The 57,671-nt window shown below is 39.9% G+C and carries 41 protein-coding genes and 2 rRNA genes (2 of these 43 only partly in view); 19 read left to right on the top strand and 24 right to left on the bottom strand.

All coding sequences use genetic code 11. From position 1 onward, the window contains the following. The 7 genes from shc to UABAM_RS32850 all read right to left on the bottom strand — a co-directional run. Window positions 1-445: the start of a squalene--hopene cyclase gene (shc, locus tag UABAM_RS32880; protein WP_229759337.1), read on the bottom strand. 1,601 nt of this gene lie to the left of the window's left edge; only the first 445 of its 2,046 coding nucleotides appear in the window; it begins with the start codon at window positions 443-445; its stop codon lies beyond the left edge, outside the window. A gap of 320 nt (window positions 446-765) precedes the next feature. Further along, the gene (locus UABAM_RS32875) at window positions 766-1,545 is read right to left on the bottom strand and encodes a hypothetical protein (RefSeq protein WP_152021857.1); all 780 of its coding nucleotides are present in this window, start codon (window positions 1,543-1,545) and stop codon (window positions 766-768) included. Then, window positions 1,542-4,961, bottom strand: coding sequence for a DUF1800 family protein (locus tag UABAM_RS32870; protein ID WP_152021856.1), 3,420 nt, complete (start codon window positions 4,959-4,961; stop codon window positions 1,542-1,544). Before UABAM_RS32870 ends, UABAM_RS32875 begins: the two co-directional genes overlap by 4 nt. 10 nt (window positions 4,962-4,971) lie before the next feature. Further along, entirely contained in the window at window positions 4,972-5,193 is a 222-nt protein-coding gene (locus UABAM_RS32865) for a hypothetical protein (RefSeq protein ID WP_152021855.1), read from the bottom strand. 8 nt (window positions 5,194-5,201) lie between these two features. Next, window positions 5,202-5,996 (bottom strand): DUF1365 domain-containing protein, encoded by a 795-nt coding sequence (locus UABAM_RS32860; RefSeq protein ID WP_152021854.1) that lies wholly within the window; start codon window positions 5,994-5,996, stop codon window positions 5,202-5,204. Next, window positions 5,996-7,246 (bottom strand): NAD(P)/FAD-dependent oxidoreductase, encoded by a 1,251-nt coding sequence (locus UABAM_RS32855; protein WP_152021853.1) that lies wholly within the window; start codon window positions 7,244-7,246, stop codon window positions 5,996-5,998. Before UABAM_RS32855 ends, UABAM_RS32860 begins: the two co-directional genes overlap by 1 nt. 9 nt (window positions 7,247-7,255) lie before the next feature. Further along, window positions 7,256-9,556: a pentapeptide repeat-containing protein gene (locus UABAM_RS32850; protein ID WP_152021852.1), complete on the bottom strand. Its 2,301-nt coding sequence runs from the start codon at window positions 9,554-9,556 to the stop codon at window positions 7,256-7,258. Between the two features lie 774 nt (window positions 9,557-10,330). On the opposite strand from UABAM_RS32850, the gene UABAM_RS32845 reads away from it, so the two are divergent. The 3 genes from UABAM_RS32845 (at window position 10,331) to UABAM_RS32835 (ending at window position 14,394) form a co-directional block, all read left to right on the top strand. Continuing rightward, window positions 10,331-11,047, top strand: a complete 717-nt coding sequence (locus tag UABAM_RS32845; RefSeq protein WP_152021851.1) for a helix-turn-helix domain-containing protein — start codon at window positions 10,331-10,333, stop codon at window positions 11,045-11,047. Window positions 11,048-13,409: 2,362 nt separating this feature from the next. Then, a complete protein-coding gene (locus tag UABAM_RS32840; protein WP_152021850.1) occupies window positions 13,410-13,802 on the top strand; it encodes an MAPEG family protein in 393 nt (130 codons plus the stop codon). Further along, the gene (locus tag UABAM_RS32835; RefSeq protein WP_152021849.1) at window positions 13,780-14,394 is read left to right on the top strand and encodes an alpha-ketoglutarate-dependent dioxygenase AlkB family protein; all 615 of its coding nucleotides are present in this window, start codon (window positions 13,780-13,782) and stop codon (window positions 14,392-14,394) included. Before UABAM_RS32840 ends, UABAM_RS32835 begins: the two co-directional genes overlap by 23 nt. 39 nt (window positions 14,395-14,433) lie before the next feature. Here UABAM_RS32835 and UABAM_RS32830 read toward each other — a convergent pair whose 3' ends face one another. Continuing rightward, complete coding sequence (locus UABAM_RS32830) at window positions 14,434-15,270, bottom strand: exonuclease/endonuclease/phosphatase family protein (protein WP_152021848.1); 837 nt, start codon at window positions 15,268-15,270, stop codon at window positions 14,434-14,436. Window positions 15,271-15,398: 128 nt separating this feature from the next. Between UABAM_RS32830 and UABAM_RS32825 the strand changes: the two genes are divergently transcribed. Together UABAM_RS32825 and UABAM_RS32820 are read left to right on the top strand one after the other, a co-directional pair. Beyond that, window positions 15,399-16,691: an MGH1-like glycoside hydrolase domain-containing protein gene (locus tag UABAM_RS32825; protein WP_152021847.1), complete on the top strand. Its 1,293-nt coding sequence runs from the start codon at window positions 15,399-15,401 to the stop codon at window positions 16,689-16,691. Window positions 16,692-16,703: 12 nt separating this feature from the next. Then, window positions 16,704-18,083, top strand: coding sequence for an MBL fold metallo-hydrolase (locus UABAM_RS32820; RefSeq protein WP_152021846.1), 1,380 nt, complete (start codon window positions 16,704-16,706; stop codon window positions 18,081-18,083). Between the two features lie 447 nt (window positions 18,084-18,530). Here UABAM_RS32820 and UABAM_RS32815 read toward each other — a convergent pair whose 3' ends face one another. From UABAM_RS32815 to UABAM_RS32805, 3 genes are read right to left on the bottom strand one after another with little or no spacing between them, the layout of a single operon-like run. Further along, window positions 18,531-18,899 (bottom strand): hypothetical protein, encoded by a 369-nt coding sequence (locus UABAM_RS32815; protein WP_152021845.1) that lies wholly within the window; start codon window positions 18,897-18,899, stop codon window positions 18,531-18,533. Beyond that, window positions 18,899-19,558, bottom strand: a complete 660-nt coding sequence (locus UABAM_RS32810; protein ID WP_152021844.1) for a DUF2459 domain-containing protein — start codon at window positions 19,556-19,558, stop codon at window positions 18,899-18,901. Before UABAM_RS32810 ends, UABAM_RS32815 begins: the two co-directional genes overlap by 1 nt. A gap of 10 nt (window positions 19,559-19,568) precedes the next feature. Continuing rightward, window positions 19,569-20,795 carry a hypothetical protein gene (locus tag UABAM_RS32805; protein WP_152021843.1) on the bottom strand — a complete coding sequence of 409 codons (1,227 nt, stop codon included), beginning with the start codon at window positions 20,793-20,795 and terminating at the stop codon, window positions 19,569-19,571. A 93-nt stretch (window positions 20,796-20,888) separates the two neighbouring features. Here UABAM_RS32805 and UABAM_RS32800 point away from each other — a divergent pair, with 93 nt between their 5' ends. Further along, window positions 20,889-21,278, top strand: coding sequence for a single-stranded DNA-binding protein (locus UABAM_RS32800; protein ID WP_152021842.1), 390 nt, complete (start codon window positions 20,889-20,891; stop codon window positions 21,276-21,278). A gap of 38 nt (window positions 21,279-21,316) precedes the next feature. On the opposite strand, the gene UABAM_RS32795 is transcribed toward UABAM_RS32800, so the two are convergent. Then, the gene (locus UABAM_RS32795; RefSeq protein ID WP_152021841.1) at window positions 21,317-23,539 is read right to left on the bottom strand and encodes a DUF3160 domain-containing protein; all 2,223 of its coding nucleotides are present in this window, start codon (window positions 23,537-23,539) and stop codon (window positions 21,317-21,319) included. Between the two features lie 217 nt (window positions 23,540-23,756). On the opposite strand from UABAM_RS32795, the gene UABAM_RS32790 reads away from it, so the two are divergent. Then, window positions 23,757-24,776 carry an AI-2E family transporter gene (locus tag UABAM_RS32790; protein ID WP_152021840.1) on the top strand — a complete coding sequence of 340 codons (1,020 nt, stop codon included), beginning with the start codon at window positions 23,757-23,759 and terminating at the stop codon, window positions 24,774-24,776. 147 nt (window positions 24,777-24,923) lie between these two features. Here the strand turns inward: UABAM_RS32790 and UABAM_RS32785 are convergent, their stop codons facing one another. Next, a complete protein-coding gene (locus UABAM_RS32785) occupies window positions 24,924-28,022 on the bottom strand; it encodes a YfbK domain-containing protein (protein WP_152021839.1) in 3,099 nt (1,032 codons plus the stop codon). Beyond that, on the bottom strand, window positions 28,019-28,576 hold the full coding sequence (locus tag UABAM_RS32780) for an RNA polymerase sigma factor (RefSeq protein WP_152021838.1): 558 nt from the start codon (window positions 28,574-28,576) through the stop codon (window positions 28,019-28,021). The genes UABAM_RS32785 and UABAM_RS32780 overlap by 4 nt, the downstream gene beginning before the upstream one ends. Window positions 28,577-28,732: 156 nt before the next feature. Between UABAM_RS32780 and UABAM_RS32775 the strand changes: the two genes are divergently transcribed. Continuing rightward, on the top strand, window positions 28,733-30,496 hold the full coding sequence (locus UABAM_RS32775) for a leucine-rich repeat domain-containing protein (protein WP_152021837.1): 1,764 nt from the start codon (window positions 28,733-28,735) through the stop codon (window positions 30,494-30,496). On the opposite strand, the gene UABAM_RS32770 is transcribed toward UABAM_RS32775, so the two are convergent. After that, window positions 30,493-31,245 (bottom strand): sterol desaturase family protein, encoded by a 753-nt coding sequence (locus tag UABAM_RS32770; protein WP_152021836.1) that lies wholly within the window; start codon window positions 31,243-31,245, stop codon window positions 30,493-30,495. The two genes, UABAM_RS32775 and UABAM_RS32770, sit on opposite strands and share 4 nt — an antisense overlap. A gap of 338 nt (window positions 31,246-31,583) precedes the next feature. On the opposite strand from UABAM_RS32770, the gene UABAM_RS32765 reads away from it, so the two are divergent. Beyond that, window positions 31,584-33,218: an ABC1 kinase family protein gene (locus tag UABAM_RS32765; protein WP_173013713.1), complete on the top strand. Its 1,635-nt coding sequence runs from the start codon at window positions 31,584-31,586 to the stop codon at window positions 33,216-33,218. A gap of 62 nt (window positions 33,219-33,280) precedes the next feature. Here UABAM_RS32765 and UABAM_RS32760 read toward each other — a convergent pair whose 3' ends face one another. Both UABAM_RS32760 and UABAM_RS32755 read right to left on the bottom strand, forming a co-directional pair. Then, window positions 33,281-34,327: a ligand-binding sensor domain-containing protein gene (locus tag UABAM_RS32760; protein WP_152021834.1), complete on the bottom strand. Its 1,047-nt coding sequence runs from the start codon at window positions 34,325-34,327 to the stop codon at window positions 33,281-33,283. 8 nt (window positions 34,328-34,335) lie between these two features. Continuing rightward, window positions 34,336-35,484: an acyl-CoA dehydrogenase gene (locus UABAM_RS32755; protein WP_229759336.1), complete on the bottom strand. Its 1,149-nt coding sequence runs from the start codon at window positions 35,482-35,484 to the stop codon at window positions 34,336-34,338. A 532-nt stretch (window positions 35,485-36,016) separates the two neighbouring features. On the opposite strand from UABAM_RS32755, the gene UABAM_RS32750 reads away from it, so the two are divergent. The 8 genes from UABAM_RS32750 to UABAM_RS32715 all read left to right on the top strand — a co-directional run bounded on the left by UABAM_RS32750 (window position 36,017) and on the right by UABAM_RS32715 (window position 44,713). Further along, window positions 36,017-36,742 carry a metallophosphoesterase family protein gene (locus UABAM_RS32750; protein WP_152021833.1) on the top strand — a complete coding sequence of 242 codons (726 nt, stop codon included), beginning with the start codon at window positions 36,017-36,019 and terminating at the stop codon, window positions 36,740-36,742. Between the two features lie 2 nt (window positions 36,743-36,744). After that, window positions 36,745-37,248 carry a tetratricopeptide repeat protein gene (locus tag UABAM_RS32745; RefSeq protein ID WP_152021832.1) on the top strand — a complete coding sequence of 168 codons (504 nt, stop codon included), beginning with the start codon at window positions 36,745-36,747 and terminating at the stop codon, window positions 37,246-37,248. Continuing rightward, a complete protein-coding gene (locus UABAM_RS32740) occupies window positions 37,217-37,729 on the top strand; it encodes a tetratricopeptide repeat protein (RefSeq protein WP_152021831.1) in 513 nt (170 codons plus the stop codon). The genes UABAM_RS32745 and UABAM_RS32740 overlap by 32 nt, the downstream gene beginning before the upstream one ends. Beyond that, window positions 37,713-39,788: an NAD-dependent DNA ligase LigA gene (ligA, locus tag UABAM_RS32735; protein ID WP_152021830.1), complete on the top strand. Its 2,076-nt coding sequence runs from the start codon at window positions 37,713-37,715 to the stop codon at window positions 39,786-39,788. The genes UABAM_RS32740 and ligA overlap by 17 nt, the downstream gene beginning before the upstream one ends. 208 nt (window positions 39,789-39,996) lie before the next feature. After that, entirely contained in the window at window positions 39,997-40,722 is a 726-nt protein-coding gene (locus UABAM_RS32730) for a metallophosphoesterase family protein (protein ID WP_152021829.1), read from the top strand. A gap of 14 nt (window positions 40,723-40,736) precedes the next feature. Beyond that, window positions 40,737-42,029, top strand: coding sequence for a tRNA (N(6)-L-threonylcarbamoyladenosine(37)-C(2))-methylthiotransferase MtaB (gene mtaB / locus UABAM_RS32725; RefSeq protein WP_152021828.1), 1,293 nt, complete (start codon window positions 40,737-40,739; stop codon window positions 42,027-42,029). Then, window positions 42,029-43,351 carry a tRNA (N6-isopentenyl adenosine(37)-C2)-methylthiotransferase MiaB gene (miaB, locus tag UABAM_RS32720; RefSeq protein ID WP_152021827.1) on the top strand — a complete coding sequence of 441 codons (1,323 nt, stop codon included), beginning with the start codon at window positions 42,029-42,031 and terminating at the stop codon, window positions 43,349-43,351. Before mtaB ends, miaB begins: the two co-directional genes overlap by 1 nt. Window positions 43,352-43,363: 12 nt before the next feature. Beyond that, window positions 43,364-44,713 (top strand): serine/threonine-protein kinase, encoded by a 1,350-nt coding sequence (locus tag UABAM_RS32715; protein WP_152021826.1) that lies wholly within the window; start codon window positions 43,364-43,366, stop codon window positions 44,711-44,713. 52 nt (window positions 44,714-44,765) lie between these two features. On the opposite strand, the gene UABAM_RS32710 is transcribed toward UABAM_RS32715, so the two are convergent. Then, the gene (locus tag UABAM_RS32710; RefSeq protein ID WP_152021825.1) at window positions 44,766-45,272 is read right to left on the bottom strand and encodes a hypothetical protein; all 507 of its coding nucleotides are present in this window, start codon (window positions 45,270-45,272) and stop codon (window positions 44,766-44,768) included. Window positions 45,273-45,337: 65 nt separating this feature from the next. On the opposite strand from UABAM_RS32710, the gene UABAM_RS32705 reads away from it, so the two are divergent. Both UABAM_RS32705 and UABAM_RS32700 read left to right on the top strand, forming a co-directional pair. Further along, window positions 45,338-46,201 (top strand): endonuclease/exonuclease/phosphatase family protein, encoded by an 864-nt coding sequence (locus tag UABAM_RS32705; protein ID WP_152021824.1) that lies wholly within the window; start codon window positions 45,338-45,340, stop codon window positions 46,199-46,201. Window positions 46,202-46,220: 19 nt separating this feature from the next. Further along, entirely contained in the window at window positions 46,221-46,817 is a 597-nt protein-coding gene (locus tag UABAM_RS32700) for a hypothetical protein (protein ID WP_152021823.1), read from the top strand. Here the strand turns inward: UABAM_RS32700 and UABAM_RS32695 are convergent, their stop codons facing one another. From UABAM_RS32695 to UABAM_RS32670, 6 genes are all read right to left on the bottom strand, one after another. Beyond that, window positions 46,818-47,213 (bottom strand): hypothetical protein, encoded by a 396-nt coding sequence (locus UABAM_RS32695; protein WP_152021822.1) that lies wholly within the window; start codon window positions 47,211-47,213, stop codon window positions 46,818-46,820. It lies immediately after the preceding gene. 13 nt (window positions 47,214-47,226) lie between these two features. Beyond that, a complete protein-coding gene (locus UABAM_RS32690; protein ID WP_152021821.1) occupies window positions 47,227-49,623 on the bottom strand; it encodes a protein kinase domain-containing protein in 2,397 nt (798 codons plus the stop codon). A gap of 9 nt (window positions 49,624-49,632) precedes the next feature. Then, window positions 49,633-53,073, bottom strand: a complete 3,441-nt coding sequence (locus tag UABAM_RS32685) for a protein kinase domain-containing protein (RefSeq protein WP_152021820.1) — start codon at window positions 53,071-53,073, stop codon at window positions 49,633-49,635. A gap of 198 nt (window positions 53,074-53,271) precedes the next feature. Continuing rightward, window positions 53,272-54,597, bottom strand: a complete 1,326-nt coding sequence (locus UABAM_RS32680; protein ID WP_152021819.1) for a lactonase family protein — start codon at window positions 54,595-54,597, stop codon at window positions 53,272-53,274. 600 nt (window positions 54,598-55,197) lie between these two features. Next, window positions 55,198-55,307, bottom strand: a 5S ribosomal RNA gene (rrf, locus tag UABAM_RS32675). A gap of 93 nt (window positions 55,308-55,400) precedes the next feature. Then, a 23S ribosomal RNA gene (locus UABAM_RS32670) occupies window positions 55,401-57,671 on the bottom strand (it continues 763 nt past the right edge of the window).

Raw genomic sequence — 57,671 nt, 5'->3', positions numbered from 1 at the left:
CAATAAGAGCCAACCAATATTTGGTAAAAACACGTAAATCTCTAAAATCACGCTGTAAAATCCACTCACGCGCTTTTGTCAAAGCTTCGCTATGCGGATCTAAACCGGCGACACGAAGCGCTGCGTAACTTTCTACAGTTGTGTTGATGTCACCCGATGGTGCGCCGTAAAATACTTCCCAAGAGCCATCAGCGCGTTGTTCATTAAGTATACATTGAACAACTTTATCATATTTAGGATCATCTTCTACACCTAAGAAATGTTGCATCAAAATCCATTCGGCTTCCATACATGAATTCGATTCTAACATTCCCACCCAGTAGCCTTCGTCGTGTTGTTTGCCTTCCAACCAACGAATTGCAGAGTTGACAACATTATCTACCTGGGTAATATCTATTTGTTTTTGCGCTTCTAGTACATTCGCAGCTTCCGCAGTATTTTTCACAGCAATCCCTTTACGTCACATGTATTTGTAGATAAATCTTTGTAGCAAATAGCTTTTGTAGCATATATTCAAATTTATTGACCAAACGGTCAGGAATACACTACAAAAATCCCCCTTTAGTATATTTTAGGGGTCTCATACGGGTTTGACCGATCGGTTAGGTTTATCTAATAAATCATAAGAATTTATATTTGTCAATTATTTTTATTACAACTTTGTGGAAGTTTGTGATAAAAACTTTGCGGTAAACTTTTGTCGAAATCATATTTGTTTCGAAAGGGAAATCAAAATAGAATCGTGAAGTTCATCTAGTGTACCATTCACTTCATATATTCTTGTATAAGCGAAAACAATGGCACCGCACTTTGATTACTTTGCAAAATTTGTAAATATTCGCGGTGCGATTTGTTATCAAATGGAGCAAGATCACGTGCTTGCTTATAAACACGCCACGTACGCTGCGCATTCCATGCAAAAAATTTACGAAAATTTTCATACTCTTTGTAGTACTGTGGAGATAGCTGTTGTGCTGCTTGTACTAAGGCCGCTGAATATACTAAAAATTCCAACATAGCAAGCAAAGTGTCGCGACGTCCTTGTTTCCACAACTCATTTTGCACTAAATCTAAACCCACTTCAGCGCCATTAGTGTATGCGACCCATTCTTCCCAAATATATAGTGGATTATTTTCGTAATCAGGGCTAGGAAAGTAGTGGGCGAATAATTCTCCTCGCAGTACCTTGGGAATAAACGCATATACTTTCGATAGTGGGACAGGTGGGTTTTCGATAATCGCCACATGATTGTCGAAAACGTAAAAAGCGTTGATTTTATTCGCATAGTATTTCTGCTCATTCATGCGAAAGTGTATGCTAATGTCATGCGTCGCTTCATGCGCTGTCGTCACTAAGTCTTCGAAATTATTTTCGTAAAATACCTCGTGATTTTTAATATCTTGCAATTTATTTCCCCAAGCAGGGTTTTTCGTATCTTTACGCGGGGCAAAATGTTCGAAAAGAGGCTTGGGTGGTTTCTGCGGCGCTGGGCTCTGACAGCCCAGACACCAACAAAGACTTACAATAAAGAGTACCTTAATCATTTAAAATTCATTTCTGGTAATTTGGTAATAAAGATGATTAATTCGCGTAATTTTTTGCGATGATTTTCATGCGGTTTGTCAATGATTTTCTCGGCGAGTTTTCGCGACTTCTCTCCCAAAACATCACCAGTGATACGCATAGCGATAATGTCAATTGCCTCTTGTAAAAATTCGCGATTACTCACGGCATATGCTCTACGCCATGGTCCAGGAACTAACTGAAACAGTTGATTGACGAGATCGCTACTTAACCGCCAGCGTTGTAAAATCATATTGGAATCCGTGTAAGATTGTGGATCTTCGGAATAACCATCTGGGGTTGCACAGTCAAAAAGGGACATACCGCTATTCGCCAAGTAGCGCGTCAGAAACCCGGGAAACTTTAGCTCAACACTACGCGCCATCCGCATAGCATAGTCTTGAGGATTAGCGAATTTCTTACACCTTAAGGCATCCTTCCAAAAAAGTGGATGTTCACTAAGCGTTAATAGAATCTTATTAAAATCGCCATAACTTTCATGGAAAACCTCCACAAGATCATCTACCAACTCTTCGGGAACAGGTGAAGAAACGTAATGCTTGGCAAATTTTTGGCAAACAAACCGCGCGGTACTAGGGTGTGCCGCGAGAAGTTCCAAAGCGCGCAACACTCTTGGTGCTTTATCACAACCAGAAGCCACAGGAAAACGCACACCGAGAATCACCTCTTCTTTGCCACTATTCAAAATCGCCGCAAAACGCTGTTCGCGATTTATTCCACCAAACTTACTGCGTATAATTGCTGCACAGGTCCAACCAGTGAGGAGACGAGCTAAGGCAGTAACATCTTGCTGAGTATAACCACCATTTACTCCTAAGGTATGAAGCTCCATAATCTCTCGTGCATAGTTCTCATTGATGCGATTGGCGAAACTACCATCCTGATCTAAATAAAATAACATCGCTGGACTTGTTGCAGATAGTAACAATAAATCGTAAAAGCGACCCACACCATGTTGGTAAAAACGTTGATGCTCTTTCCACTTTTCTGCCGCCTGTGTTTTGCGAATCCATGTGGAAAAATGATTTTGAGCCCACATCACAAAACGTGCATGTACAGGATTTGACGTAAGTAGTAGTTGCAACAACGCGCGTTGTTGAATGGCATACAATGAACCAATAGGAAACTGCTTCATGACACGTGTGTAAACTATTCGATCTCTAACGTCTTCACATACATCTAATTGCTGCGTCAACCAATTTTTTTCGCCCACAGCCAACAACTTTGCCAACTGCGAAAACTCGGGGCCATGAGCAAAGCGATTGAGCAGTGCCACAGCACGACTATATTTTGTACCACTTACAGGCTTTTCTTCTGCAACAATAAAGGTGACTTCCTTACTTTCTGCCACATTACCAACGACGTCCGTCGCACGTACAAAAACGCGATGTTTTCCGGGCTTTAAATTTGTAAGTGGTAATGGAAAAACATAGTGGCCTGCACGCCCCAAACGTTGCAAACTCATGTTTTTGGATTGTCCGTTCACGTAGATGTTTGTAACACCAACCAAGTCATTGTCACAAATCTCCGCGACAACAACATCGCTGCTGTGGACTACTTCGTCTTGTTGTGGGTGTACGATACGTACATTAGGAGGTGTTTCATCTGGTGGCATAATCTCTACTAGCATAATGGCATTGACAAACAAATTGCGATCCCCAATTCCTTCTTCGAAAGCATCGTTAACAAAAGAAAGCTGTAGATTACCTTTAATAATTTGCACATGACCTAATTCGCGCATACCCCAATAGCGAGGTATTTCTACCACGGGTAACTTTTTATCGTCAACACTGACTTGTAACTTAGCTCGTCCGCGAAAATCTTGCCCCTTGGCTTCGACATACACGCGAAAATTTCCACGGATGTTTTCGGGAAGCTTTAGCGTATATGTTTTGTTCGTGGCAAAAAACAACACCGGGTGATTCTTCCCTTGTGTTTTTACCATTTTCTTTTCGTCACTCCAGTAGGGGCTCGCAGAAGGAAATCGATAAAACTTCGGTGTGGGCGAACTCAATTTTTGTGGATTTATTAAAGTTTGCTTTTCACCTGTATATGTCACCCCTCCTTCGATCTGGGCGCTAAGATACACGCTATTCTCTCCTTGGCGTAAACTTTCGCGAAATACCGGAAAAAAGATGTCATATCCCTGCTGCTCACAAAAAACTTTGTCATTGATGTGAAGTTTCACTATTGGAGCAATTTGCGATGAAGTAATACAATTTCCTTGCAGGAAAGTACACCCCGTCACAACTTCCCCGTCAAAAACACTGTCTAAAGCTATTTTCACTTGGTGACGATTTGTTGGTTTTTGCATCATCATCATCGAACTATTCGCCGTGTTGTCCACAGAAACTAATTCGTATTGATCCAGCATCAAATTGCGATCCGCCCAAGGTGTTGCAAAAAAGTCGTTGGCAAAAAACACGGTGATTACGTTTTTTCCTTTGTCGAGAGCAAACGGTTTGCCAATGGCAACACGATGCCAGTTACTATCCACTATTTGCCCACCTGTGAGGAGTGCTTGTTGATCGTTTGCGTATATATTAACCGCAGGAAATTCCCCTCCTGCCAAATCTCCTTTCGCGCGCAACAAAAGCTGATAACGGCCTGGAGAAGGACAATTGTACTCAAAACTCCATGCGGGATATACGCTTGCACAGAAAATGTACTTCTCTCCACCAGCTTCGGGGTGTGATGCCACTTTAAACTTACCACCGCGACCAAAACGCTGTTGTGCACTAGTTACATAGTCATCTTCACACTCTCCGCGCTTTACCACATGCTTCGCCACAGAAACGGCGACGCGCTCACTCACCACATCATTGCATCGCGCAAATAAATCACATGTTTCGGGTAGCAACGAACTGTCTACATTAAATAAGTAACGACTGTGGTATGCATCTAAACGCAAAATCTTGTTTGCGGTAAATACATGTGAATTTGTATGTAACGATACGCTTGCCTTTTGTGATTCATCATACGCACTGACATCAACCGCGACCGTAAACTTCCCACACACGCTACTCCCCGTAATCGGAGTGATAATATTGAGTTGAACATTGCTATTTTTTGCTGTGCAAGTGATCTCAAGCTGATGATTATTTGCCAAAGTAAGTTTTGTCGTACCAACTTTTTGACCTCTTATACGTACGTACGCTAAGTCATATTCCTTAAGAAAAGTAGGTTGTTCAATAACCATTACACATTCAGGGTTAGTGCTACTTACAACAAGAGGTTGATTCTGCACGGCTTTCTTTTTACTGCGAATAGCGATCATACGCGTTTCATTTTCCGCAACAACTGTTTTTGTACATACAAATGCAAAATCATCACTGTAAACGACAGTGAATAACAAAAATATCAATACAAATTTCACAATCTATTTCCTAAACATGAGATTTAGAAGCATGAATTTCCGCTACTTTATTTAAAATTTTCTGTGCACATTGTAAATGACCGTGCACAGCAAAACCATGCGAGCAGCCTCGCGGAACTTGCTGTTCGCGAAAACGTTTTGCGGCAGCGTGACAGTGACGTGCTGCCATCTCTAACTCATCGGCAATCGCCTCGTATAACATTGCAACTTCTTCAATAGAAATTTCTTCCATCTGCCATCCTAACTTTGCTTTTTAACAATCTGCGCTTTTTGTTCATTTGTCATTTTATTATCAATGGCCTTTTTTGTAAAAAAAGGAACTTTTTTCCACCACAAGCGAAAGGCTTGGTAATGAATAAAAAAAACTACCTTCCACGTCATATGAGGGTATTTAAAAAACATCCTCACCAAAGAGCGATTATTCATTGCAATTTTTTTTAAAGACAAAGCCGTTTTTACAATAGGTTTATCGTCACTTAGTGTATGAATACACGCCTTGAGATCTTCATCGGGTGTCTGGAAAAAAAATTTCAAATTTGTCTCACTGTCGACAAAGGGCGAGATGTAAAAGTCCTTTACGTCGCGATATCGGTAAACATTTCCCTCTTTTTTTTGCGTAGGAATATGATAATATTTTTGTTCGGAGAAAGTGTTGGTTACTTCGGCAACGATATGATACAAATTTTCGTTTTCATCAAAACAAAAATAAAAACTAACAGGATTGAACACATAACCAACAATACGCATATTCGTCAATAAATATACACGATGTGCTTTTGTAATGCCGTTGTGTTGCAAAAATTTTTGGAATCGTTCCTTCAAAGGCAACCCATTTTTTTCACACCACAAATAGTCTTTTTCATAAAAAGAGAATAGACGCAACTTATTTAGCCCTATACACCACATTTCTTTTGCCAAAGAAGTGATTTCGTCTAAATCTACATACATCATATACACATTATAAGTGAACTTATTCTTTAAAGGAGAAACGCGATTATGGACAACTTGTCCTTCATATATACACGAGCTTTGCATTAGTCTTTTCTCTTCAAAAGTTTACTGGCACTTAATGCCGCACGTAAACCATCCTCATGAAAACCATAGCCAAAATAGCTACCGGCAAAATACACTTGCCCATTTTGCTGTAGTTCTCCTAAGTGTTTTTGCGCGTTGATGGCATCCATGCAGAACAGAGGATGCTCATAATCTGTTTCGTATACAATTTTTTGTGGATCTATCGGCATGAATTCGTTGATAGATACAAAGTAATTACGCGTTGTTTTTAAATTTTGTAAACGATTCATGTAGTATGTTGTGGTCGTAGTGTGTTCCGGAGAATTGGGAAGAATTTTGTAGTTCCAGGCACTCCAAATACTACGCAACGGCGGCATGGTACTCTCATCAAAATGTAAAACCGCTTTATTTTTTTGATATTTAAAACATCCTAAAATATTTTGTTCTTTCGCCGAGGCATCTTTCAGCATACGCAAAGCTTGGTCGGCATGTGTGGCCAACAGCACCTTATCAAATTTGTATTTTTCATGTTTTGTGCAAACCACCACACCATTGCGATCACGACACACAGATTGCACAGGACTGTTATTGTGCACTTTCATCTGCGGCATTTTCGCGCGTATATTTTTAATATAACTCCAAGAACCGCCTTTCACGGTCCGCCACGGATGATGAGTGTCTACACCTAAAAGACCGTGGTTGCGAAAAAACTCAATTAAAGTGCGCGCAGGAAACGCCATCATTTTTTCCATAGGTGTCGACCAAATAGCCGAACTCATTGGCACGATGTAATTTTCCACAAAGTATTTTGTGTAGCGTCTTTTTTTCAAATATACTCCAAGAGGTAGGTCCATACTACTTCGCTTTAGATCTTCTACCGAAGTTTTAAAAAAACGCATAATTTGTACAATGAAACGCCAGTATTCAAAGCGCAGCGCATTGCTACGCTGTGCAAAAATACCCGGTAAACCCGCACCACAAAACTGTAGTTTCGTTTTTAAGTTATACAAACTAAAAGACATGTTACTCGCTTGCGTCTCGACCTCTAGTTCTTCAAAAAGTTTTGTCAAATTAGGATATGTAACCTCATTGTAAACGATAAATCCCGTATCAATGTTGTACTCTTTACCATTTTCTTTGACCGCAATGGTATTTGTGTGTCCTCCCAAATAATTTTCTTTTTCAAAAATCGTAATATCATAATCGTTTCTTAAATAATAAGCACTAGCAATACCAGATATTCCAGAGCCTATAATAGCTAATTTTTGCATTCTTCCAACCTAACGAACTATTTTTCTTGCATACGTACCAACAAACAACGTCATGGTAATGATTCCCACCAACGCCTCAAAAGCGACAACAGCTTTTAGCCAACCATAAAAATCAGGATGTATGTCTCCAAAACCCATCGTTGTAAAGGCCATTACCGAAAAATAAATACATTGACTTAACGTAGGATGCTGCCCCTTCGTAATCTCATCCCCTTCGAGAATAAGTTGATCGGGAAACATCCAGTAAAATGTTCCAAATGCCGCAATCAAAAATCCGGCGAGAAAGGTAATGCGGAAAGGGTGCGTACCATAGTTACTTCCATAGTCAATAAGAATTTTTTCAAAAGTGTTTTTTGCCAAAACAAAAATATTCTTATTCTGCTTTGCTTTTATCGAACTGTGATGTCTTTTATTACGACGGAATTTCCAGTACGCCCAATCTTCTTCATCATGCATACCTTGGATGGAGAAACTTTTCTTTAGCGCCAAGTACTCCTGTGAGGTTCTCTCTACGTCCATAGAATTATTGTCATGCTTATCTCCACGTAGTTTTCCATCGATCTGCTGTGGAACAATCGCGATCACATCGGTGACCATATTGTAGAAAGAGATTTGATCAAAAGAAGCCTCAGCAAGGTTTAGGCGACGATTGATATTCGCTCCCTTTAGAGTCAGTTCTTGCGCCACATTTATTTTGCGCAAATCCAACTCCAAACTACAAAACGCTCCCGAAAAAACGGCATCTTCGGCAAACTGTGCATTGCGAAAACTAATTTGTTCTCCAAAATAAACGTTATTAAACTTTGCCTGCTTCGCAAATCGAACCTGTTGAAACAGTGCTTTTTTATTAAAACGTGCATTGGCAAAGTTAGCGTCGCCGTCAAACACTGTCGCATTTTGATCTTCGGGGCAGTTAGAAATCGATGTTTCCGTGGCAAAACGCGCCGCGCCTTCAAACTCGCTATTCATAAAATTAACATCTGCGAACTTACAACCCACAAAATAAGATTGTTTCACAAACTGTGCTTCTTCAAAAGAACACACTGCGTTAAATTTGCAAAAACGGAAAAACGCCGTTTGGTGAAAAATAGCCTTGTCAAAACAAGCGCGATTGACAAACTCACTACCGTTAAAAGTTACTTCGCCCACAAACGCCGCGTTTTTTAAACTTAGATTATGTTTAAATGTGCACTTGGAAAAATCGACACTACTGCTCTGCGTCCCCCATGTCGTTTGTTCAAAACCAACTTTATGGAAACACGCTCCATGAAAGTTGATCAACGCCGACTTTAGTTGCGAACCTTCGAAGTTTATGGATTTGTGAAAAGTGGTTCCTGCAAAGTTGAGTTGCTGATCATCACCGCCAAAGTAACTATTGCGAAAAAATACATCTTGGTGGTAAATGGTATTGTTAAAATTTAAGGTTCCTTCACAACTCACGTTGTCGAGAAAAAATCCACCGTTAAACAATGTATCCTTTGTATTGATCTGGTTACCAATAAAAGACTTACTTAAGTTAAATTTCTTATCAAATGTCGTATTCGCCAAAGAAACAACACCGTTGATATTACATTTATTCATATTAAAAATAGTAAAATAATGACTTCCTTGCGAAGCAAATTCACCATGAAATGCACACTTCAAAAACTCGACTTTTTGTTTAGCATACACTTTATTCCATCCTGCACGGTCATGAAAAGTACATGCATTTACGTGCACTAAGTTTTCAAAAGTCGATTGGCCAAAGTTCATCTTTTTACTGAAAATAACACGGCTAAGAGACAAATTGCTTTTAACATCTAATTTGCGCATCCATACGTTACCATCAAAGTTACACGCAATTATTTTAACGTTTTTCGCAAATACACTTTCGTTGAGAGCAATGTCTTGGTAAAAGTGATTGAACCTAAACAAGAAATCTTCTGCAAAGTGGGCCGTACACGAAAACTCGCCCTCAAATTGGCCTTGGACACAGTCAAAAGTATCCGTAAAGTTACAATGCTCAATACGAACATGTTGTTTAAATCTCGTTTGCAGAATCATTTCTTTGCGATCTTGCAAGGAAAGTTTTGTTTTGCCGATAGTGCAATTTTTGATAATCACTGTATCTAAGCACGTACTTCCAGACAAATCCAACTCGCCGATCTCACAATTGTGCAGCGCAATTTTTTGGATTGTACAGTTACGTAAAACAACACTTTCGACCTTGGCATTTGCGATTGGTTCTCCCGCAATAAGCATTTCCTTTACTTTTTCGTTATCGATATCATGCATTTGCTCATTGCTGTTACAACCCCATAGATCACTCATAATACATCCTTTACATTTCGTTGACACATTCGCACATTTTACAACGTCAAACCGTCTCTAGCTGACGAAAATACGTCTTTGCTAAAAAATGAAAATCTTTCATTTTGCGAAAATTTTTTTTAGACGAAAATATGCAAATAGTTCTTCGTTATTTCGCTAATACTAAGATATGTCATTATTTGAAACTCATTCATTGTACATTCACAGCTTTATTCCTTTTATAGCAAAGATTTTAGCTGCTTCAGCACTCTCAATTAAGAGTGTCAATAATGGGAAGACACACCTTACAAGGTATACTTTGTTTTCCGTCACAATCAGTAAAATAAGTAAATTTCATAAAAAAAATTGAATCGGCATTGTATTTGCATGTTTGTTTATAGTAATATTTAAGTACACCCTAGAGAAATGTGCAAAAAAATTACGGTATGTTTAAGCATAAATGCAAAAATCACGTACGGTTAAAAGCTTTACCAATACAATCTCACAATCTACATTACAATCTACTTCCTCGTGAAAAAACAGAATATTTATTTTAGAAATATTGTAATTTTATACGAACATCATGCAAATAATATTTGAAACAGCCGAAAATAATAAAAAGGATAAAGTGTACAACACTTTATTTACAAATACAGTAGATAACGAAATTTATATAAGCATAAGAAAATTAATGCCGCAAATCTACTAGTTTTTGTATCGGAATGATAGCTAAGAGCTCTTTCTCTACTCTGAAACATTAAATACGTAATACAAGGGACGTTTTAGGAGTATACAATGCTAGACTTAGGCGCAATACTTAAAAGCGGTAGATTACGCATGGGTATGTCACAAATTACCCTAGCGCGTAAACTAGGCGTAAATTCCTCGAGTATATCTCGTTGGGAAAAAAATCAACAAGTAATCGCGGGTGATACCTTAATAGAAGCCGCTAAAATCTTAAATATCACCCAAGAACTTTTTCCAGAGTATGATATCAATCGTAGCGATGGAACCCCATTAACAAATAACAATGTTTATAACATTGTCAGAAGTTTGCAATATAAAATCACAGCCCTCGAAGAAAAAATGACAGCGAGTAACACGGCAAATAAATTTAAAGTAATTGTTGCAGAGGATAACCTAGATGTGCAAATTTCGATCCAGGAAGCCATGTTTCACTTACCCACAAGATATCACATAGTTCATATATACAACGAAAAAGAGATCATTGAATTTTTGCAACGCTCTTGTGATGTGAGTTTAATTATCATTAGCCTGACTTCAGAAAAGATAAATGGTCGCAAAATTTTCAATTCTTTACAAAAAACGAATACAACAAAAGTACCCATCGTTCTGATCACTGACCGTAAAGCAGACAAAAATATAAATACCGGAATTGTTGGGTATGTAGATCAATTAGCAAATACAGAAGCATTTTTAGATGTTTTCGCCAAAATAGATTTTGAATGGCCCGCGTTTGTAAATAAGCAAAACGAAGATTCATCAAATTAAAAGTGTAGATAGGTATGAGTTTTAGATACCACAAAAGCATCGAAATGTGTTAAAAACCTACTTCATTTCTAGGTTAAGTTCCACAGAATTGTAAATTATCAGAAGGTGTGAATCATATAAGATTATATATGAATATGTGAAAAAATTAACACTAAAGATCGTGACGATCTTTAGTGCAAATCTTAATGTTACAATGTTGCAAACAATGCTGTGCAGCATTTTTGCAACGACTACCTATTTAAACTAGGTAATTCATTCTTTACCGAAAATTTAGCATTGGTGCCTGTGTAGTTACCGCTACGTTGCACTTTTTGCTAAACAACATTTTTAACAGGCACAATCTTTGTATTGAATCAATGCACATCTTAATCAAGAAAGGAGAAAGATATGCTCAAGGCTATACTTGTTGTTTTTATACTTACCTATATTTGCCATCTGCTTAATGTTATTTTGTTACAAACAATATTATGCAGCATTTTTGCAACAACTATCTATCTATTGGTAAACTAGGTAATTTATTTTTACCGAAAATTTAGCATTGGTGCCTGTGTAGTTACCGCTACATTGCACTTTTTGCTAAACAACATTTTTAACAGGCACAATCTTTGTATTGAATCAATGCACATCTTAATCAAGAAAGGAGAAAGATATGCTCAAGGCTATACTTGTTGTTTTTATACTTACCTATATTTGCCATCTGCTTAATGTTATTTTGTTACAAACAATACTATGCAGCATTTTTGCAACAACTATCTATCTATTGGTAAACTAGGTAATTTATTTTTACCGAAAATTTAGCATTGGTGCCTGTGTAGTTACCGCTACATTGCACTTTTTGCTAAACAACATTTTTAACAGGCACGATCTTTGTATTGAATCAATGCACATCTTAATCAAGAAAGGAGAAAGATATGCTCAAGGCTATACTTGTTGTTTTTATACTTACCTATATTTGCCATCTGCTTAATGTTATTTTGTTACAAACAATACTATGCAGCATTTTTGCAACAACTATCTATCTATTGGTAAACTAGGTAATTTATTTTTACCGAAAATTTAGCATTGGTGCCTGTGTAGTTACCGCTACATTGCACTTTTTGCTAAACAACATTTTTAACAGGCACGATCTTTGTATTGAATCAATGCACATCTTAATCAAGAAAGGAGAAAGACATGCTCAAGGCTATACTTGTTGTTTTTATACTTACCTATATTTACCATCTGCTTAATGTTATTTGCTACAAACAATACTATGCAGCATTTTTGCAACGACTATATATCTATTGGTAAACTAGGTAATTTATTTTTACCGAAAATTTAGCATTGGTGACTGTGTAGTTACCGCTACATTGCACTTTTTGCTAAACAACATTTTTAATAAAAAATTGGTATTTAATGCAGTGTAGTTACCACTACACTGCACCTTTTATTGCAATACTATTATTTAGAGTCAAATATCGTGCCACATTAAAACATTAGACTAATATTATTATAGCACACTACTGTACCAACTTCTATAAAAAAGGGATTCCAGGCTTTTTTTTACTTTAGAAATAATAATTTCAGTATTGATAAAAACTCAAAAACAGTGTAAATAGACGCCTCAACGTCACTCTAGTCATTTTTTCGTCACGCGTCTAAAGCTTGTATGAAAAGTAATACGTAAACAAAAGTCTAATACTCATTAATGGAATTCATAACTATTATTGATATCATACTCTCGAAAAAATTCCTGGGTGATATTTAAGATTTTGGTGGCTTCTATTGAGGTATCATCCGCGATTACTTATTGATTTTTTCCCAGCGAGATGTACTTGATGAATTTAAGTCTTGTTTACGCGCTAGAGTAATTTATGACATATCTATATGTGTATTGTAAGTGAAGGTGCTTATTTTTTATTATTTTCGGCTGTTTTGAATATTATTTGAGCTATCTTTTCTGAATATTTATATTTTCATTTTACTAGAAAATAGGTCTAAAAAGCATGAGCACCTGGTAATATTTAGGAGAAAATTTTTTTTATTGAACTAAATACAGCATTAAATTTACTAACACTTACTTTCCAAGACAGAGTGTGCAACAATGTTTATAACATTGTCAGAAGTTTGCAATATAAAATCATAGTTCTCGAAGAAAAAATGACAGCAAGTAGAACTCCAAACATTCTCACAAACACATTATAAAATATTCCTATACGATACGGAAAAAATACGGCAAACACTTGCTTTTTGCTGGTGTCTATGTAAAATATTTCCATAAACAAAATCGTAAAAAATCTAACTCTAATCATTTAGTACTCATATAATGAAATAATAAAAGTAACACTAAAAACATTAGAATGAGTAAAGAAAGGAATATTTTATGCCAATCACTGGTCTTTACACAGCCATTCTCGCTACGATCATCTTTATGTTGATGGCGAATGTTATTCGTTATCGCCGTTCAGAAAAAATCGGTTTGGGTGATGGTGGTAATGAGAGTCTACGTTGCGCCATGCGTTCACACGGAAACGCCATTGAAACTATCCCCATTTGTATTTTACTATTTGCTGTCGCCGAAGGAAATGGCGTAAGTCACATGGTACTACACGGCTTTGGAATTACGCTTGTTATTGCACGTATACTACACCCTTGGGGACTTTTATCAAGTGCCAACGTTACTTTCGGTCGTTTTTTTGGAACCGTTCTCACTTTTGTTACCATGATTGGCCTAATTGGAGTTATCTTGGTAAATGTCGTCCCAAAAGTTTTCTAATCCTACAGGTAAAGTTACCGTACAAAGAGATCTTCTAGATATCGAATACTGCGAAGATTTTTTTAGTGAAGTGGATGCAAATGGCTGGTTTGAATATTTGGCGGCAAAAATTCCTTGGGAGCGACGAGAAATATTCATCATGGGCAAAAAAATCTTGCAACCACGGCTCATTTGCTGGTATGGCGACGTGGAGTACACATATTCACGCTCTACCTTACCTTCGCGAAAGTGGACTCCGCAACTTCAGGAATTAAAGACGATCGTAGAGGAGTACGCACAACAAAAATTTAATAGCTGCTTACTAAATTTTTATCGCGATGGTAAAGATTCGATGGGATACCACTCCGATGACGAAAAAGTACTGGGGAAAAACCCGTTTATTGCATCGCTATCTTTTGGCGGTAAACGCCGATTTGTCCTGAAACACAAAAAAGACAAGTCGATAGAAAAAGTAGAGATAGAATTAGGTAATGGAAGTTTATTACTGATGAAGTCGCAAACACAACACTATTGGTTACATGGTATTCCCAAAACCCAAAAAGAGGTAAAGCCGCGTATTAACTTGACATTTCGTTGGACATATCCAAAGTAAATTTTATCCACCTTAAACACAAGGTGGATAAAACAAACGTTAAGGTATAGAAAATATCGCTTCTACCGGGCGATGGTCACTTGTTGTTTTGTCATCGGGAAAATCATTTTTGCGTACAATGATTCTCGACTTAGATTGCCACAAATTATAATTACAGAAGACAAAATCCAACACACTGTTGTATTTGCTATCTTGCGTGCGAATTAATTTTTGTGGACGCACCCACTGAGTCACATTCCCCGCCACAAGGTAATCATAACCTCTATCATGGTCAAAATCGCCATTATTCACTTGCCAATCGTAGTTGTAGTCTCCCACAGAAATCACCGGCTCAATCTGTTCAGAAATCCACTTATTCAGTAACATGGACTGTTCATGTCGTGCCTGTTCATTACCGCGGTATAAGTGATTGACCATAAAGTAAAAACGCGTATTCGTTTTTAAATCGAGAAATTTTGCCACAACAGGTGCACGAACACGACCACCAATATTGATGTGGTGAAGCTCAAAGTCAGCGAGTTTTCGCAAACGTTTACTGTCATAAGCGATAACAAGTTTATCTGAATTTCCCGTGGTGCCGACAATACTTTTATATTCACTTTTACGTGGGAAAATAAAGGCATTTGTCTTTGCAAGGTTTAGGTTTTCATGTAAGAAGGAGGCTTTTTCGGCAGCATCAGCGAACATTTGTGCTGCACTTTTACTGGGAACTTCAGAAAATCCCCAGATATGGTATTTGCCCAACTCTTCAATTTGTGCGGCAATTACTTCATTTTTCGAGCCACTCGACTCGACATTCCAAGAAATGACTTTGAGATCTTCGGCAAGAACAGCGAAGATCAGACAGAAAAAAATCACACACCATTTTTTCAACATGAGTTTCCTCACTATAAAATGATAGAATAGAAGATATAATGCTTCACATATATTATATTCTAGGTATTATCGTGTAAGTGTGCAATATTTTTCTCACGTTATTCGCCTTTTCATTGCAAGGAGCACAAATGGAACTCAGAGAACGCGCGCAACAAATACTAAACATGAACTGGAGAAACGGTTATACGGTTCCTTCACAGAAACTATACCCCTTCCAATGGAACTGGGATTCCGGCTTTATCGCCATTGGCTATGCCGCGATGCAAAACGAACAATATTTTTGGCAAGAAATAGAGTACCTAATAAAAGGACAATGGCAAAACGGTTTTCTTCCACACATTATCTACCACAATGAAGAAAAATACCGCGATCAATATTTCCCCAACGCCGATGTGTGGGCAAGTAGTATATCTGGGGACGCTCCGGAAAGTGTAAAAACTTCCGGTATTGCGCAACCCCCGGTATTGGCATTTGCCCTACAACGCGGACTACGACATTTACAAAGTTACGATCAAGAACGTCTACGTACCATTTTGCCATCTGTTGCCCAACTTCAGTCGTTCTATCGCAACACCCGCAATTCGCAAGGAGCGATTAGCATATACCACCCCTGGGAATCTGGCATGGACAATTCGCCATTGTGGGATTTTCCCTTACAACACATCGGAGAACTACAAAAATGGCATCATTTACGCCGTGATTTGGAAAAAGTAGACGACCCCAGCATGCGTCCAACACACAAAGATTACGATGCTTACTTAACGCTCGTGGATCACCTAAAAACCTGTAACTACGATCCCGAAACTATTCGCAAAAAATATCCATTTCAAGTAAAAGACATTCTTGCTTCCGCTTTCTTTATCGCCGGAGAACAGTCGCTCGCAGAAATGCAGCGTTCACTGGACATCCCCACAAATACTGCCACAGATGTTGACTGGCAGAAAATGTTCCACGACCCCACCAGTGATGACACTCTCCCCTACCACAACTACGATGTATGCAACCGAAAATTTCTACCCTTAGAGTGCCCGTATGCGCTGTTTTTTCTGCTAACCGACCACGTAAGCGACCAATACAAACAGCAAGTGAATACCTTTTTGCAACAACATCAACAAAAAATGAGTGAGTATCCATACCCCAACTTACACGCTTCCGTATATCCGTGGAGCGCAAAATTTGTCCCCAACTGCTACTGGAAAGGACCGATGTGGATCAACATCAACTGGACGATTTACTGCGGATTAAAAAAGCATGGATTGACAAAGTGGAGCACAAAAATCCGCGAACAAATCTTAAAAATTGTTGACGAACAAGGCTTTTACGAATACTTTCACCCGATAAGTGGCGAAGGCCTAGGAGCAGATAATTTCTCGTGGACCGCTGCACTAGTATTAGATTTACTAAACGACACCAACGAATAGGAAGGCAAAAAAATGCTTGATGAAGGCGTAACATTTTCCCTCGGAAAATGGAAAGTAAACGGTTATAGCGCGGCTTCACGCGTAACGTGGTTAGTGATTCCCCAACTAAACTCTATCTTTGATATCGGATGGTGTATCGAACAAATGCGCTACATCCCGCGCGTTTTTTTAAGTCACCTTCATCAAGACCACTGTATCGCACTCCCCACATGGATTTCGTGGCGACAAAAATTCCTCCCACAAATCCCACAAGTATATGTCCCCAAAAAAAGCGTACAACAGACAAAGGACTTCGTACACTCCATCTGTGTAGCCGAAGACTACGACATGAAGTACGAAATCATTGGTCTTGACGAAGGCGACCGCGTAGAGATTGAGAAAAACCGCGTAGTTGAAGCGTTTTACACCACGCACTTCTTACCAACAATAGGCTTTATGGTGAAAGAAAAGCGCAAAAAACTACGCAGCGACTTCCAAGGGAAAACCTCCGACGAAATCCGTGCCGCCATTCGCAGTGGCGAAGACGTACACGAACACAACGAAGTCCCCATATTTTGCTATACCTCTGACACCGACACCGATCTCTTCGCACGCCGCCCCGACATTTTAGATGCGGAAATTTTAATAACAGAGTGCAGTCATGTCGAAAACTACCTACAATACGACCCGAGTATTACCCCACCAGATAACAGAGTAACGCACAACACTCTAGCACAACTAGCTCCGATTCTAGAAAACTTCACCGGCAAAACCCTGGCCTTTTGCCACCTACCGCGTAAGTTTGAAATGTGTAATCTACACATGTACATCTTACCACGTCTTCCACAACAACAACGCGACAAACTGTGCCTGGTTCCGTATAGATCGAGATACCCGAGACACATATATGCCGAAGCCACAAGTCCTCCCGAAAACGAAATAACCACAACTCCGCTACAATTTTGCGAAAATACGTCAGAGGAAATAGTGTACCACTGGCAAGATAATTTTATTACGCACAACAGCGCCTTACAGCTCTACGAAGACGCGTATTACCATTTTTTGCAAGACAACCACCAGGTGTGTGATTGGTTAGTCAAAAAAGCCGCAGATATATTCGAAAAAAATCCCACAGACACAAAAGACCGCACACACTACAACGTCGAAGCGTCCAGTGTACAATGCATCGCCATTCGCCGTGTGTTGCTCCGTTTGGGGAAATGGTTTAACGGAAAGAGACTCATCGCCATAGGAGACGTTCGCTCTGAAGGCTACGTCCTAAGTTCACACGTTGTACCTTTTCATGAATCGCAACACATTGTGTCGGCACCGCAACAAAAAGATATTCTAACAAACAGCGTAGCAAATTTCTGGCACAGCAACCGCTACACTCCGCCACCCGCAAACCAATGACGTCTTTCCCTGTACGAGTTAGATGTATTTCGCTCTCCTGTGGACTTTCGTGACCGTGACCTTCAATGCCATTGACTTAAGCGTAAATACTTTTCAATGATAAACTTACCTTGCCGTGTCATCCCTGACTTGATCAGGGATCCACGAACAGAAGTCGACTTTATATTGCTGGATCCCGTATCTTTCCAAAAACCAAGGGTTTTTGGGTACGGGATGACAAGTCTTGTAAACCTTTTTCGGCTTTACACTTACCTCCTAAGTCAATGGCATTGGATCGTTACCGTAATCGTAACCGATTTTTTCGGTCAAGGTCACAGTCACGAGTCACGATTACGGCTACGATTTTTTAGTGCGCGCTTGCACATAATTATTAAATATCGCTATGCATTTGTAAAAATTATGGTTAACAATATCATTACCAATAAATAATTTTTCACACTTATATCCTTAACCAGAAATAGCCCCCCCCGCACTTCTAATTGTCAAATACGCTACCAAACAACTCAATATCGTCATCGCAAAAAGAAACGTAATTTCTTTCTTACCACCGCCACACGATACTTCCCGACTATCCGCGCGAATACCTACAATATAGACCAATCTCAATGGAAAGTACGCAGAAAAGCATAGAAAGACGAGCAAGGCTCCAGGCAGCCCTATTGCAAAAGATAGAGAATACAGCGCAAGGGCGATCAACACACCTATCGCTAGCGATAACTTAGATTTATAGGCCTGGTATAGTAGATACGCAAACCAAAAAATAGCTATCGCTGGTATGATAAATATATATGTGACAACTATTGCGTCTTCCATCATCACTTCTCCTTGCTCAAATTTAAATGTATGTCCATCAACCGAAAAGAAAACGGTGTCCACAAACAAGCCTTGATTGCGCTGTTCTTCAAAACGCAGTTCACCCAAGTGTTGCAAGTGTAAAAACATGTGTATGAGCCTTTGGCTTTGTAGAAATTATCGTAGAAGTGGTAACTTCTTTGTAAGACTTCCTTTTGTTCATTCTTTAATAAAAAAGCACTTTCGATTTGTTGTATAACACTTTGCAATTGTTGTTTTGTTACGCGTACCTTCGCCCAATGTTTTTGTGGATAATGGTACCTTGTTACGTGGACAAGAGAGTCGCTATGCCAAAAAAGCGCTTGCAGTGCATTCGCGACACTCAAATCGTTCCATGTGGGTGTATTTAAGTAAAAATCTTCGTCTCCCCAACCAAAAGCTAAATAGTCTTCGTGTGTGTAATGAACAATGCCCTTCAGAAAGCCTTTAGAAAGGTCTTTTTTGTTTAGAACGATATCGAGATGCACACCGTTAGAGCTTATGAAGATTTCGTGTGTGGCGTCGCTTATTTCCTGATTATTTACTGTAATGTAAGTACAAACAACGGCGATGGCTAGATATGTCACAATGGGAAGAAAAAAAACTAGCATCGCAATCTTCATGTATTTCCACAATTTGCGCATGTTATTATTCCTATTTGTTTTTGTAGTTTTTATAGGCTTTTCGCCATACGGGAAAGAGCAGTGGTATCATTAACATTAAGGAAAATACATGAAATGGTACACGCCAATAACGACTGGTGACCCTCTCGTATTTCCCCTCACTCTCCGCTTGTCTTGTCCACAGCACAATGCTCTTACTCCACGCTAAAAACGCGTCGCCTATGGGTAGTAATCCAAAAAAATGATACTTCTCATTACCAAAACACATGGGGATTGTCACCATTTCTGCGGTGTCCATTAATTGCGAATACAATGGATCTCCGTGTACTTTTGCGGTCGCAATCGTTACCGTGGAGGAAGAGGTACTAAAGCCAAAAATGAGAGGTCCCGAATCAACATCGCCAACGCCTGATTTTCCCGGAGGAAACTCTTTTACCGCCGGCAAGCCAAAAATAGTTTTGACATACCTTTGGCGAAACAAGGTGTATTGTTCCTTACTCCATGTAGCAGAAATTTCCGGCAAGAACCTTAGAAGTACACTTTGTGATGTGGCACGCGCTCCGGTGATTGTGTCTCCGGAGAGATGATCTACGTAATGCGCGAGCAAACCATTGTCCAACTTACTTTTGGCTTTTTGTAGCCATGCGTTGATGACATCTTGGTATTTATGCGGGAAAAGATGATCGTGTAGACATAAAACGGCGATGCCAATGACACTATCGACCGGCCACGCAGCGTTTGTATAGGAAGTCAAAAAAGGTGTGACGCTATTGCGAAAAGCATCGGTGATTTCATCGCAATCTGCGGTAAATTTTTTGCGAAGTTGCGCATTATTTCCTAACTTGAGAATTCCGCCACGTAGCCAATTCAACCACGCTTTATAAAAAATCCCCCACGAAGGATTTTGCTCTTTGGGAAAAGGTTCGCGTCCTTTTGGTGTGTCGAGATGTGATAGTGCCCATAGCGCTTCCTGCTGTGCTCTATTGCTTATAGTACCTTGTTTGTCGATCGCGATGTTCGTCCATGTTAAGCCATAGAGTACATACGAAAAAAAGTATCCTTCGGGAAAAAATAGCTGCATATCTTCGGCCATTCCTTGCTGTAATTCTCCTTTGATGAAATGGAGCTGCTGCACAATTTCCCTGGAACTATTCCCATGCAAACTCGTAGTATACAAACGTGTGTTGAGAAGTAAAAGAAAACAAAAACAGCCAACCACCACTACTTTATATGTAAATCCTCGTACTCTTTTCCACATCGCGTTATCTCCTAACCCAAAGCTCGATTCTTAATGTTGTCGCTGCCTCTGTTATAATTCACTTTTTCACAAAACTGTTTCAAAGGAGAACATATGGCAAGTTACAACTCCGTAAATCTCATTGGTCGCCTGACTCATATACCTGAACTAAGAACAACTCCTAACGGTAGAAAAGTGGTTGAGGTAGGCATTGCCGTCAATAGAAAGTATAAAACCCAAGATGGTTTTATCAAAGAAGAAACTACTTTTGTCGACATTGTTGTTTGGGAACGACAAGCAGAGATTATGGCGGAGCATTTACAAAAAGGTAGTCGGATATTTATTGCGGGATATTTACAGCAAGATCGCTGGCAAGACAAAGATACTGGTAAGGCGCGTAGCAAATTAAAAGTAAACTGTCGCAACTTTGAATTCTTAGACCCCAAACAACAACAGCAATCTTATTCTTCTGTTGTTGCGGAAACAACGGAGCCTAGCTGGTAATTTTTATATCTGGAGGAAAACCTCCAGATATTTTACATTTACTTCAACCAATCTGGGAGGTATTGGCTACTATCTACATCTTTCGACGACAGTTGTTCTTGCCATTCCTCGTCTTGCCAACGTTTTTCAGCGGTAAATTCATAATATGAATACACAGGTCCTGCGTAGGTACACAAATCGTTTTCATTATCGATCACAATCGCACAATACTGGGCATCACCTGTGGCGACATGAACGATTTGTTGTGAATCAGGGTCCGTATGAACATCCGTGACCGATGGTTCCCAGTCGTAGCTACCGCCATAATACAACTTACAATACCAACCGTCGTACGTTTTGGGACCACCACAGCCGAGAAAAGCCTTTTCGACGACTTTCTTTAAAAAGCTCTGTTCATTTTCGTCTAGTGGTTGCGAGCTAAGTTGTTTTTTGGCAATTTTTTCTAATGTCTCCATCGTTTGCGCAAAGTGATCAAAATATTTGATCTGCGCGTTCATCATGTAACTGTATTGTTCATCGACTAAGTTTTTCGCTAGAGACAACGAAGAATGTAAACTCTTGCAGTACACCTTGAGATTTCGGTAGAATTCAGGGTACGGTTCGACATAACCTTGTGGATATTCACAAGAAATACTTCCATACGACTGTTTTACATACAATACGTTATTGTGACGCATTTCGGTCCATGTACCCAACTGTGAAACAAGTTGTTTACGTTGCCAATCTTGTGTTTGCATCACTTGAGGATAACGCTGATCCTTAGAAACATCTTTGTCGAGAATACGCAAATTGTCCAGCATGTTATTGTAGAAACTTTTTTGCCAATAGTCGTCATCGAAACCTTCTACCAATTCGTTTAGCGCCAGCATATTTGCGGTGTAGTTCCATGTTTTCATTTCTGGTTGTAGTAAGCTCACCGCTTCACTGTTACCCAACGCCGCCATCACGTCTAAACCTTTGGGAATGCGTCGCTGTTGCTTCTTTCCTTGAAAAACAATTTTATCATACACAACGTTGGACAGAATGAATGAGTCGATCACAAAACGTTGCCCAAAAATCTGAAATAACTGAGGGTGTTGTTCACGTTGTGCACTTTTCGGGTCGGAAACAAGAGCCTGAGAATTGATACGCTGCTGTGATAACTTTGCCACGTCTTCGCGAAATGCAATCCAGTGCTCGGCACGTGTGTCACCAAGTCCTTTTATGCCATGGTCCTTCAGTAAGGAAACAACCGTTTCGATCTTGATGTTGTCACTGTCCCCTACCAAATAACTTAGGAGTGTGTCCACGAGTTTAAAATCTTTCCAGCTAGGACTTTGGGTAAACAACTGGCTAATGAGCACCATATTGCGCAATTCGCGCTCAGGATCTACATTTACACCATTTGCTTGCGACAAGATCATACCGCAATCTGCGCGCCCCAACCACATCATCCCACGGAAGTATCCTTGTAAACCTTCTTCTCTGTAATGCCCGCGTACACGAAATTGACTGTAGTCAACGAAGCGCTTGCCTCCGTAGATACTTGTCACACGACCGGTGTGTGGAGTTTCCATCCCCAAGCCGTCGATGCGCGACAAAATTTCGCGTACTTTTTCTTCAGAGGCAACAACAGGATAAACGCGTAAATTCGTGGGTTTTCCTTCGAGGAATAGATTTTGTGCCACCGTTAAGTACAGATCCACGTCTTTATAATTTTGTAGTGAACTACTCGAAACATTGGCCGCCTGTTCTTTTAGAAGAGCCTGGCTCTCTTTTAAAGTGGAAACAATTGCCGGTGTAAACAGATTGCGTTCTAAGTTTTTTAACATTGTCACATAGGAACGCTGCAACGCATAAAGAATAGAGTCACTGGTGATAAATACCGGAAGATGCTTTTGATAGATATCATAGTAAATCTCGACAAACGTCGCGCGGCGTTTTGTGGAAATCACCATGCCTTTGTTGTTCAATCGTTTTCTTTGCTGCGCATTTAATTGTAATTCATTCACCACTTCAGAAAAGAATTTACTTCCCTCTCCCGCAAAAGACAATTTGTCGCGATAATCAGGTGTTGCAAATCTTTTCGCCATCTCTTCGTTGTTTTTTTGTGGTTCGTTGGCGTCGTATTTTTTCAAAAAACCATCAAACTTGTTCTTTTCTTGGGCGGTATTTTGTGGTACTAAGTTGCCTTCAGCATCTCGTTCTAACGTTATGTTTATTTGGCTACAAGACAAAACAAACACAACTATACTCATTGTTATGTATATCCTCATTTTCATATCCTATCTCCTAACAGTCGTGGAAGCTGTAAGCTTTTGTTACATTATTGTAGCAAAAGCAATTCATGGCCTAGTCATCACTAAGTCATTATTTTGTCATTATCTTATATTTTTTTGATTACATGAAATACCAGTTGTATTCCACAAAATTTTATAGTTCAATGTGAAAATTATCGGTTTTGTTTTTACTACAATAAACATTGATAGCGAGGAAAAAATGACTCATGACAACATCGAAAAACATCAAAGCGATACCAATGCCATATTGTTATCTATCGTTCTTCTCGGAATCATATTTCACTATTTAAATCCTATATTAAAGCCGCTGCTTATTGCGATATTTCTGTATTACATTACGCGTCCGGTCGTATTCTTACTTAGCAAAATGCACATACCTATTGTGGGATCTTATCTATTGCTACTAGGGCTTTTAACCTTTATATTTTTTATTTTAGAGGCCACTGTTTTTAATAGTATTAGCCTGTTACAAACCAAAATACCTGAGTACCAAAGTGTATTTCAACAACGAGTAGAGTTCTTAAAGGCAAACGATATAGGACAGTTCTTAATTCATGTTGGCAGTGATATGTTGAATGAAAGCAATACATCAAAGTGGTTTGCCTGGTTACTAGAAACAGTTCTCGGTTTTCTAAAAAGCTTCGCCGTTGTGCTTTTCTATCTACTGTTTATTATTTTTGGAGCAAGTAAACTACCACAACGTCTACAAAAAGCTTTTACAAAAGAAACATCACAAAAAGTTATGCATGTAAGCGGTAGCATCAACCAATGTATTCAAAAGTACTTGCTAATAAAGACGGTGATTAGTCTTGGCACTGCAATCACCTCTGGCATTGTCATGTATTTTTTCGGTATTGATTTTTGGTTGTTGTGGACCATTGTTATTTTTATTGCCAACTACGTACCTTATGTTGGTTCTGCGATTGCCTGCTGCTTTCCTATCGCGATGGGTTTTTTACAAAACGTTGAGTTATACTCGCTCTTGACATTGATCGCATTATTACTGTCTACGCAAATCCTCTGGGGTAACGTTCTCGAACCTTATATTGCGGGAAAACATCTATCGATAAATCCTCTTATCTTGCTATTTTTACTCGCGTACTGGGGATGGCTGTGGGGAACTGCTGGAATGTTCTTAGCATATCCTTTGGCCATTATTACGCGTACTGTTTTGGATAATTTTGACGAAACCAAACCTATCGCGACGTTGATTAGCTAGATTTCGTTAAATTTTATGTGTTTTGGAAACGTAAGTCTATATTTTGAGGACGGGCGGACACTAGGCCCCCTACATTCTATATTTGGAAACGTGTATCTATCTGTGTTTGGGGGACGGGCGGACACTAGGTCCGCCCCTACATTCATCTTACTTGTGTTGTTGAATTTTCGTTACTTGGTGAATCACTTGGGCTTTTTGAATCAGAGTGATAAACTCTTGCCTGTGTGTCGATTTACTTTGCCATGCACCTCTTTTTGCCAGCTCTAAAACCATGTCGTAATTCAAAACGCCTTTATACTGTGAATCGCGCAGCAGCATGCCAAAACTTGCCACCGAAGAGGCAAACAAAAAGTCTTGTGATGGTTTTTTGATGATGTTTTTATCTATGGAGAACTCCACCAAATCACTTTTATCTTCTTTGGGTTTCTTGTAGCGCAATTTAATAAACGCCATTTCTTTTTTGTTGTCTAACACCACCGCTTTGTGCTGATAGCGCAGTGCTTCTACCTTTGGTTTAAAATGGGCGTTGTATGTCGGCGAAATTTCATAAAATGCGGTGACAGTGTGCCCCACACCAATTTCCCCGGCGTCTTTGGTGTCGTCATTGAAATCCTGGTGCTGTAACTTACGATTTTCGTAGCCTACAAGACGATACGACTCTACTAAGTTGGGATTGAACTCAATCTGTATTTTTACGTCTTTGGCAATCGTCCACAATGTTCCATGCATTTGTTTGACTAAAACCTTTTGCGCTTCTTCTATTTTGTCGATGTACGCATAGTTACCATTGCCTTTGTCCGCCAAAGTTTCTAACGTTTCGTCTTTGTAATTTCCCATACCAAAACCTAAAACCGTGAGAAATACACCGCTTTTGGCCTTCTTTGTAATGAGGCGGGTCAGACTCCCACGATCCGTAATTCCCACATTAAAGTCTCCGTCTGTGGCGAGAATGACACGGTTAATTCCGTTGTCGATAAAATTTTCCTGGGCAACTTTATACGCAAGTTCGATTCCCTGACCACCGTTGGTGGACCCTCCTGATTGCAATTGGTTTAAGGCATGCAAAATCGTGTTTTTATTGTCACAGGTTGTCGCAGGGAGTACAAGTCCTGATGCTCCGGCGTACACGACAATCGCAATGCGATCACTCTTGTTCATTTTTGCAACAAGTAGCTGCAAAGAACGCTTCAGTAACTGAATTTTATTCTTACCGCGCATAGAACCAGAAACATCGACCAAGAAGACAATGTTACTCGCTGGACGCTTTTCAGGTTCTAACTTACGTCCTTGTAAGCCGATTTTTAACAAGATATTTTTGGGATTCCATGGGCATTTTGCCATTTCCGTGTGAACCGAAAAAGGAGCATCTTGTTGTGGCTGAGGATAGTCATACTCGAAATAGTTAATCATTTCCTCTAAGCGCACCGCGTCTTTGGGTGGTAGCCGATAATTGTTCAAGAAGCGTCGCATGTTCGCATATGCCGCCGTATCGACGTCAATCGAAAAAGTGGAGAGTGGATCATCCATTACATGAACAAAAGGATTTTCCACAATATGTTCATACGCTTCGGTGTTAAAGCGCGTATTTTTCGCCATATAGTCAAAAATCTCTCGTGCTTTCTTACGATCGATTTCTTTTTGCCACGCTTGTGGGAATTCAACTTTTATTTTGCCTTTTTTGACAAGCTCTTCAAATTCCTCACTCCCCCAGCCTTTTTCATAATAGAAATTAGCTAGATGTGGTAAAAATTGATCTCGCGCTTTGAGGAGTTCATCACTTCCGTCAAATAATGAGTTGGGCTCATCAACCGCGTTAGATGTATTTTTTGAATGAGAACTTTTATGTATGTCCTTGTTACCGCCAAAGCGCGTGGTAACAGAATCACCTTTTTGAATACTTTCTTTTCGTTGTAGAATACGCGCGGCACACGCCTCTTTGTACACCTCCTCTACGACAGCCTCACCGATATACTTGTTGTCGCGAAAAATAGTAAATTGATCCCCTTTTCGTACATCGTTGTCGCTTCCCACAGAAAGCATAATTAAGGGTAAGCTTTTACTAATTGCGGTAACCACACCATTCAATGGCTTTTCCCTTGCTTGCAAGAGATCTAAACGCACACCTTGCTTTTCGGCCTCTTTAATAATTTGCTGCGTTTCTATGAATTCTTTCTTCTCTTCGGTAATCATTTTTTGTTTGTCAAAGTTAAACTCGGCTTTAAATGGTGTATCGGAGTTGTGGTTTTCCTCAATATTTCTCGCGGAATGTAAGGCTATTTTTTTGCCTTTTTCAAAAAAGTCTTCCGATGAAGTCTTGGTATTGTTGGTCACGTGACCGCTCTGTTCTTTTTCGTCTACTTCTTTGAGTTTTTTATCGACATCACCGTAGAGAGAATTATTTTTTATAGGCCAGCGTGTGATATCAAAATTTCTTTTTGTAATTTTTACTTCGCTCAGTTGATGCAGACGTTTTTCCAATTCATTTTTCTGTTTCACTACATTTCGCGCCATTTTTTCCTGTAGTTTTTGTACCTTAAAGGCGATTTCGACCAAGTTCTTTTCATATCTTTTACGAATAGCACTGCTTGGTCGATACAGAGGAATTTTTTCCTTAAGATTATTCAATCGTTCTTGAAGTTTCGCTAGTAGTTCTTGCTCTTCTTTATCTTGTAAAACTTGCTGGTCACGTTGTAACTTTTCATTACGAAGTTGCTCATTTTGTTTGGTAAGTTTTTCCAACATTTCTTTGAATTGCGCATTTTTCTTATGCAACTTTTCCAATGTTGACAAAAGCTTCTCATTCTCTTTGTTTTTGTTGCTCAAAAATCTATTGTGTTCTTTGACGAATTGATCTTGAAGCTCTTTATAGTGCGTTTTGTATTTTTTTTCCATCTCGCGCTCTACAAGTTGTACATCAACCATGTTATCTCTTCCAGAAATCAGCAACGCGATATCTTTCCAGTGAAGAACCGCAAAGCTCCCCAATGTAATCAAACACAAAGTCGCCGCTAACCTCATTGTCTGAGATAGATCAAACGCTACTGGCTTTACTACATTTTCGGCCTTTACTACGCGTGCTTCCGGCTCCCATTTATCCAATAAACCGATACTTTTGCGATGTATCTCTAGTTTTTCTTGGCACTGATAACAAGATTTCGCATGTTCTTCAAATGCGCATTTTTCGTCTTCTTCTAAAAGTTCGTATAGATAATCGTACACTTGCGCATGAAATAGTTCGCAATTCATATATATTTCCCTTCCATCGCAATATCCGTAAGAGATGCTAGTAATTCACGTAACGATTGCAAGGCACGACGCATATCAGACTTTACGGTATTTAGTGGGCGTTCTACCGCGGTGCTGATATCCGCATATGACATTTTTTCATACTGTCGCAAAATAAAAACCTGTCGTTGGTTTGGGGCCAATTCCGCAACCGCTTTGCGAATCATTTCCCCAATTTCCCTACTTTGCAAATCGCGAACGGGAGAGTTCACTGCCATAGGTTCCTCCTTATCGGCTAAAGATTGCCAATCGAGCTTTTTTTGTCGCAGTTTATCTCGGGCAGTATTGAGAGCAACTTTATACAACCACGGACGAAAAGGTTTTTGCAAATCGTATTTATCACTGTGCTCATACACTTTGATAAACGTTTCTTGTAAAATTTCTTCGGCAAGCGTGGTATTGTTGGTATATCTCACCAAATATTTGTACAAGGGGTCTTGGTACTTTTTTACCAACACCCCCAGCATGGCTCCTTCGCCTTTGACAAACAGCGCGAAAATTTTTTCATCGTTCACTCTTGTACTCCTGAAGAGCTTGCTAATCTTTCTTACCGTCAACTCTTCTGCAAAATTCGAATTTTAGTGTTCTATTCCTATTACGAATGTAAAATGTAAAAAGTTGCAAAGAAAAAATAAATACTCTTTTCTACCATCCATTCAAGGGAAAAAGACATGCAATACAACAAGGTAAAAAGCAAGTCCCTTACGCATATAGAAAGTAATACGTTTTATTATGATTGTGTTTTCTTTTTAGACACCTTCGTCACAATAAAGAACTGCACATTTGACAATTGCAGTTTTCGTACAGCTGTAGGGTTTTACGACGCGCCCCAATGTCACTTTATCAATTGCAATTTCTCACAAAGTGTTTTCTTTTCGGGAATGCCTGACGAAAAATACACATTCATTACACATCTAAAAACAGCGCATTCTTGGGAAATGCCGAAAAATATTGCGCAGTTCTCTTCCCTCACCCACATTAATATGAGCGGGTTTACATCACTACTACTTCCTGTAGAACTTTGCCAACTCTCGTCACTTCAATATCTAAACCTGAGCCGTTCAAAAATTAGAACACTTCCACCGCAAATAGGCCAACTCTCTTCATTGAGACATTTAGAACTCGACCATACCGAAATAACAGAACTTCCACCAGAAATAGGGCAACTCTCTTCGTTACAACGTTTAGACCTCAACAAAACACAAATAACCGTACTTCCACCACAAATTCAAAACCTCTCCTCATTGCAACATTTAGATTTGAGTGGTACAAAAATCACTGAACTGTTGCCGGAAGTAGAAAAACTCTCTGCCTTGAAAATACTAGATCTTTCATACACAGCGCTATCAGAACTTCCCCATCAAATTGGTGCACTTCACTCACTCGAAGAGCTACATTTAGTAGAATCAAAAGTAGCTTCATTACCTCCCACAATAGGCCAACTTTCTTCGCTAGAGCGTTTGAATTTGTCGTATTCTCCATTGAATGTATTACCCAAGGAAATTGGTAAACTGAATTCTCTGCACGAGTTAAGTTTAAATGGAATAAATATAAGTGAGCTTCCCATGGAAATAGGTAATCTTTCTTCTTTGGAAGAGTTGTCTTTGTTAAGACTAAAAAATCTGCGATTACCAAAAACGATTGGTAAGCTTTCATCATTAAAAAAATTACATTTGGACGAAACAGAACTTGTATATCTCCCTCCACAAATCGGCCAATTGTCGTCTCTGGAGAGGCTAAACTTATCACAATCGACAGTACAACAACTTCCGCGGCAAATCGGCCAACTCAAAAAATTGTGGGAGTTAAAATTATGGCAGTCCTCTTTGCAAAGCCTGCCTAAAGAAATTGGTCAACTTCGTTCTTTAAAAGTACTCAATATTGACGAAACACCAATAACCTTATTACCTAAAGAAATAGGTCAATTATCTTCGTTACATGATTTATGGGCAAGTGAAACTCAAATAGCGTCTCTACCTACTGAAATTGGTGAGCTAACGAATTTGAAATCACTTCAATTAAACAACACTAACTTGGCAATACTTCCCTGTGAAATTGGCCAACTCAAAAATTTGCAAGAGTTGGAATTGAGCGACACAAAATTAACAACACTTCCACCTGAAATGGGAAAACTTGCCAATTTAGAAAGACTTCTATTGTGCGAAACAAATATAGAAGAGCTACCACAGGAAATTGGACAACTTAGCAAACTAAAAGCCCTGAGTTTGGAGGGAACAAATGTAACAAAACTTCCTGCGACGATTGGGTACCTTACTTCGCTGCGCGAACTATGTCTGTGTGGTACACCAATGACATCTCTACCAAAAGAAATCACATGGCTTACTCTTGAAAGTTTATATATAGACGATTCCGTGCAACTCAGCGACGAAATCCAACAAGATTTGGAAAAGAAGAAAACGTATGTTTCGTCTTAGCTCCATGGCATTTTCAAAAGCTGCCACACATTTTGTGGAAGGGGGTATTTTTTCATACCGATTTTGATATGTTGTGGATGGTGATTCCATACAAGTGTACCAAAGACCCAATCCCAAATCGTTAGGATACTAGAGTAATTGGCATTGCTTTCGTGGGTATCTTGCGAGTGGTGTATGCGATGAAAATTAGGGGTAACAACGACATAACTCATTAGTTTATCTAACTTGTAGGGAATATGAATATTACTGTGTTGCAACAACACGCTCACCATAAATACGGCCTCATACATAAAATAGAACACCACATCTATTCCCCATAAACCGATCCATAGCAATAGAAAAATTTTCGACGCGGCAATTTCCACAAAATGAAAGCGAAAGCTCGAACTGGTATTCATGTCCAATTCACTGTGGTGCACTTGGTGAAAATTCCATGCAAAATCCCATTCGTGCATAAGTCGATGCCACATATACATAAAAAAATCTAAAACTAGAAACGCCAGTATTCCTGAAGTGTATGTGTTGGTTGTAATGAAAGACAGTATTCCTGTAAAAAGCGTCTGTGTCGTGATCCAGGACAAGAGAAATACAAAGGCAAAGTTTACAACAACAGTATTCACGACCGCCAAGCCATAATTGTCGCGAATTTTTTGCCAATAACTGCGATTGCTTTTGTAAAAAGAAAATAGATTTTCGGCGATTCCCAAAACAAACAATGTTCCCAAAACTATATACATTTTTTGTGTCATGATTCCCTCTTAAATTCGAGCCCGATCCCGTTTCCGATCCCGTCATTTTAAAATCGTTTTTTGTACAATACAATACATAAACTATGTTTTTTATTGATGTGTACATCGTAATTCGAGATTGTTCATTTCAGATAAGAATTTCTACTTACAGTTGGTGCCCTCACCATCGAATTATAGGCTTTAGCTTCGCTAAAAACCTTAATTCTCATGCCTCTCCCTGTGGGAGAGGCATAACACGTTTTTATTTGTGTTTATTGCTTTATTTTATGCGTGTCAAAATACAATATCAATGCTACATTATACTCAACAAACCATATTTTATCATAACGGAGAGCTGTATGTTGTCTAAAGTAAATCGCTATCGAGAAATATTCACCATTTGCGCCAAATATGAAATCGCCAGTTGGTTGGGAAAACTCAATTTGGACTTTGCCAACGATATTTTCGACAAAAAATGTGGCAAAGATCTTACCCAATACTCTTCCGCACAAAGAACGCGTATGGCCATTGCCGAATTGGGTCCCACATTTATCAAGCTAGGACAAATACTCAGTACACGTCCTGATCTCATCCATCCAGAAATGGCCGAAGAGCTAAAGCATTTACAATCCAATGTCCCTAGTGATCCTCCACAACAAGTACGGGAAACTATCCACAGCGAATTTGGGCAATCTGTGGATGAGTTATTCGCGTCTTTCGATCTAAAGGCTTTGGCTTCGGCATCTATAGGACAAGTACATTTAGCGCAACTCAAAAGCGGAGAAAAAGTCGTTGTCAAAGTACAACACGCCAATATCGAAGAAAAAATCCGTTTGGACTTAGAGATTCTTTTGGATTTAGCGGATCTTGTCGAAAGATACGTTGAGGAAAGTCGCAACTATCGTCCACGCGAAACTTGCGAAGAATTCAAACGTTTATTACTTCGCGAGTTGGATTTCAATCGCGAGAAGCGCAACCTCGAAAAATTTGCGCTCAATTTCAAGGATGACAAGCGCGTCTACATACCCAAGGCTTTTGGCGATTACTGTACGGGTAGAGTTCTCACAATGGAGAAGCTAGAAGGCATACCGCTTTCGCAAAAAGACACGCTCCTAGAGCAAGGCTATGATGTCAAGGAACTCGCCGAAGTGGGAGCCGACATGTTTTTGCGCATGATTTTCGTTCACGGCTTTTACCATGCCGATCCACATCCAGGAAATTTATTTGCGATGAGCAACAATCGCATTGGTATCATCGACTGTGGGATGGTGGGGCTTCTCAGCGACGAGCTACGTGAAGACATAGAAGACATGCTAATGTGCCTTGTGCGCAACAACGGCCCCAAGCTCACCAATCTAATCATTCGCTTGGGCTCTATACCCCGTGACCTTAACCGCGCACAACTGCAAAGCGACATCAAAGAATTCTCCGAATACTATGGCACGATGAATCTCAAAGATGTCAATTTACAAAAGGCTCTGGAGGAAATGTCCGATTTGATACGTCGTCACAGAATCGTGCTTCCAGCAGGTGTATCACTACTCATCAAAGTCTTAGTAATGTTAGAAGGAACCTCGCACAATCTCTCAGCTGATTTTAATTTAATAGGACTCATCGCCCCCTATCGCAACCAAATGATCGCACGTCGTTTATCTCCTGCACGACAAAAACGCATCATGGAAAACTTGTTCATGGATTGGGAACGCGTCGTAAAAACAGTTCCCATGGGGTTAGTGGACATAGTTGAACGCTTGCAAAGCGGTGATGTCAACATCAAATTTGAGCATAAACGCCTTGAGGACAGTGTGAATCGTTTAGTGATGGGACTTGTCATTTCCGCTTTATTTCTGGGGTCATCGTTTCTACTGGCGCTAAAAAGTCCCCCATTGATCAGTGAAGTATCCATTACCGGAATTGTAGGTTACGTAATCTCCATTTTCATGGGAAGTGCACTACTATTTCGTATTTATATGGATAAGTACCGTATAAAATAATTCGAGTTTGACATGCCCTAAGTTCATCAGCGAAAAATATACTTTGGTCTTTGCCGATGAACTTAGGAGGTTTTGTTGTAGCGATTTACCACAAAGATAGACACAATCCACACGAGAAGCAAGATAATAATTGTCGCGAGGGTTGTGTAAAAGAGTTGATTCACTGAATCGTATTGTGTGTAGTCGAAATGAGAACGCCACTTTTGTCCATCAAAACTTCCCACGCCAAAATAAGTGTTGATCCACAAACAATTGTTACCCACAAAAAATTTATGTCCATAGTCAAGACTAGGGCGTGGCTGCTCCAGGGTAACCTTAGTCCATTTATTGGCGACAAACTTAAAAACCCCCTTGCCATAGTCACATATCCACATCTCATTTTGAAAACATGTAATAGATGTTAGACGCGTCATGATAAGCGATGGCGTTGCCAGTTCCCATTTGCGATGTAGAAAGTCAAAAAAGTAAACATGGGCATCGGTAATTACCCACGGACGTCCTTGAGAGTCAATCGCAAAAGATTCGTTTTGCTTTTCTTGCCACATATTGGGAATCGGTGGTAATTTTTGCCACGTTTGGCCGTCAAAGCTCACACGACCACTTAACCACAAGCGTTTGTCTAAACCAATGCGAATCGTTCCACCACTAATGCCGATGGGATATTCTTTTGACATCCACTTTTCATCTTCAATATCGTAACCCAAAAGTTCTTCGTGAGTGGCAATCCATATTTTTTTGTTCCAATAGACCATATCTACTTTTGCAAAAAACGATGGAGAAAGATTTTGGATTTTGATATTCTCCCACACATCGCGGTCGCGAAAGTACACGACGATCTTATTGGGAAGCAGTATCCATAAATTGCCTTGTGCATCACAACACGAAGCACGGATAAAATCTTGGCGCGATTTTTTTTGCTTAGCGTTTACAGCAAAAAATGAAATTTCGCGCCATTTTTGCGAACCAGCATCAAATACGAACAATTTGTCCTGTGCTGCGGCATACGCATGAATGCTATTTACCGCAATGATTTGGTGAACACTTTGTTGCTGGCTCCACAAACTCGTTATAAAAAATAAAATGCCAAAAATAAATTTGCCTGTAGACATTTATCTTTCTACAACATTTTTGCAATTGTCATCAATTGCATATGTGTAGTTCCTTCGTAAATTTGACCAATTTTAGAGTCGCGATAAAATTTTTCAATCGGGTACTCTTTGGTATACCCATACCCACCTAAAATCTCAATGGCTTTACTAGAAATTCTTTCCGCTGTGGTAGAAGATAGATATTTCGCCATTGCCGCTTCTTTTACAAATGGTAACCCTGCATCTTTCAGACGCGAAGCGTTATATACCATCAAACGTGCGGCTTCTAACTGTGTGGCGAGATCTGCTAATAAAAATTGCATTCCTTGGAATTCACCAATGGTTTTGCCAAATTGTTTGCGCTCTTTGGTATAATTAATGGCATACTCAAGAGCACCTCTTGATAATCCCACCATCTGCGCTCCGATTCCTATACGCCCTTCATTGAGAGTCTCTATGGCAATTTTGTAACCTTTGCCCACTTCACCGAGAACATTCTCTTTCGGAACTTTACAATTGTCCAAAATAAGCGAACATGTACTACTCGCACGTATTCCTAACTTATCTTCTTTTTTTCCAATACTGAATCCAGGAAAATCTCTTTCAACAATAAAACCGGTGATGCCTTTGTAACCTTTTTCGCGATCTACCGAAGCAAACACGATAAAAATTCCTGCTTCACCACCATTTGTCACCCACATTTTTTCACCATTTAGAACATAGTGGTCACCTTTGTCTTCTGCCGTCACACGCAAAGCAAAAGCATCACTTCCCGAACCAGCTTCAGAAAGAGAGTATGCACCAATTTTTCCCGTTGCGAGCTGCGGTAAATATTTTTGCTTTTGTTCATCGGTTCCCCAACGAATGAAAGCATTATTAACTAAGGTATTTTGTACATCGACCATCACCCCCACAGAAGGATCTACAGACGATATCTCTTCCACAACAATGATGGAACTTGTAAAGTTAGCTCCCGTACCATCGTAATCTTCGGGAATTTCTACCGACATCAATCCCAAATCAAAAAGTTCTTTGATGATTTCAGGGGCAATTTTTTCATTTTTTTCCATTTCGGAAACAACAGGCTTTAATTTGTTTTGCGCAAATTTTCTTACAGTATCGCGGAACATCATTTCATCTTCGCTATAAACATTCAGCGATGTTGGTAGCTGACTCATAAAAAATCCTTTCCTGTCATTAGGGCGTGTCATCAATTAAAGTTTATTTAATATTAAAGTCATTGTAAATTCTAGCTAGGCGCTCCGTATGCGTCATAACTAGGTTATTCAAATAAGGAGTAACGACGCTAGTATTTAGAAGGGCTCAATAGTGAATGAAGGTTAATTGATGACACGCCCTATATTATTTTCACAAAAAACACTTTGTTTCTATACTAACTACACCATAATTGCAACAAAATTTTACAATGGAAATATTTTTTTACCGTTCTTTAATTTAAGGTCTTGTCAGGAAACGAAAAATATTATGGCTTTTTTTGCCTGACTTTGTTATTTTAAAACATTTACCACGTTACGTATAATAAGGGTATTAAAAATAACTTTGTTAGGGAATATCTCTCTAGAACCAAAAGAGATTTAATTCATCCCTATTGAATCATATACCCTAGATATGGGTTTTGCCAACTTTATAAGTAAGTTTGCAAATTTTTAAACTAACACACATAAACATTAAAAGGCTAGGAGATTACATTTGCGATACGGATTGTATAGTGATATCCATGGAAATTTAGAAGCCTTAGAAACTGTCATACAATTTTTTCAAGAGCAAAAAGTAGATAAATACCTGTGCCTTGGCGATATTGTAGGTTACGGAGCGAATCCTAAAGAATGTCTGCAAAAAGTTATCGAATTAGATAGCTTAATTGTAGCTGGTAACCATGATTATGCTATTGCAGGCAATATCGATATCACTTACTTCAACCCTTTTGCTCAACAAGCGGTTTTATGGACACGGGAGCAGTTAGGGGACGAACAAATCAAATTTTTGGGTAACTTGGGACTTGTACACGAACTAGAAGATACACTAACCTTGGTACATGGTTCACTGAATTTTCCCGAAATGTTCGATTACATCCAAAGTATTCACGATGCGCTTTTATCACTAGAAATTCTCAATACACCTGTATGTTTTTATGGACATTCACACGTTCCCATAGCTTTCATCGAAAAAGAACGCGTCACATATTGTTTGGATACAAAAATAAAAATAAACGAAAATGAAAAAGTACTCGTCAATGTCGGAAGCGTCGGTCAACCAAGAGATGGAAATCCATTGGCAAGTTGTGCGATTTATGACGACGAGGAAAAAGTGGTTGAAATTCATCGTTTAGAATACGACATTGAAACGGCGATTGAAAAAATTATAAATGCTGGACTTCCAGAAGTTTTGGGTGAGCGATTAAGATACGGACGTTAAATATGTTCAAATTATTTATGGCTTTTCTACGTTTGCGTATTGCACAAATGCATAAAAACCCGGACAAAGCAATTTCTATTTTAGAAACTAGTATTATCAAATACCCCGGTTACGCATTTTCTTTTTTACACTTGGGTCTTCTTTACACACAGAAAGAAAACTGGGAAAAAGCAGAGTATTATTTACAAAAAGCGTGCAATTTAGATCCTTCCAACCCAGTATTTGATTTATTTATGGGAAAAGTTCTCATTGACGCGCAACAATACGCAAAGGCAATTGACAAATTACAGGAATCGATTGATAAAGATAAAAATAATCAATTATCATGGAGTTACCTGGCTCTTGCCTATTTAGGAGAGGGGAATCTACAAGAATTTGAAGAAATTGTGCAAAAGAAACCCTTAACCGAAAACCACGAATTACAAATTCGCATGATTTTACTTTTAGAAAAACAAACTCGAGACTGGAATAGCCATGAACTACAGAGCGTCGCGATTAGTGAATAAGGCATATCTACAATTCGAAAAACAAAACTATCAACAAGCACTTGAGTTGCTAAAACAGGCTCGGGAAAAAGACCCTCAAAGCGACGAGGTTTATGCCTACTTAGGAGAAGCCTACATTTACAATGAACTTTACGAAGAAGCAATGCAAACCTTTGATGAACGAGAAAAACTGAAAACAAAATCGGCTCATCTAGACCCATATATACAAGGTTATCGCGGTAGAGTTTATTTAGAACGGGGAGATTTTGAGGAAGCAGAAAAATTGATCGATATTGCGATGAAAAATAATGCGAACGAACCAGAAATCTTGATCACCAAAGCTCTTATACATATGTACAGAAATCAAATGCAACAAGCCCTACAGGTTATGAGAAAAGTAGATTTCAATGATCCATCATTCTATTATAGAAAAATAAAAACCTTACTAAAAAAACTATCTAAGCAAAAAGACACAAGTGAAAAAAATGAGCACGAAAGTTAAAAAAGAAATCGACGAGTTGCGCCAAGAAATATGGGAACATGCCAAGCGCTACTACGTTGACAACCAACCAACAATTAGCGACTACGAATACGACTTACTCTTTCGCAAGTTACAAGATTTAGAAAAAAAGCATCCACAATTCGTTACCCCAGATTCCCCTTCGCAAAGAGTAGCTCCCGTAGAAAGCACTCCTTTCAAAAGAACTTCTCATAGGCTACCGATGTTGTCTATCGAAAATAGCTACTCACTAGAAGAGATAAGCGATTTCGCCAAAAGAATTTCACGCAATACATCTATTGCTACATCAAAAACTGCTTTTGTCGTTGAGCCAAAAATAGACGGTGTTGCCATTAGTTTATGGTATGAAGATGGTGTACTTGCTAAAGCGTTAACGAGAGGCGACGGCGTTGTAGGAGAAGACGTGACAAACAATGCACGTACCATTCGCAGTTTACCTTTAAAATTGCTGGGTACAGCTCCTAAATTTTTAGAAGTGCGCGGAGAAATATATCTTAGTCACAAAGCTTTTGAAAAAATCAACAGAGAACGTGCGGCCGCCGGAGAAAATGTATTTGCCAATCCGCGGAATGCCGCGGCAGGCACTTTAAAAATGCTTGACAACAAAGTTGTACAGCATCGGCAACTCGATTTTTTTGCCCACAGTTTGGGTGAATACACCGATTTAAGTTACACTCATCACTACGATACGTTACAGTCTTTCAGGAAACTGGGACTACCAGTAAATGAGCACTGTAAACGGGCAAAAAATCTACAACAAGTGCTTGATCTATGCGAAAAATGGGTGGAAAAAAAACAAAAATTGGCATACGACATTGATGGTCTTGTCATCAAAGTCGATCGGATTGATTTACAAAAACAACTTGCTAGTACCTCTCGTGCTCCACGGTGGGCCATTGCATATAAGTTTGAACATGAACAAGCAATCACCAAGTTACAAGATGTTATCGTTCAAGTTGGACGCGGAGGAACACTAACTCCCGTAGCAATTTTAGACCCTGTACAGCTAGCCGGGACCGTAGTAAAAAGAGCATCTCTACATAACTATGAAGATATCGCGCGCAAAGATGTACGCATTGGTGACCTTGTCACAATCGTCAAGGCAGGTGAGATCATCCCTCAAGTGCTTGGTTGCGATCCGACAAAACGCCAAGGAAATGAAAAAATAATTTCTCCTCCCACAGCTTGTCCAAGTTGTAATGGAGATGTAAAAAAAGATAGTGGTGGGGTATACCTTCGCTGCGTTGACAAAAACTGTAGTGAGGGTTTCAAGGCGCAGTTAAAGTTTTTTGCTTCGCGTCAGGGAATGGATATTAGTGGACTCGGGGAAAAAATAATCGCGCAACTTGTCGACAAAAAAATGGTAACAAGTCCTGCCGACTTATATTCTCTGCGCAAGGAGGATTTACTACTTCTAGAACGTATGGGAGAAAAATCTGCCCAAAAGCTAATAGACAACATTGAAAAAAGCAAAAATGTACCTCTTCCCAAATTGATATTCTCACTAGGTGTGCGTCACGTAGGAACCAAAGCAAGTAAGATACTCGCCAAAAAATACCAGAATATTGATGCTCTGGCTTCTGCTTCCGTCGAGAGTCTCGAAGAAATCAACGAGATTGGTCCGGTTATGGCCGAAAGTATTTGCGAATACTTTGACAGCGAACAAGGTCAAAACAATATAAAAACGCTGCGCAGTGTCGGTGTAAAAATGGAAGAACTGCAAGTCGCAACAACCCAACAAGTGACAGAATCACCGTTTAGCGAAAAAAATATTGTTCTTACGGGTTCTCTTGCGAAATACACCCGCGGTGAATTACAAAAAAAACTAGAAGAAATGGGTGCCGTAGTGCGTTCCTCCGTTTCGAAAAATACCGATTACGTCATAGCAGGTGAAAATGCTGGTTCTAAATTGAAAAAAGCCAATGATTTGGGCGTCACCGTTCTCTCAGAAGACGAATTGGAAACCATGTTACATGAGACAGTAACCGCAAAGCACGACAATCTACAAACGAACACTACTACTCAACAAACATTTTTTTAGGGCGTCAGGGTACATCATCAATTTAGGTTAGTATTACAAAATCGTAGTCGTGCCTGTGACCAAATATTTTAAATTCGGTTACGATTACGGCTACGGTTACGATTACGGCTACGGTCACGATTACGGTCAGGGTCACGAGGATGACATACCCCAATTACATTTTGTTTAAGGTATCTACTCTGAAAAGAATAAATTAAGGAGCTGCTACATGCGATATGGAATATACAGTGACATTCATGGTAACTTAGAGGCTCTTGAAGCCGTTCTCGAAGTTTTTCTTCATGAAAGAGTTGATAAATATATATGTGGTGGTGATGTAGTTGGTTACGGTGCTAACCCCAAAGAATGCCTTGAGAAAGTTTTAGAGCTAGATAGTATGCTCGTTGCGGGAAATCACGATTATGCCATTGCCGGAAAACTCAAAATAGACTATTTCAACCAACACGCAAGACAAGCCGTCATGTGGACAAGAGAGCAGTTATCAAAAAAATACAAAGACTTTCTCGCAAGTGTTGATATGGTACAAAAGTTAGACAATAAACTTACCCTAGTGCACAGTACCTTAAGTTTTCCCGAACTTTTTGATTACATTCAAACCGGTTACGACGCACATTTATCCCTCGAAATTCTTGACACCCCCATTTGTTTTTACGGACACTCGCATGTACCTGTTGCATTTTTTGAAGGCCATGCGGTTACGTTTTCCATGGACGATGAGATAGATGTCAACCCAGATTCAAAAGTTTTAGTAAATGTCGGAAGTGTCGGACAACCACGCGATGGCAACCCTCTAGCGAGTTGTTGTGTTTATGACGATGAACTTGGCAAAGTATGGATTCATCGTGTAGAATATGATATAGACACCGCAGTCGAAAAAATTATGCATGCCGGATTACCTGAAATTCTGGCCAAACGACTTTATTATGGAAAATAACGGAAAACAAACCTATGCTTAAAGCTTCTTTCTATACACTAGGATGTCGATTAAATCAAGCAGAAACGGCTTTAATAAGCAGTACATTTACAGATGGTGGCTACGAAATAGTACCATTTAACGAATCGGCAGATGTATGTGTGATTAACTCGTGCACTGTAACGGAGCACGCCGACGCAAAATGTCGGCAACTGGTCAGACAAGTTTTGAAACGCAACCCTCAAACATATGTTGCGGTTGTGGGCTGTTATTCACAAACGAGTTCTGAAGCCCTAAAAAAAGTAGATGGGATTGACCTAATCATCGGAACACAAGAAAAATTGAAGGTTCTACAACATATCGATGAGCCATCAAAAACACCACAGCCCAAAATTGTACGCGATACTGTGGACCGCAAATCATTTACGATTGATATAAAAGATCCCAAAATAAAAACCACACGCGCCAATATCAAAATACAAGATGGCTGCGATTTTATGTGCAGCTTTTGTGTTATCCCATTTGCCCGAGGGCGCGCAAGGAGTAGAGCATTTTGGGACATTCAACGTGAAGCAATTGACTTAGCCAGTCAAGGTTTCAAGGAGCTAGTTATTACCGGGGTAAACATCGGAACTTACCAATTTGAAGGTAAGAGTTTCTTAGATGTGCTGAAAATGCTCTTGAGTATTCCGGGACTAGAACGTATTCGCATTAGTAGCATTGAGCCAACAACTATTCCATACGAACTTCTCGACATTATGGCCGACAACGAAAAGTTGTGCCCGCATTTGCACATACCGTTACAAAGCGGATGTGACAAAACATTATCGGCAATGAAACGCAAATACAATGTCAAAGAGTACATGGAATTCATCGACGCTGCGTATAAAAAGATACCAAATATTATGTTAGCAACAGACATCATTGTCGGATTTCCGGGAGAAACTCAGACCGATTTTGCGCAAACGTGTGCGACGTTTCGCGATTCTCCTCTGACGTATGTCCATGTATTTAGTTTCTCACAGCGCGATAAAACAGCCGCGGGACGACTACCTGACAAAATAGACCCCAGGACAAAAAAGCAACGCAGCAAAGAGCTACATGTGCTATCGGATCAAAAAAAACAAAAATTTTACGAACAGTCTTTAGGACAAACGGTTAGATTATTAGTAGAAAACCAAAGTCACAATGGGCATTGGCAAGGGTTTAGCGACAACTACATAAAAATAGCTGTAGACATCCCTGGTATCAAGAAAAACGATTTAATTAATGTGCAACTAAAAGAAGTACTAGATGACGTCGTATATGCGACAAATGGAGATTTCTAATGAACATTTACCTCGAAACATATGGTTGCCAAATGAACGAATATGACTCAGAGTTGATTCTGAGCATTCTAAAAAAAGCAGACCACCAAATTGTACAAAGCGCAGATGAAGCCGATGTGGCTTTCTTAAACACTTGCGCTATACGTGAAAATGCACACAAAAAAATATACCATCGTCTAGATGAAATGCGCGGACGCAAGAAGCGCGGACAAAAACTCGTTGTCGGTGTTCTAGGTTGCATGGCACAAAGCTTACGCGAAGAACTAAAAGACAACGCCCCGGTTGTCGATATTATTGCGGGGCCTGACAGTTATAAGCGCCTACCTGGTTTAATTTCAGAGGCGTGTGGTGGGGACACAGGCTACGACCTATCATTGTCAGAATACGAAACATACTCCGATGTTGCTCCGGTACGTGTACCGGGTGTAAACGCCTGGATTGCGATCATGCGTGGCTGTGATAACTTTTGTACATTTTGCGTTGTGCCCTATACCCGTGGTCGCGAGAGAAGTCGTTCTCCGCAGAACATTGTGGAAGAAACACAGGCAATTGTTGCCCAAGGATTCAAGCAAGTGACTCTTCTTGGACAAAATGTAAACTCTTACAAATACGGCAACTATGATTTCGCCGATTTAATGAAAATGGTAGGTGATGTACCGGGAATACGTCGTGTGCGCTTTACTTCTCCGCATCCAAAAGATTTTCCTCTTAAGTTACTACAAGTAATGAAAGATCATCCGAAACTGTGCAATCAAATTCATTTACCGCTACAGTCGGGTAGTACAGAAGTTTTAGATCGCATGAATCGTACATACAGCAAACAAGAGTTTTTGGATGTTGTCAATGTCATTCGCGACACCATTCCCAATGTATCACTTTCCACAGACATCATATGTGGATTTTGTGGGGAAACAGAACAGGATTTTCAGGACACGGTAGATGTTGTTGAGCAGGTAGGTTTTGATTCGGCGTTCATATTCAAGTACAGCGAACGTAAGAATACCATCGCTTCGCGAAAATTTCCCGACGATGTTAGCGAAGAAATAAAAACCGAACGTGTAAAAAAACTCGTGGAAATACAACGCGCCATTTCTCTTGCGCGCAACGAAAAAGAAGTCGGAAAAACTTTTGATGTACTTATTGAACAACCCAGTAAGAAAAACCGCGAAGAATGGCTTGGACGCAGCGATCACAATAAAGGGGTGGTATTTGCCGCTCCGCAACATAAGCCCGGAGATTTTGTTAAGGTAAAAATTACTTCTGCAGGAACGCATACTCTACGTGGAGAAATTGTCACACCTGCAATCGCCTTTTGTGTATAAAGATTGTTGCATATGAATGCCAAATGTCCGCAGTGCCAAAAACAAACAGACTTTAGTTGCAAAGATGTTTTCGGAGAAGATTCTAGTTGTATTTGGAATCTTCTCTATTGTCTAGAATGTGGCCATATTTTAGCTCAGGCGCACATCGCAATAGAAAAAGACTTGGTGAAAATCGCCACGAAAAATTTTGAACGCAAAACAGAAAAAACCACTCTGGTTTCTATATTTGACGATTCAGAAGAGGAAAAAATAGACGACACCTTTGACGAAGAATTCATTACCTCGGCAAACAACACACAAGAGTTAGAAAAAAATCTCAACGACACACCAGAGAACGCGGCATCTTCCGCGAAAAACCGCGTTACCTTTCTCACGTCTCAAGAGCTGAAAAATGATAAAGAAGAAGACCTTTCGCATAAAAATAAGAATTTTGCAAAATCTTCACCGCGTTCTATTTCGGGAAATGTAGAGATAAGCGAAGATGAAAAAGCCAAAGCCGTCTTCTCTATTTCTTTCTTAAAACAACAGGCACCACCTTTTTTCCAACTCGACAAGGAAAAAATCATCCGCCCTCTTTCTGGTGGCGGCATGGCAGAAACATATTTATACAAAAGCGAATTCGAAGGGCATGATGAAGTGGTGGTCAAAATCGTCAAAGCCAGCGACCAATTTTTTGACCGCTTCAAACGCGAAGTGCGCGTACACTCGGCATTAGAACATCGCAATATCATTAAAACGCTCGAAGCCGGAGCAAGAACCAGATACGTATATCTCATCACCGAATACGCCGATGGTGGAGACCTCCAGGCTCTTATAAAGAGAAAAGGAAAACTTAGCACACGTACAGCGCTTGGTATTAGCATGAGTGTTGCCAATGCTTTGAATTATGGCTGGTGTGAAAAAGCTCTGATTCACCGCGATGTAAAACCGGCGAATATTCTTCTCGACAAGACCAACAAAATAGTCAAACTCTCCGATTTTGGCCTTGCGAAATTTGTCGACGAAGTCGCCGAAGAAAACAAAATTACTCATACGGGAATTTCATTGGGAACCCCATGCTTTTGTTCTCCAGAACAAATCAATAAATTTCGCGACGCCACGCACCTCTCAGATATATATTCGATAGGTTGTCTACTATACCACATGGTAACAGGTCTTCCGCCATATGCGATGAAATTAAAAGAGCATGGAATTTCATATTTTTTCAGTACCAAACTCGATCCCACAAAATTGTCATTTAAAAACGTACCTTCGGTGTTAAAAAGTATTATTTGTACATGCATGCAGTATCAACCGGAAGATCGTTACCAGGATTATGAAGAGCTTCTCGATGACATGAAAAATTTTTATATTCTGTGCTAAAGAGATGACATAAAAAATCACAGTGCCTGTGATTTTTTATCTCGTGCATAAGCTAGCGTATGCGTTCTAAGCTTTTGAATTGTTTGTCTGGTTCTCTATCCAGTAAGAAGTCGCTATTACAGAAATCATTTGCAAAATAAACATTAATGACATTTTTCTCATAGGTCCATTCTTTACCACTCGACGATGTATGACCAAAGCGTCCGTTAAAAATCAACTGTCCAAACTGTTGTTTCTTTAGGCTAAAAACCTGCGTACTGCGACGTTCAGGTTCTCCCACATATGCCCAACTCCATACAAACTTCACTTCGCATTTTTCCTTTGTCGAAGATAGCTTAATCCCACATTTTGTGATCTCTGCGGCATTATCGACGAATAGAGTTTGTTGCGGTTCAAAATCATTGCGTTCAAGATACTCGATCTTTTGCAGATAAATTTGCCCTTTTTCGTTTAAATGCGCGCACTCACATACATCAGGAGTGCTATTTCTCTTCACCGAACCAGGGTGACTACGCGATTTCTTTGTCCATTCGGTACGAATTCTTTGTACGATAATCATTGAGTTTTCCTTACGATTTGCTAAAATTATGAACGGTTGTTCATTTAACAAAGTCAGAGTAAAAAATGAAAAAAAACAAATTAAAAGACTATGATGTCACACTACCATCCTTAGTCTATCACAACAACGACTGGCAAGTTTTTTCACACAATTCTTCACACAAAAAATCAATTTCGCAGGTAACCATTGTTTCTTTTAATGTTCTCTTTGACCTTCATGCTCCTGGAAAATTGTTTACGGAACAACGTCAAAAATTACAGTGGGAAATATTGGCCGATTCGCAGGCAGATATCATTGCCTTACAAGAAGTGACACCTGATTTCTTCGAGGAACTCCTACAGCAATCATGGGTAAACAAATATTATGTTAGCCATGGTGGTATCGAAACATACGGTCAAATTTTCTTAAGTCGTATTCCTTTTCGCGAATTACACTGTTATTATTTTTCTCCCCACAAAAAATTTATTTTTGCGCAGTGGGAGATCAATAGTGAATTGTTTACAGCTACGGCACTTCATTTGACAAGTCGTTTAGCAAAAAACGCACCACAAAAACGCGCTCAGCAACTACAAACCATCCTTACCTATCTGAAAAGATATCCATCGCAAACAAATATTCTTCTTGGCGATTTTAATTTTAGTGATGAACGAGAAAGCCGTATTTTATACGATGAAAACTTTGGCGATGTTTGGCAACAATTGCAACCGCAACAACAAGGTCTTACATTTGTCCCACAAATCAATACCATTGCAGCCATCACCAGCAAAAGTGGCATAAGTGCCCGCTATGATCGTATCTATATGCAAACAACCACAACAACGCGCGCTAGCAATATCAAAATGATCGGCAATACCCCTCATACTTATAAAGAGCAACAAATATACCCTTCCGACCACTTTGGTTTGCAATGTACTTTCGACTTACTTTGAATGAACATAGGAAAATATTATGGATGAGAAAAGTGTAGAAGAAAAAGAATTACAACGCCGTCTGAGGAATACTCGATGGCAAATAGCTGCTGCGGCCATTGTGCTTATCGTGATCGGAATATTTTTTTCCATAGCGGCGTGGAATGATTCCAAATCAATGTCTGGGCTAGGTAATTATCCCCTAGTGTCTTGTTTTTTTGCATTCATCGGCGGCATTCTTCTCACAATCATGACGGCACCTTTGATAGTAGCGCCGTTTATCATACCTTACGCTATATTTAGCGAAGCCCATGCGCAACAAAGTCACAGCGACGTAGTGGCGAATATTGGATTTGTTGTCAGTTTTTTCATCATGTTCTTTATCGCCAAAACCATCAACATCTCTGCCCCTGTTACTTTACCTTTGTGGTTGGTGGCCTTTTTTTGTTTTAGTGTTAGCCTATATGCAGGTATTTTGTGTAGTGAGTATGTAAAAGAAATGCGTTCTGATCCGTTTGATCGCACCGACCCTGCAGCAATGGTATTGTATTGGCTGATGACTCTCATTTTGCCTTCAGGGACGGTTGTTTTCTTGGGCATTTTTATCCGAATTTTTACCGAACAAAGTCTATTGTAACTATTTATTCTCATCGGCGAAGATACCAGATTTTTTTAAATATGTATTTAGTAGTAATGGAAAAATAGCACAAATTACAAGATTGCGTGCTGCAAGAAAAACATTGCCTTTAAAATAATACAAGCCATATAAATAAGGAAAAAATAACACCACCATAGCCAAACAACTTATCTGTGCAACAACCACTGCCCAAGATTTTTTCATCAACATTGCCAAGGAAGAAACCACCAAAACCGCACCGAAAATAGCGATAAATGCTGGAAGTGATACATAACATACGTCCAGTAATGAAGGATTTATCTGGTGTATAGTTAACAACATTTTTATTGCCATGTAGTATAGATTTACCAAATATATTCCCACAACTACATTGATAATGCATACAAATACAAGCATGACTTTATCCTTTCTAGTTTTTCTTTTTAAATTGTTCCGCCTTCTTTTTATAGTAATGTGCTCTTTTGTCATTACCTAGAGCTTTGTAACATTGGTATAATCCATCATACGGTTTCCAATAGTTTGGGGTAAGAGATATCACCTTTTCGTAGTTTTCAATTGCAAGTTTGTATTTCTCCAGCTTTTTATAAACATTACCACGACTTTGATACGCTAGAAACTGACTAGGGTCCACTAGAATTGACTTGTTGTAAAAAGCAAGAGCTTCTTTATATTTTTTGTGTATAGCATGAATAGAACCGATGTTATGATATGCCTCAAAAGCACCCGGATTGATTAGTAAAGCTCTAGTATAGTCGTCAAGAGCCTTATTATATAATCTACGACTACTATAAAAAACTCCACGATTGATATAAGCTTGAAAGCTTTCACTGTTAATTTGTACCGCTTTATTGAAATCGGCGATTGCCTTGTCATGTTGATTTAGATTTTGATAAACAACACCCCTATTTCTGTAAACAAATGAATACTTAGAATTGAGTTTTAAGGATTGGTTATAGTCTGCAAGGGCTCTTTCATATAACCCAAAATGACGATAAATAAGTCCACGACAGTTATAAGCATCGTAATAACTAGGTTCAAGTTCTATGCATTTGTTAAAGTCAACTAACGCTTTTTTATATTCTTTTTGCTCGCAATATAAACGACCACGGTTGTAGTAAGCTCTGAAATGTTTAGGATCTTTTTTTATTATCGTTGTGTAGTCCTTAATTCCCTGACCAATATCTTGATTTCTTAAAACAATTGCTCTTAAAAATATATACTCTTCCGCGTTTTTAAGATGTACGGATTTGTTAAATAGCGACTCTAGAGGTTCTATGATATCCCGATCAAGAATAAAACTTGCGTATTTATCGCTCAATCGAATTCTTTCCACGACTTCAATGATAGCTTTATTAAAATCTCTCATGTCATCGTTTGCTTCTTCTACTTTGCGTAAAGCCACTTCTTTCGCGGTTTTTGCTTTCTCCGCTTTTCGCCAAGCATCTGTTACGAACACCAATGAAACGACTAACACAAAAAATATCAACGCCATTGCGCCAAAAACCAGTTTGTGATCCGCGATGAAATTTTTTAAGACATCCCACGAAGTGTATCTTTTGGCAATGATTGGCTTGTGGTCACGTAAATTCTTTAGCTCTCTCACTAACTGCCGAAAGCTCTCGTATCTTTTTTGCTCTTTTTTCGCGATGCACTTTAGGCAAACCGCTTCAAAATACGGTGAAATATTGGGATTGAGTTGTCGTGGCGGAATAGGTGGGCGGTGCAAAATCTGAAAAAGAATGTTATGATAGGAATCTCCTTGGTAGACATGACAATACGTCAAAGCTTCATAAATCGTAGCGCCAATGGAATAAATATCACTCTTTTCCGAGGGGTTTCCATGTATCTGCTCGGGCGACATATAGTGTATTGTTCCTAGCACATCTCCGGTTTTAGATAGACTCTTTTCTTCGGAGTCTTTAACCTTTGCCAACCCAAAATCTACGATTTTTGGTTCTCCACCATTGGTGATCATGATATTGGAAGGTTTGATATCGCGATGAAGAATCTTATTTTTGTGGGCGTGGGCCAATGCGTCACATACTTTTATCATCAAATCGACGAGAAAGTTTGTTTTCATTTTCTTTTCTTTGATGAGATCCGCGAGTGTGAAGCCTTCGATGTACTCCATAGTAAAAAATGGCTGCGGTTTTTCACCAAAGTCGTGTAGTTTGATAATATTAGGATGGTTTAACTGTGCCATGGCCGACGATTCGCGTATAAACCGCTGAAAATCTCTTATCTCTCCGCGTAAAATTAACTTGAGAGCCACAACTCTCTTCAGCCTTGTGTCGTATGCTTTGTAAACAATCCCCATTCCTCCGCGACCTAATTCCCCCTCGATTCGATACCTATTGGCAAATTGTTGTCCAGGTGCAATTGCTTCAAATTCCGGTGAATCATCGCTACAAATCTCCGAGGGAATTCGTTTCTCTACCACTAAATGGCCTTTAACGGTTTTTTGCGTTTCTTCTGCAGAATCTGCGAAAAAACTATCGGATGTTTTAGAAGCGGCCATCTCCATCTGGACGGTTTTTTGTGTCTCTTCTGCAGAGTCTGCAAAAAAACTATCCGGCATCTTCGGATCAAGAATATTGCTCATTTTTTGTGCTTCCTCGATAGAGTCTGCGAAAAAACTGTCTGGCATCTTTGGGTCAAGAATATTGCCAGTTTTTTGTGCTTCTTCTATAGAATCTGCAAAAAAACTATCTGGCATATTGAAATTGGAATCATTTCCTGTTTTCTTTACTTCCTTTGCGGAATCGGAATCAGAATTAAAATCATCCGGTATTTTAGAATCATCCATAATGTGTCCTTAAATTAATAAATCCCAATTCAAATACCACACATACACTTTTTTATCTTCCCCAGCAGAAAATGCAAATTGTTCGTCGGGTGTAAAACATACACTTGATACACTACCGGAATGCTCGTTAAACACCTCTACGCTGTTGCCTTTTTCCACATTCCAAATACACATTGTTTTGTCCCAGCTGGCCGAAATCACATATTGGCCGTCTTTGGTCATCGCTACATCAGAAACACAGTCATCGTGTCCACGCAAAATCTTCATACATTTTCCCGTAGTCATATCCCACACACGTACTGTCTTATCCCAACTTCCCGAGACTAAATAGTTGTTTTTTTGTGCAATCGCCACTCCTTTAACACTACCTGTATGTCCCAAGAGCTCTTGCTTGCATTCACCATTACCCAAATCCCACACACGTATTATTTTATCTGCACCTGCGGTTACTATCTCATTATTCTCAGAAAATACAATGCTCTCTACCCAACCATTATGACCTCTCATTTCGCGCAAACACGCACCTGTCTGCATATCAAACAATAAGATTTTCTCATAAATTCCACAAGCAAGTATTTCATTATTGAAAGACAAACAACGAACGCGACTTTGGCATTGCCATTGTTTCAAGCACACGAAATTTTCAATATCCCATATATATACAAATTTGCCAGAACTAAAAACAGCTTTATTTTCCCCGATCGCTATTTTTTCAATACGTGACTTCTTCAAATTGAGAGGATGATCTTTGGCGGACTCAATATTCCACATACGAACTGTCTTATCCCAGCTTGTAGAGAACACATAACAACCATTTGCAGCTACTGCCGAAATGTAACTTTTATGACCAACTAAAATCTTATCAAGCCATGCGCCCCGCAAATTTTTGCGAGAAGCATGGGGCAACAATAGTGAACATGCTTTTCGAACTTCCCGGTCCTGACTATAAAAAGGTATTTGTCGCATTTGCGAAAGAGTTCCAATCGCTTGTTGCCAATTTTGAGCTTGTAGCGCTTGTTGCATGCTCCGCATTCCCTTGCGAAATTTCCGCTGGCACTCAATAATAAATTCGCTTTTCTGCGGACGAACAATTCCCAAAGGCGAAGGGGGAAAACTATTGCCCAATTGCCACACTTTAATCGTCTTATCAAGACTTGTCGAAATCGCGATGTTCTTTTCTGGCGCAACAGCAATTCCATAGGTCCGATCTTTATGTCCCTCTAAAGTCCTTAGACATCTTGCGCTCTCAATATCCCAAATACGAACGGTTTTATCCCAGCTTGTCGACAGCAATGTATTATTTTGTGGTACAAAGCATAAATTCCATACAGCGGCTTGATGGCCGTGTAGTATTTTTACGCAGGTTTTACTCGTAAGGTCCCAAATGCGAATTGTTTTATCCCAACTCGCGGACGCCACTTTACTAGAGGAAATAACAATCACTTGCCATATAATATCTTCATGCCCCTTGAGAATGCCAAGACATTCGCCGCTCATGACATTCCATATACGTACAGTCCGGTCATTACTGGAAGAAATCACTCGCTCTTTATCAATGACTGCAACAGAGGTAACATAATCTTCATGTCCCTGCAAAATATTGATACACTTTTGTGTTGTCGTATCCCAAATACGAATGGTTTTGTCCCAACTGGCAGAGATAATCTTTTGCTCGTCACAGTTCCATGAAACAAAATTCACGTGATTTTCATGACCAACAAGAGTCGCAATACATCTCTCATTCTCCACATCCCAAATTTTTATGGTCTTATCCCAACTACCAGAAAGCAATTTCTTTCCGCAAAAACTCCACTTTACGCTTTCCACATAATGATTATGCCCGCGAAACACTTTCGCACATTTTTTGTCATGGAGATCCCAAACCCTAAGCGTATTATCCCAACCACCAGAAGCAGCCTGCATACCACTTTTATCAACGTCTATACAACGAACACTATCATCGTGGCCGCATAATTCACAAAGCAACTCGGTACTCCGTACGAGTAGAGATCTCACATTTTTGACACTTTGCTCTACATTTGTATCGTATTTACACGCCTCTTTCAGTGCAAAATTTGCGGAGCTTTGGTCTCCACGTTCTAAATGGACGAAACCTACGAAGAGCCAGTATTCCCAATAATTTGTATAGTTCTTTTCCAGCAAATACAAACGTTGTAGGAGATCGTTATCCGTAATTTTTCCTTTACGCCACTGTCGCAAACTATAGTTGTAGGTGGCATGCAAATGTTGTGGATCTTTTTCGATGGCTTGCTTTAACAAAGCATCTACGTCATCCTCTTTTTTTAAATCAAATAATGACAGTGCGCGGTTATTTAGTTCGTCCGACAAAAACTGTACAACATTGGGCCTTTCTCGCCGATAAAACTCACCTGATATATCTTTGTATATTTTTTGTAGTTCACTAACCACTACTGCAAAATTATCCGGGCGTTGTAGCGGGTCGTCAGCAAGACAATTTTTGAGCAATATCTGCAAATTTTTTGGTATATCATGTATTTTACTATCTGAGGAATTAAATATTTCCGCTGCTAAACATCCAAACTGCCAAACACGTTTACCAATCAACATTTCTATTACGGTTAAGGCCCATGACCAAATATCGGTTTTATACGTAATATCTTCATTGTTTGCCTGTTCTGGAGAGCAATAGGCCGGTGTCATACTCTGTTTTTCGGAGTGCTTATTAGGTAAATAAGCACCCGCCAAACCAAAATCAGTTATTTTGACCAGTCCTAACTCACTAATCATTATATTCGCTGGCTTAATATCCTGATGGATAATCTTACGCAGATGCGCATATTGTAATCCCCAGGCAATTTGAATGGCAATATCAAGTATTTTCAAAAAAGACGAAGTGTACTCTACATTATGTTGTCGAATCCATTCATCGAGACTACTTCCCGCGATATATTCCATAAAGACAATAGGAAGTCCTCTAATTTCTCGAACATAATAGCAACTAACAATATGCGGAAATCGGCCTAAATAACTCCATATTTCGGCCTCACGAATATATTGTTGCTTTAGATTTTCATTGTGAAATAGATTGAGGTGAGGAATTTTTCCCGCCATTTCGACATTCCATTGCAAATGATGTAGCTTATATACTTCGCCAAAACCGCCTTTTCCCAGCAATGCAACGACTTTGTAAGTATCTAAGAGAATCTCACCTATGGTAAAAGATTTTTGTGTTGTGAGTAGTGGTGTGATAGATTTTTCGGTAGGGAGAAATGGTACTGTTGTCAAACAAGGGGAAACTTGAGTACTCGCTGGAGAAGATTGATCTGGTAATTCTTCGAGATTTTCGATAATTAGAGGTTGTTGTTGTAATATTTTCCATTTACCCGCTTTTACGAGTTTTTGTAACTGGTCCTCGGAGACGTTTATTTTTGACAACTCCCCTTTTTTGTTGCGAATAAACACATTCATAGCGATCTTTTCGTATTCCAAAAGAAAATTGCCGCAAAATCTCAAGTAAGTATTTATTTATCAAGAGTTTATAGTATAGCAATTTTATACGAATAAGTAACAGAAAATTTTCGCACAGGCTTGTATTAAACCAGGACTTTTCCGCTTAAAATAACCAAAAGACTATCTTAAGCGGATTGGAGTTTATAGAAAGTCTATTTACTTAGGAATAACAACAAGATCATGGAGTCCACGCATACAAGGTATTTTATAACCTGTACGTTTCAGTTTAGGTGTTCCTGATTTGTCAACATTCCAAAATTCAATGAATCCTTCTCGTGGCTCATCTTCACGATTATGGTAAATAGCCACCGCTAAATTACGCCCAGAAGCATCAAAAACAGCATCTTCCGGCAACAGACCATTGAAACCATATTCATCAATAATTTCAATTTCGCCCGTATTATTATCCAGCTTCGCGAGAGTTAAAGAACTACGCTTACGATATGGCCAAATGCTTGCAGGAAACTTATCAGGAAGGTAAGTGCGATTCATGTTCACGGTAACAAGCAGCGAGCCATCTGGACTCATCGCAAATCCTTCTGGACTATAACCCACTTTTTTTACAGAAGAAATATGGTGTTCACCGCTTTCAGAAAAAGCAATCGAAATGATTCTGCCATGTGGATTGAAAAGATAATCCGTTTGCTTATCTCCCCACTTCAAATCGGGGATGATATAAAAACGTCCATTTGGTGTAAAAGATCCCGCACTAATGTAATCTCCCGCTGTAATATTTTCTCCCACAAGCGTTACACTAGTAGGACGACCATCGGTATAGTTAACACGATAAAAAGCAATCTCGCGATCGGAAATATTAAATGCAAGATAATTTCCCGAGGGATGCCAAGCAACGGCTCTCACACCTCCTCTAAAGTGTTGATGCTGACGATTGGGGATAGAAAAAAACGATAACTCACCAACGCGACCGTCACGAAAAGAGGCAAGGCACAATTCACGACCCGACTCCTCTGAAGTAATTGCCAATAAATTTTTGCTAGGTAATACCATGATTGATGTAGGATTTGTTGCAATTGGTTGTTGTTCGACAATACGTGGAAAACCCAGGTCACGCATATCTATAACCGTTAAAAATGAGCCAACAGGTAAATCGGTGTAGACATTGTCCACCTTACTTACACTAGGAACACTTCGCGTCTCTACCACAAACGCATACAATCCATCCTTCGATACATCGACAATTTGTGGCCAACTTACCACCGAATTGGATACATTGATAGTAGACATTTGCGGACGATTAGGATTTAAAGGAAGTTTCACAGTAGTTAATGTATCGCTCAGTCCGGGAAGACGTTGTAAAACTCCATTTGCATACGCAGTGGCAATTTGATCTGCGTCAGAAACACCAATGAGAGCCTTGCCCTCAAAAACAGGTGTGCCTTCTATGGGAGCTTCGGGAATATTTTGCGCTACGACATGTAGCGAAAGAAGAACAAAAATGCATACTATTTTTTGAATACTCATACAACTCTCCACCTTCTACATCAAAATTATTTTGCAATTAAGATTACATTATAAAAAGCATATCATTTTCTAAAGTCTGTGTCAAGTATACATGGCATAACTGTTTAAAACGTAAATCTTATTACCAATTGACTTTACTGAAGAAAACATATGAAGAAAATGGTGGGGAAATGGTGTCAGACTCACTACTTTAGTAGATGAATTAGCTTGATATCAGTTCATCTACTCGAGTTTTCTATTTTCCAGCAGTAGTTGTCAATTTTTTTAGCGCACCTGATATTTCCAAAAACGGTGTCCAAAAATGGTCCAAAAATGGTGTCAGACTCAGAAACGGTGTCAGACTCAAAAACGGTGTCAGACACAAAAATGGTGTCAGACTCGAAAATGGGTGTCAGACTCAAAAACGGTCTCAGGCTCAGAAACGGTGTCAGACTCAAAAATGGTGTCAGACTCAAAAATGGTGTCAGACTCAAAAACGGTGTCAGACTCGAAAATGGGTGTCAGACTCAGGAACGCAGAAACGAAGGAAAGAGTGAAGTGGAATGGGCATAAAAAAAACCCTGACAGCCTTTTGAGCTACCAGGGTTCGTGTTGATTGGAATCCGGCGACGACTTACTCTCTCACCGTGAGGCAATACCATCAGCGTGAAAAGCTTAACGGCCGTGTTCGGGAAGGGAACGGGTGTGACCTTTTCACTATGATCGCCGAATATAATTGATTCCGTATATATCTATTTCTATATAATATTGCAATCTTGACAAATCAAGAGAGGAGGAAGAAAAGAAAGCAAAGAGGAGTATAGAGAGATAAGTCGAACGGGATATTAGTACTGGTTAGCTGAGTACATTGCTGCACTTACACATCCAGCCTATCAACCTGGTAGTCTTCCAGGACCCTTCAGGGAGATCTCGTCTTGAAGAAGGCTTCGCGCTTATATGCTTTCAGCGCTTATCCTTTCCGAACGTAGCTACCCAGCTATGCCGCTGGCGCGACAACTGGAGCACCATAGGTTCGTCCGCCCCAATCCTCTCGTACTAAGGGCAAACCTTCTCAAATCTCCTACACCCACAGCAGATAGGGACCGACCTGTCTCACGACGGTCTAAACCCAGCTCGCGTACCGCTTTAATTGGCGAACAGCCAAACCCTTGGGACCTTCTTCAGCCCCAGGATGCGATGAGCCGACATCGAGGTGCCAAACCGCCTCGTCGATATGAACTCTTGGAGGCGATAAGCCTGTTATCCCCGGAGTACCTTTTATCTGTTGAGCGATGGCCCTTCCACTCGGGACCACCGGATCACTAAGTCCTGCTTTCACACCTGCTCGACTTATAAGTCTCACAGTCAACTACCCTTCTACCTTTACGCTCTACGCACGATTGCCGACCGTGCTGAGAGTAGCTTTGAACTCCTCCGTTACCTTTTAGGAGGAGACCGCCCCAGCCAAACTGCCCACAAAGCACTGTTCTGGTACCGGATCTACGGACACCAGTTAGAATTCTAGTATAACAAGGGTGGTATTTCACTTGCGGCTCCACAAAGACTTGCGTCTCCACTTCAAAGCCTCCCACCTATCCTACACAAGCTATACCAAAACCCAATACCATGCTGCAGTAAAGGTTCACGGGGTCTTTCCGTCTTGCTGCGGGTAAGCGGCATCTTCACCGCTACTACAGTTTCACCGAGTCCTCTGTTGAGACAGTGCCCAAGTCGTTACGCCATTCGTGCAGGTCGGAACTTACCCGACAAGGAACTTCGCTACCTTAGGACCGTCATAGTTACGGCCGCCGTTAACCGGGGCTTTAGTTCAGAGCTTCGCCGAAGCTAACCCCTCCCTTTAACCTTCCGGCACTGAGCAGGCGTCAGTCTCTATACATCGACTTTAAGTCTTGGCAGAGACCTGTGTTTTTAGTAAACAGTCGCCCGGGCCTTTTCACTGCGCCCCCCAACAGCTCCGGATGTACATCCTTCACCATCAAGGGTACCCCTTCTCCCAAAGTTACGGGGTCAATTTGCCGAGTTCCTTAACAGAGGTTATCTCGAGCGCCTTAGGATTCTCTCCTCACCTACCTGTGTCAGTTTTAGTACGGTCACTTATGCAACTCGCTTTACGAGAATTTTCTTGGAAGCATGGCATCGGTTACTACAGACTATTGTCCCCCATCACGTCTCAGGATTAACAAGAATCCGGATTTTCCTAGATCCTCTCCCTACACGCTTGGCCCCGCTCGACCATCCACGAGGTTAACCTAGCCTCCTTCGTCAACCCGTTGCTCAAATGCTACATAAGTGGTACAGGAATATTAACCTGTTATCCATCGACTACGCCTTTCGGCCTCGCCTTAGGTGCCGACTAACCCTGGGCGGATTTGCCTTCCCCAGGAAACCTTAGGTTTTCGGCGAATGAGATTTTCACTCATTTTATCGTTACTCGTTCCGGCATAATCACTTCCATATTGTCCAGTAGTCCTCACGGTCTACCTTCAGTCCTAATTATGGAACGCTCTCCTACCATCCTTACGGATCCGCAGCTTCGGTGTTAAGCTTATTCCCTTCAATTTTCGGCCCAGGAATGCTCGACTAGTAAGCTATTACGCACTTTTTAAATGGTGGCTGCTTCTAAGCCAACATCCTAGCTGTCATCGCACTCCCAGCTCCTTTAAACTTAGCTTAACTTCGGGACCTTAGCTGGCGGTCTGGGCTGTTTCCCTCTTGACTAAGGAGCTTATCCCCCATAGTCTGACTCCTTCGATTCCACATGTGGTATTCGGAGTTTGATTAAGTAGGGTAGGCTGGTGGCCCCCACTGACCTATTCAGTCGCTCTACCCCCACATGCTACCACGAAAGGCTAGCCCGAAAGCTATTTCGGAGAGAACCAGATATTGGCCAGTTTGATTAGACTTTTACTCCTAACCACAGCTCATTGCCTGATTTTTCAACATCAGTGCATTCGGGCCTCCACGAGCTTTTACACCCGCTTCACCCTGGCCATGGTTAGATCACTGGCTTTCGGGTCTACCACATACGACTTTGTCGCGCTATTCACACTCGCTTTCGCTTGGGCTCCGTGTCG

Source organism: Candidatus Uabimicrobium amorphum (assembly GCF_009002475.1).
Lineage (GTDB): Bacteria > Planctomycetota > Uabimicrobiia > Uabimicrobiales > Uabimicrobiaceae > Uabimicrobium > Uabimicrobium amorphum.
This window is presented reverse-complemented; position numbering and strand designations above follow the sequence as displayed.

Excerpts from the sequence above, each read along its gene's own strand:
- UABAM_RS32875 (WP_152021857.1), bottom strand. The coding sequence starts at position 1,545 with ATGATTAAGGTACTCTTTATTGTAAGTCTTTGTTGGTGTCTGGGCTGT.
- UABAM_RS32865 (WP_152021855.1), bottom strand. The coding sequence starts at position 5,193 with ATGGAAGAAATTTCTATTGAAGAAGTTGCAATGTTATACGAGGCGATT.
- UABAM_RS32860 (WP_152021854.1), bottom strand. The coding sequence starts at position 5,996 with ATGCAAAGCTCGTGTATATATGAAGGACAAGTTGTCCATAATCGCGTT.
- UABAM_RS32855 (WP_152021853.1), bottom strand. The coding sequence starts at position 7,246 with ATGCAAAAATTAGCTATTATAGGCTCTGGAATATCTGGTATTGCTAGT.
- UABAM_RS32850 (WP_152021852.1), bottom strand. The coding sequence starts at position 9,556 with ATGAGTGATCTATGGGGTTGTAACAGCAATGAGCAAATGCATGATATC.
- UABAM_RS32845 (WP_152021851.1), top strand. The coding sequence starts at position 10,331 with ATGCTAGACTTAGGCGCAATACTTAAAAGCGGTAGATTACGCATGGGT.
- UABAM_RS32840 (WP_152021850.1), top strand. The coding sequence starts at position 13,410 with ATGCCAATCACTGGTCTTTACACAGCCATTCTCGCTACGATCATCTTT.
- UABAM_RS32835 (WP_152021849.1), top strand. The coding sequence starts at position 13,780 with ATGTCGTCCCAAAAGTTTTCTAATCCTACAGGTAAAGTTACCGTACAA.
- UABAM_RS32830 (WP_152021848.1), bottom strand. The coding sequence starts at position 15,270 with ATGTTGAAAAAATGGTGTGTGATTTTTTTCTGTCTGATCTTCGCTGTT.
- UABAM_RS32825 (WP_152021847.1), top strand. The coding sequence starts at position 15,399 with ATGGAACTCAGAGAACGCGCGCAACAAATACTAAACATGAACTGGAGA.
- UABAM_RS32820 (WP_152021846.1), top strand. The coding sequence starts at position 16,704 with ATGCTTGATGAAGGCGTAACATTTTCCCTCGGAAAATGGAAAGTAAAC.
- UABAM_RS32815 (WP_152021845.1), bottom strand. The coding sequence starts at position 18,899 with ATGATGGAAGACGCAATAGTTGTCACATATATATTTATCATACCAGCG.
- UABAM_RS32810 (WP_152021844.1), bottom strand. The coding sequence starts at position 19,558 with ATGCGCAAATTGTGGAAATACATGAAGATTGCGATGCTAGTTTTTTTT.
- UABAM_RS32805 (WP_152021843.1), bottom strand. The coding sequence starts at position 20,795 with ATGTGGAAAAGAGTACGAGGATTTACATATAAAGTAGTGGTGGTTGGC.
- UABAM_RS32800 (WP_152021842.1), top strand. The coding sequence starts at position 20,889 with ATGGCAAGTTACAACTCCGTAAATCTCATTGGTCGCCTGACTCATATA.
- UABAM_RS32795 (WP_152021841.1), bottom strand. The coding sequence starts at position 23,539 with ATGAAAATGAGGATATACATAACAATGAGTATAGTTGTGTTTGTTTTG.
- UABAM_RS32790 (WP_152021840.1), top strand. The coding sequence starts at position 23,757 with ATGACTCATGACAACATCGAAAAACATCAAAGCGATACCAATGCCATA.
- UABAM_RS32785 (WP_152021839.1), bottom strand. The coding sequence starts at position 28,022 with ATGAATTGCGAACTATTTCATGCGCAAGTGTACGATTATCTATACGAA.
- UABAM_RS32775 (WP_152021837.1), top strand. The coding sequence starts at position 28,733 with ATGCAATACAACAAGGTAAAAAGCAAGTCCCTTACGCATATAGAAAGT.
- UABAM_RS32770 (WP_152021836.1), bottom strand. The coding sequence starts at position 31,245 with ATGACACAAAAAATGTATATAGTTTTGGGAACATTGTTTGTTTTGGGA.
- UABAM_RS32765 (WP_173013713.1), top strand. The coding sequence starts at position 31,584 with ATGTTGTCTAAAGTAAATCGCTATCGAGAAATATTCACCATTTGCGCC.
- UABAM_RS32760 (WP_152021834.1), bottom strand. The coding sequence starts at position 34,327 with ATGTCTACAGGCAAATTTATTTTTGGCATTTTATTTTTTATAACGAGT.
- UABAM_RS32755 (WP_229759336.1), bottom strand. The coding sequence starts at position 35,484 with ATGAGTCAGCTACCAACATCGCTGAATGTTTATAGCGAAGATGAAATG.
- UABAM_RS32745 (WP_152021832.1), top strand. The coding sequence starts at position 36,745 with ATGTTCAAATTATTTATGGCTTTTCTACGTTTGCGTATTGCACAAATG.
- UABAM_RS32740 (WP_152021831.1), top strand. The coding sequence starts at position 37,217 with ATGAACTACAGAGCGTCGCGATTAGTGAATAAGGCATATCTACAATTC.
- ligA (WP_152021830.1), top strand. The coding sequence starts at position 37,713 with ATGAGCACGAAAGTTAAAAAAGAAATCGACGAGTTGCGCCAAGAAATA.
- UABAM_RS32730 (WP_152021829.1), top strand. The coding sequence starts at position 39,997 with ATGCGATATGGAATATACAGTGACATTCATGGTAACTTAGAGGCTCTT.
- mtaB (WP_152021828.1), top strand. The coding sequence starts at position 40,737 with ATGCTTAAAGCTTCTTTCTATACACTAGGATGTCGATTAAATCAAGCA.
- miaB (WP_152021827.1), top strand. The coding sequence starts at position 42,029 with ATGAACATTTACCTCGAAACATATGGTTGCCAAATGAACGAATATGAC.
- UABAM_RS32715 (WP_152021826.1), top strand. The coding sequence starts at position 43,364 with ATGAATGCCAAATGTCCGCAGTGCCAAAAACAAACAGACTTTAGTTGC.
- UABAM_RS32710 (WP_152021825.1), bottom strand. The coding sequence starts at position 45,272 with ATGATTATCGTACAAAGAATTCGTACCGAATGGACAAAGAAATCGCGT.
- UABAM_RS32705 (WP_152021824.1), top strand. The coding sequence starts at position 45,338 with ATGAAAAAAAACAAATTAAAAGACTATGATGTCACACTACCATCCTTA.
- UABAM_RS32700 (WP_152021823.1), top strand. The coding sequence starts at position 46,221 with ATGGATGAGAAAAGTGTAGAAGAAAAAGAATTACAACGCCGTCTGAGG.
- UABAM_RS32695 (WP_152021822.1), bottom strand. The coding sequence starts at position 47,213 with ATGCTTGTATTTGTATGCATTATCAATGTAGTTGTGGGAATATATTTG.
- UABAM_RS32690 (WP_152021821.1), bottom strand. The coding sequence starts at position 49,623 with ATGGATGATTCTAAAATACCGGATGATTTTAATTCTGATTCCGATTCC.
- UABAM_RS32685 (WP_152021820.1), bottom strand. The coding sequence starts at position 53,073 with ATGAATGTGTTTATTCGCAACAAAAAAGGGGAGTTGTCAAAAATAAAC.
- UABAM_RS32680 (WP_152021819.1), bottom strand. The coding sequence starts at position 54,597 with ATGAGTATTCAAAAAATAGTATGCATTTTTGTTCTTCTTTCGCTACAT.